This is a genomic window from Rhodococcus sp. TAF43 (assembly GCF_052113525.1).
Classification (GTDB): domain Bacteria; phylum Actinomycetota; class Actinomycetes; order Mycobacteriales; family Mycobacteriaceae; genus Prescottella.
Map to the genome: position 1 here is coordinate 1 of NZ_JBFRDL010000039.1, position 47,702 is coordinate 47,702.

The window sequence follows — 47,702 nt, forward strand, 5'->3', positions numbered from 1 at the left end:
TCGTGGGCAGTGGTCATTCGTGGGCAGTGGTCATCGTGTGGTCCTGTCTCGAGTCGACTTGGTAGGTCTCTCGAAGAATCACGCGGTGACCGTCTTTCGTTCGGCTACGACACGCCGGCCATCTCAATCGGCTCCGGTTCGTACACCATCTTCATGGACGCAACCCCGCACTAACCCGAAACGACAGTGGGCCAGCGAGACGGGAGTGCTGGCCCACTGTCGTGTGTTCGGTTTGTTTTCAGGGATCGGTCGCCGAGACCGCCGTCAGAACGGGCACGGGACGAGCGCCACGGCGCGCCGCCCATCGGCACGCTTCGCAGGACCGGTCACGGGCCGGCGCGCACCTGGCAGTCACCCGCCGCCGGAAAGTTCGCCGCTGTTGCTGTCGGTAGACGTGGATCTGTGTAGGCGGTAGGTAGCGCCGTTTTTGAGTTCGTCGGAGGTGAACCGCTGTGTCACGAAGTTGCCCACGTAGATGTCATATTTTCTCTGGTTCGCGGGGACGGCCTCGAAGTGTGCGGTGTACGTACACACGCCCGTGCCGTCGGGGTTCTGGTCGATGGAGTCGACCTTCAGTGCCGACGAAGCGTATGCAGAGCCACTGTCCCCGAGGATGACTATCTGGTCGTTCGGGGCAACGTGAGCTGCTCCGATAGTGCACTCGCCGGCGTCGACCGATGCCCGGTCTGCCTCTCCGGTGACGGTCACCATGGCAGCGAAGGTCTCCGGCACGTCGACGTTGGTCACACAGCTCGTCAGAAGTACTGCTCCCACAGATGCGGCTGCCGCGAAAGCGATCTGCCTCAGTTTCCACCCCATAGACAGCCACGATAGGCAGTCGTATTCGGCGCTATCCGGGGGACGAGCCGATGGAGACGCAGACCGGGCACCGGGTGGTGGACGGCACGGGCCGGCGCATACCCGACCAGCGCGATGCGGCTGTGCGTGCAGTGGCGTACCGAAGGACGCCGCTGTGTTTAGCTGCATGGATGGGGYGAGTGAACTGGCAGCGCGTGTCGGCAAAGCTGGACGCGTGGGCGCCCTTCGTATTTCTCGTGTTGGTCGGCCTCATTCTCGGGCCGACCATCGTCAACGACGCCTTCACCGCTCCGTCAGGGTGGAACTGGTTCCTGTTCGGGCTGTGGGTATTCGTCGTCGTGGGTCAGATCTGGCAATGCGCGAAAGGGCTGCGACGTCGTGGAGAGGGCGGGGGCACACTCGGACGAAATGGGGAGGTAGGTACGAAGTGAGAACGTGGCTCCACGAAACATGGCACGCGGCACCCCGGCAGAGCGTTGTCGCCGCCTTCGTACTGACAATGGTGTTGACCGTCACCACAGCGGCGCAGCAGTCGTGGCCCATGGCCGCTTACGTGTTCGTCTCGTCGGCGGTGTGCGGTAGCGCGGTTCTGGTACTTGTGGCGCGATCGAGAATCCAGCACCAGGGCAACAGCTAAAGCGAGGCTGAAACTGCGAGGTAGAACGGTTCCGGGTTCAGTCCGCCATGCCCCAAGGGTTCAACTGGGAAACAGTGCCCCCCGCGGACCGGTGAAGCGGTCCGCCCAGCGGGCCGGCGCGCACCCAACCGCGGTGCGGAAAGACGATCGCGAGTTCGTCGGTAATGTCCGTTGTGTCGAAATTTTCTGATAAGGGGGCGGCACTGGTGGACACATCAGAGTTACTGGGGCTGACGATCTCGATGACGTCGTCGACGCTCATCGCCGCGGGCTTTGCTGGACTTATGCCGCACCTCATCGGAGACGAACCGAATCCCGTTATGGGCATCCGGACGAAAGCGACGATGGCAAGCCACGAAGCGTGGCAGTTGGCCCACCAGGTTGCGCAGCCGATTCTGCGCCGGACCGTATGGACAGCCGTTGCGGGACTGTGCATACAGGTCGTTATCGGTTTCGTGACAGGTTTCGGGTCCTTGCCGTCAGCTGTCGCTGCAACGGTTGTGTGCGCGGCGGCCTTCATCGTCCTGATCGCTGCGGCGTTGAAGGGCAACGCCGCAGCGAAGACCCTGAGTCGTTAAGCCGCCGGTCGGAGGGCGCTGGGTGCGGGCACGGGACGGCCACCACGGCGGGCAGCACGCTTCGCCGGTCCGGTCACGGGCCGACACGCACCCACCCACCCACCGCGCAGACAGCGAAACGCCCCGGAATGAGACCATCGGGTATGAACATGCAGTTTTGGGAGGTATCCGCACTCTTACGGAACCTGCGGTACTACCTCGTGAATGCCCGTCGATTCTTCACAGGGTGGAGTGTCACCGAGATCCCGCCCACCGAACTCCCGCGCCCCGAGGACCGCTGATCCGACGAGGTGCCCGGGCAGTTCGGTGGCACACTCGGACGAAATGGGGAGGTAGGCACGAGTGAGAGTGTGGCTCCGCGAAACATGGCGGGCGGTACCTCGACAGAGGGTTGCCGCTGTCGTCTCACTGACAACAGTGTTGACCGCCACCACCGCGGCACAGCAGTCGTGGGTCCTGGCTGCTTCCGTGTTCGTCTCGTCAGCGGTGTGCGGTGGCGCGACTCTGGTACTCCTCGCGCGATCGAGAATCCAGCACCGGCGCAGCAACTAGGGCTATACCGACGAGTGTCGAGGTACAACCAAGATTGACGAAGCGCGGCGCTAGATTGATCAAYGACGCACCGGTTACTTGAGGGCACGAACTGTTCCGCGGGGATGAGCCCCGCGGAGGCGTGTCCGGGAGATGTTTGGGGGACGTACCTATGTTGCGGTCGTATCGGTACTCGTCGAAAGGGATCATCTTCTGCAGTCTGCTGCTGGCAGTGGCTATAGGACTACGAGCACAGGGGCAGACGATCTGGGGAGATGTTCTGCTGGCCGCTTCGATAGTCGGGCTGCTGGCGGTCGCTTTCGAGGGGGTCAGATCCCGGAATCGTGAAGCTGACAACGGTCGTCTGTGATGACGTGGAGCCTGGTTGATTCGATCCAGACGTCGCGACCCTCCCCGGGGTTCGTCGAAGTGGCGCGGTGTGTTCCGCTGATTTCCGTTGCACCTCGACAGCTGGTCAGCGTCAGCGCGGTACCCAGCCGAGGTCTTGGAGTGCGGTAGCGGCGAGGAAGAATCCGGCGACGCCGATGATCCACAGCGTCGTGCTCCGGGCGTTCCGTGTCAGCCAGGTGTCCAGCCGTTTCAGTGGTACCTCGACGGCGGAGCGTGCCACGAGGCGTCCAGCGGTGAGCGCCAGCGCAGGTGCGATCATCACCAGGCAGTACCCCGCCAGCACCAGCACAGCAGCCGGCCATCCGGGGGTCTGTTCAGCGATGATCCCGGTCGCGACGAGGTACGGCAGCATCGAGGCGACCTCCAGGAGAACTGCGGCGACCGCGAGCCCGACCAGGGCGGAGGTCGCACTGTCGCTCATGGCGCGCTCGCGCCAGCGGCTCAGCCGCCCTGATTGTTGCGCGCGCTCGGCGGCGCGAGCACGAGCGGCTTTCGTGTCGAGGGCGAAGCTGGCCGCTAACAGCGCGGCACCGACGATCAGCCGCGCGGTGGTCGCAGCGGTGGTGTCCAGCAGTCCCGCTGCACCGTCGATCACGAACCGGCCGCCGGCCATGAGCGCGATCCCGATGCCGTAGTAGACCGCCGCGACGGTGCCCAGGTAGAGCAGGATGCGGTGCGGCCGCACCCGCCCCGGCGTCATCAGCAGCCAGACCGGCACCAGGAGCGTGCCGAAACTCAGTGAGTCGGTGAGCGCCAGTACCGCGAGGGCACCCGCGGCTTCGGCGGAGATCACCGCGCCGCCCCGTCCGCCGTCGTGTCGTGCTCCTGCATGACGCCCCCTTAGTACAGTCGTACCAACTCAGCAGTTGGCACGATCGTACTAGGAGGAGTGGTGACGGCTGTCGCCCCGCGCGAGGAACGCAAGGCAAGGCTGGCCGAGGCCGTCTGGCGGATCATCGCCGAGCGCGGCATCACCGCGGTGTCGGTGCGGACGGTCGCCACCGAGGCCGGGATGGCGGTTGGGTCGCTGCGCAACCTCTTCTCGACGCAAGCGGAGCTGCTGGAGTTCTCCGCCGAGCTCATGGTCGCCCGCGCCGCTGCCCGTGTCACCGCAATCCCGCCGAGCGCCGACACGGTCGCGTATGCGCTGGCCGCGATCCGCGAACTCATGCCCCTGACCCCGCAGACGCGCCGGGAGTTCGAGATCAACGTGGCCCTCATCGCCGAGACTCCCGCACACCCGGGCCTCGCCCGGATTCGCGACCACGCTCACAGGCAGCTCCTGGACCTGTTCACACGCATCGCGGCCATGCTCCGCGACGAAGCCGCGTCGTCCTCGGCAAGCCGGACGGACGGCCGGCGTCTGCTTGCGCTCGCCGACGGTCTCGGAATGCACCTGCTCCACCAGCGCGCCGGCGACGACACCGACTGGGCACTCGACATCATCCGGGGCGAACTACACCGCATCGACAACGAACCCGGCTGACGACAATGAGCTGGGCGAAAGAACAGAACCCGCACCTGCCGGCGAAGGCAGAGTGTGGGTTCTGTGTTCGGGTGCCCATGTGCCGCCACGGATCTAGGAGTTGCTATGAGCGTCGCGCGGTCCTCGTACCGACGCAGTATGTCCGGATCGGAGGCTCCGTGAGGCTCGGTGGCCGTGACGAGCTTGTTCCGTAAAACAGTCGTTCCCGGGATGAAATAGTCATCCCAGGAACGAAACTGTGCAGTTGTACGCGCCATCGAGTTAGCTCAGTAGCTCCCGACGGAACGCTGCCAACTCTTCTTCCACAGTGCTGGTGCCGTTCGCCACGCGTCGCGAGGCAGCCTTGGTTGCTTCGGTGACGGCGCCACCGGCGAGACGAACGCCCGCGGTGGCGAACTGGATCGCCTCTTCAACGCTGCGGACAGGCACCTGCTTCGTCACCTTGCGTGCGACAGTCATTCGATCAGGTCGTGGGTGGTGCCGCGCTCGAGCCTATCGATCGAGGCCAGCAGCCGACGGGCGTTCTCCGGGCTCCTGATCAGGTACGCCGTCTCCTTCAACGACTCGTAGTCGTCGAGAGCCACCATCACCACCGGCGCATGGCCAGCCCGGGTGATCACCACTTCCTCACGGTCGGCGGTGACGGCGTTCAAGGTCTCGGCATATCTCGCCCGCGACTGCGAATACGTCATCGTCTTCACGGGCCGACCCTACCTGGAAAAACACAGGACCCGCGTCTGCCGGAGGCCGCAGAGTCACAGCCCCCATCTACGTCGACTCCCAGGTGGCGGCAACGATCACGTCGGCCGCCTGCTCGATCTCGGCGTCGGTGCCCGCGCAGCCGGTCAGCCACGCCACGATCGACACCGGCCGGCCGGCCACGACCAGGGACGGCTGCGGCTGCGTGAGCAGCGCCTGCACCGTCAGCGGGTGCAGATCGTCGTTCAGCAGCGGCAGGACCTTCTCCAGATGAGGGACCGCGCCGACGGCGATGAACTGGGCAGGCGGCAGCAGTCGGCCCTGGCCCGACGTAAACGCCCACAGGGTGCCGTCGGTCAGGCGCTGGCGGATGCAAGTGGTGGTGACACCGAGGCGCTGCGCCGCGTCGTCGACCGACAGGGAGCTGTGCACCAGGTCCTGCATGCGGATGTCCCGGTCCACGCGAGCCGCCGTGGCGGCCGCGGGGTCGGTGACGAAACCGGCCTCGGCCAGCAGCGTGGCGTCGTGTTCGGACAGCGCAGGCCCGGCAGACGGGTCTGTCACGCAAGCCTGCGGTTCAGTTCGGCGGACACCGTGGCGACCCTCTTCGCTACCTCCGCGACCTGCCGCTTCCTTGAGCTCGCAGCGGCGATGACGGCATCGTGCACGAACGTTTTCAGCGACACGTTTTCGCGTTCGGCAGCCTCCCGCAGTTCCCTGTGCTCTTCGTCGGTGAACGTGATGTTGAGTGATGGCACGGCGGTGGTCCTTTCTCATCAGTCCCTCGCCAGGATGCCTAGTCGTTCAGCGGCCCGGCAAGGGTGAAGCCGCATCGGCGGCGGGCTCCGGGGCTCGGATCGTTCAGTCGCCGAACTCGAAACCTTGGTCGCGCTGGCTGTTAGTGTTGCTGCGCGAGCATCGAGTCAGCTCAGAAGCTTCCGACGGAGTGCCGCCAGCTCTTCCTCTGCCGTGCTGGTGCCGTTCAACACGCGTCGCGCGGCAGCCTTGTTTGCTTCGGTGACGGTGCCACCCGCGAGACGAACACCCGCGGTGGCGAACTGGATCGCCTCTTCAACGCTGCAGGCAGGTGTCTGCTTCAGCACCTCGTGCGCGAGAGTCATGCTGGCGCCCTTCTCTGTGCGGTTCGGTCGATCGCATTCTCGATTTTACGTGGTTGTTGATCAAAGCGTCGGCAGTGAGACGATCAGCGTCGACCTCGGCGGACGGCGACGGTGAATACGACGTCGTAGCGGATCTGCCAGCTGTGACCTGCAGTCTCCAAGTTCAGCGCGGGAGCGCGGTGAGACCGTGTTTGCGCATCAGAGCCTTCGCCGCGTCGTGCTCGTCGTTGATGTACGCCCGGGCGAGCAGATCGTTGACGGTGTCAGCGAGCCGCGGATCGTTCTCGTCGACGGGAACGACCAGCATCTGGCCGTGGCCGATGAGCGGGCTGTTCGCGACGAACAACGCGGTGCGCTTGTTCCCATCCTCGAACGGCTGAGCCTTGGCGAGCTCCACGAACAGATCCAGTGCGTTCTCTATGACGTCATCGCAGGCCAGTGAGTCGATCAGCTGCTGGAGACCATCGTCGGTCAGCGCAGGAGGCATGTGCCGGCCGTAGCGGGTTCCGACGCCGATCTGCTGGTCGTCGGTGCGCAGCTGTCCCGGGTGCAGTGCGCCGCTGCGGGTGATCTGCGCGTTGATCGCGCGGACGTAGGGAGCATCGACCGGCTGATCGTGGTGGTCGATGACGAACTGAGCGACGTCCCGGAGGTCCTCGAGCAGCGCGAGGTCGGCGCGGGAGCAGATACCGGCCAGGCTTCCTGAGCGCAGGAAGTTCTCAGTGTCGAGGCGGCCGACAGCGAGACCGTCGAACACCTTGCCTGAGGTRTAGACGACGCCGGTCAGGTCGGCAACGATGATCATGGGCAACAGCGTGCTCCGTGCATGTGGTCGGAGGCCGGCCAGCGGCCATCCCCGAGAAATCACTGTAGGTTCTCATCCATCTTGTCGGCCACAGACGTCGGTAACCTGCGCATTCTCGCGCAAATGTCGCATCAGGATTCTTGCGTTCTTGTCGTGATCCTCGAATCGCCCGTAGCGAGCGGATCCGTGAGATCTGCAATCAACGGGCCGGGATACCCAAGGCGGGAAGCGCCTGTGTCAACCTAAACGGCCCGGGGTGACGGCTCGAGGTGTGACCGGACGGTGGCGCGAGTTCCAATCGGACGCAGTCAGGTGTGCAGGAAGACCTGCGCTCTTTCTGATGTGAGGCGCCCTGATCGTCGGTGGTGACCGCGGATCACCCAGCGTTGCTCGAACGCGACCTCCGCGAGGCGGTCTGCGAGGCGCCCTGATGCCCCACAGGTGCTCGAGCCTGCCGTTGATCGCCTTCCTCGGAGCGTTGGAAACCCCGACGTCGCAGTCATTGCGTGGTCCTGTCTCGAGTCGACCTGGCAGCTCTGATCGATCGGACTTCCATGAGTTCGCTATGGATAACCGCCAGCTGGTGGCTCAGCGCCTCCTGAGGCCCGGAGTCGGAGGGTTTCTGGTGCCCTTGATGTTTCTTCGGTATCGCTGCAGCCTCGTCCGCGGATGCGGCGCTGCGGTGACCGATCGGGTCGACACCACAGAATGTGGCGCCGACCCGACAGGCTGTGCGCTAAATCAACCCATGGAGCCGAACAGTAAGTACCCAGAGCCGAACAGCAGTCGTGCTACAGCGAGGTCCATCTCGGTGATCGGTCGCAGAGGGCAGGGGCGGGAGCCAGTTGAGGCGCCGCCTTCAGCGTCCTTCAGACACTGAGCGATCTCTTGCTCGGTGAAGGTCCGGTTAAACCGAATGGCGTCCGAGATGGTCTCGGCGGAACCCGTCTGGAAGAGGCTACTGCCGCTTGCGGGAAGGCTCCCGCCGCCGGTGGAGTCTTGAGCATGGGCAACGGCCGGGGCTGCGGCCAGGAATAGCCCCGCGGTCAGGATTACGGATCGAGTCAAAGTGAGTCGCATGGTGGTCAGCTTCCTATGTAGCCGATATTCGGGGCATATCCAGCGTTTCGGAAGGGCAAGTTTGCGCCCACCCCGCCGGTGAATGCACGGGCAATCTCACCGAGGTTGGATTGGGATTGCGTCGCCATAATATTCTGAATCCACGGAATATACGGGGTGAGGTTGGTCATCATTGACCAATTTGTGCAATTGTAAATCGTGTTCTGGGACACAACAACTCCCTGGCCGGTATGGACACCGAACATCGATCCGCCGGAGAAATAGGCGCCACCGGAATCGCCCTTGCAAGTGGGGTAATCGGTGGCAGTGAACGACGAGAGGTCATTGAACACTGAGCCGTCGACGAACGTAATAGAGGGGATGTGGTACTCGTAGTCGAGTGTCGACGAAGAGGAGAAGTTCTGCGGGGTGTTGGTGTTGTTGATCCCGGAGTACCCGACGAGTTTGAGGGTGTCGGAGATGGTCGGTGTGCGGGTTGACAAGCTGAATGGTGTCGCACTGATGCCGGACCCGACCTTGATCAGTGCCAAGTCCACGTTCGGCTGGTTAATGCGGTAGATGTTCTCGATCCCGGCGAACTGCCCGTCGGACTGCTGAATGAATCCTGGCGCCCAAGGGGCGGTTCTGACACAGTGATCGGCGGTGAGCCAGAACTTTCCACCGATGTAGTTCGCGGTGCACGAGCGGTAGGAGTAGGCGACCGCGGTGAAATAGAGTGCTCCGACGCCGTCGTGACGCGTCTCGACAGGGTTGGTGCTGCGAGCGGAAACCTGGCCGGCCCCGCCACTGTCCGGCGACGCAACCGTCGGCGCCGTCTGAACCGTCTGCTGGTATTGCTGTTCTTGCTGAAGGTAGGCCTGGAAATCGGGATCGAGTTCCAGCTCGCTCTGGCTCAGAACCGGGGCGGGATCGTCTAGTGCCTCAGGGATTTGCACAACCATGGCGTTGGGAGTGTCGGTTTCGGCGTTCGCCGGCAGCGTCGGGACCAACACAAGGCTGACCGCCCCTGCCGCAGCCGCGGCGATCTTTAACATTCGTCTCACTGCATCATCTCCAGACTCATGAAGTTCTTTCGTGCACTGGCAGATATTGGCTGGACTTACTACAAGTAACGATTCGATCGATCAACGAAGCTGGAAGGCGATTCCCGATCGGGAAGGGCCCAGGTGAGCACGCCGCAGGTCAGCGCTCCGAGGTACAGTACCGACTCAACGGTCTGCTGTGGCTGAAAGGGATAAATAGGAAGCCGCTCGAGCGCACGCGGCAGTGCAACACCAAAGACTCGCCCGATTCGTCACGCTGGGTTGGGGCTTCTACGTGACTTGTCTCATCGACCTCCGACTCGGGGCGACCGCGGAACCATGTGGCAAGGAACCGGAGCGTTCTTCTCCGGTTTCGCAGCAGCCTTGTTACTTGGCCCGGCCGCGTCGTCGACGGCACGACCCGCGCTCTTTCGTCCCGCGTGGCTGCTGCGTGGTTGGGGCCATACCCACACAACAGGTGGACAACCAGGGAAAACTCTGGACGAGCCCCGTAGAATGGGCGAATCGACGCTGCGCCGGCGGCCTGAGCATGAGAGGAGTGCGAGATGACCGTCGTGAACATGAAGGTCACCCGCCAGAAGCTCATGCAGAGCGCGGTGTTGACCAAGATCGACCGGGAGCATCTGTCTGTCGACACGGACAAGGTGCGCCGGAATCTCGACACGATCCGCCAGCATGTCTCTCGCGGCCCGCTGATGACCAGTTACATGGACCGGTGGGAGCAGATCGTCCGCGACAACGACATCAAGTCCTTCCGGAACATCGTGGACTCGGACGACGAGACGGCCAAGGAGATGCGGAACCTCTCGCCGTTGTCGGTGCTGCTGGACGAGGACGAGCGCCTGCAGGTGCTCGACGATCTGCGTGACCTGCTGAAGCGGTGAACCGGGAAGAACTCGGGCGGGCGATCAAGGGGCCGCGTGCGCGAACTTGGACGAGTCGCCGGTCGTCGTCTTGGGCTCMCAGTCGATCCTCGGCAGTTACGACACCGCTGAGCTGCCCGAGGCCGCGTTCCAGTCCCGCGAGGTCGACATCCTGCCGCTGAGCGGCATCACCAATCCGCCGGCGGTCGAGGAGAAGCTCCTCATGCTGGATGCGCGCCTGGGGGAGAACTCCCCGTTCCACGAGCACCACGGGTTCTATGTCGAGGGGATCCACAAGGACGTCGTCGTGCTGCCGAAGCATTGGGACAGCAGGTTGGTGCACTTCACCGTCGCGGACGGCTCGTCCGAGCTGTACGGGCGGACTGGGCTGTGTCTGGATCCGGTCGACCTGTGCGTGTCGAAGTGCATCGCCGGCCGTCCGACGGATCATGAGTTCGTCGCGGCGCTCGTCCAGGACGACATCGTCACGGTCCCGGAGACCCTCGAGCCGATCGACAAGCACGGCATCGAGTGGCCTCCGACGTACGACTCCGGAAATGACGCCGGGACCCCGTTTCCAGATCCGCCCCCTCTTCACTCCTGATTTCTGCGCGGTTACCGATGAGAATTTCAGTTCCCGCAGCATCTCCGACAAAAGGCCACCTCAGCGCGTATGTCGTCGAATGCCGGGTAGATTGACCGGCCAACTGGCCACCTGACGAGCTTGAGTAGAGGACCAGGGCGCCGAACTCGTCTTATTCGCCGGAGTCGCTAAGCAGGGAAGCCTGTCCCGGTCGCTGCTCTTTCGGGATCAGCCCTTCACTGAGATTGCGTCGATGCTACCGCCGACAGCACCCCGATCGGCGCAGGTCTCCGCGTTGTCAAGCATCGACCGGGCCGCTCCCGACACGGTCGGCCAGCAGGCCGCCGCGTTCACGGCGACGGCGCTGCCGCCGTGTCGTCGAGTTCAGGAACCGACGGTGATGCCAGGTGCGACGGAGTGGTCGATCTCCGCTGGAGCCTGGCTTGTGACTGATGCTCCGTCTGAGATCACCGCAGCCAGGCTGTCGATGTGCTCGTGGTCGGCGTCGGCCGGGAACATCCACTGGACGTCGCGACGGTCCGTGGTTATGCCGATGGTTGGGCGCACGCCCGCACCGTGATTCGAGCGTGGGCGTACGTACCTAACTTCGTCCAGCGGGTAGATCGAGCCGAGTTCGCCGTGCCGCAGAAGGGTTCTCGGGGTGGCGGTGACGATCCGGCGGTCGGTTACGGCCACGAAGGTGCTCGAAGTGAGCTTCTCGACCACTGCGCCGGCCTTGCCTGGACCGAGTGCGTCCCAGGTGGCGTCAACTCGTTTGGCGAGGATTGCTGGTACGACCCCGGTGAGGTTGTGAGGCCCGGCCTCGTAGGGGAACGCGACGCTGCGAAGCGTCTCGCCGTCCTCGAGGAACCACCGAAGGACATGAAGGTACGGCTCGAGATCAAGGTCGGAGGGCGCGCACAGAGTCTCTGGCACAGCAGGCATCTCGGCTGCCGGATGGAGCGCGTTGGCCAGGGGCTCGATGGCTTCGAGGAGCTGCTTGCACCTCAGTCGGGACGCCTTCGCGTCCTTACGCTTCTTCGTGAGCGGAGCCGTAGCTCGGCCGGGGAGCTCGGCGATGATCCGCAACTCGCGCACGAGTGATGCTGTGAGCAGCCTGATCTCGTGGAGGGACTCTTCGATCTCGGCGGGTAGGTTCCGCGCGATCTGGTCGAAGAGCTGCGCTTCGCTCTCGTCGCTGACGCTTCGGGTTCGGGCGAGCGAAGCGCGAATCGCCTGGTACTCGGCGCGTGTCTTCAGCGAACTGAGCAGCGCATGAGTGTCGAAGACAATCGCTTCGGCGTTGGATTCGAGGTATTGGCGGCGCGCGCGTCCGTCCAGTTTTTGTATCTCCTGAACGTGTCCGACCACGTTCTTTCGGTAGAGCTTCAACTCTTTGTGGATCATGGGGCCGCTGGAAGCGATGGGCTCCCAGACAGAGTCCGTGATGGTGTCGAGTTCGCGCGCCTCCTTGATCGCCTCATCGACGGCCTCCGTGAGCCCTTCGAGTTCGGCCCACTGCTCGTTCCGGATGGTCTTGAGTACCTGTGTGGTGAGTGCGATGTTGGTGCGGACGAGACCCGAAATCTCACCGAGCTGCATCTGAAGCGCGATCATGGCCACGGCCGGACCGATCGCTGCGGCGGCCGCGGCGGCCGTCATCGAAACCGGAATGAAGCGTGCCTGCGCGACCACCTGGCCATCCTTGAAGATCGCTCCGAGCAGTGCGCCGTCCTTTCCGGCCATCTGCCCGCCGCTCTTGAGCAGGGACAGCGTCGCATCGTTGACCCGGTAGAGGCCCTGCGCGCTTGATATAGCCTCCGCAACGTTTCCCACTATCGTGCCCACGTTGCCGAGCGAACCCAGAGCAGTCGAGAGCTGTGTCCGGTCGAATGACGGCAACAGATCGAGGCTGATGAGTTCAAGGCCTTCGGGGACTTCACCGAACACCACTGCGACACCGGGTGTCACTTCTACGAGGGTCATCGATGGTGCGACCTCCAGAGCATCAGAGCTGTTCTGCCCCTCTTCATCAGGCCGCATGTCGACGCTTTCGTCTTCGCTGGCAACCTCTTCAGACGCGCCGTCCATGCGTGCTCTCCTTCTCGTCGGCGAACGCGGTTTCGACTTCTTTCGACACCCCTAGCGCGAGTTCGCGATTCAAGATGTTGACCATCGCAGCACTCTAGCCCTGTCGCCCCACCTAACTGGCGGTGCGTGGACCGGTGTCCAGCGCGATTCTCCACGCACCCTGCAGCAGCAGCGCTCAGCCGCCCCCCTCGATGATCTCCGCGCCGAGCGTGTCGCTGAGCAGATCTAGCGCTTCGAGGTGCGGGTCCGACGGTGGACCGGCGGCTATCGTCGCGGCCCAAATCAGCTCGGAATCCTGTGCGTCGAGTACGGGCGCAGCCGCGATCGCGGCTGCCAGAGTGGCGCCTCGCCGGTCCGCGGTGTCCTGATCAGCCGGCGGCGGCCCGAAACGGCACTCGAGCCAGGCATGCCAGACCAGGCGCTCGGCGCGGTGCCGGACGATCCGCTCGGCCGCGACGATGGCAAGGCCGGCATCGGCGGCGACGGCGTCCAGAGTCCGGTCGCCGACAGCGAGAGAGCCCTTGTCCAGGGTGATCAACCCGGCTACCCGCAGATCCGTCAGGATCGCGTACCCGGCCGACTGCCCCAGATTGGCGGCCGCGAACGCGTCGGCCGTGGTGGTCACCCGACCGCTGCGGATCAGGTCGTAGAGCGTCCGCCCGCGCAGTCCGATGACGCTCCAGGCGTGATGGACGGGCTCGACGCGGGCTCGCTCGAGCGCGACACGGTCGGGCTCACCAGCGGCCGCGCCAGCAGGCCTGGTCAGGGCGTACCGGTCGGGGAGCTGGCCCGCGCCGCGGGCGATACGCAGCACCGGGGAGCCAGGGGTGTCCCGAAGCAGGCGCAGCGCGGCCCACACCGTGGACTCCGACATCAGCCCGGCAGAGTGCGACAGGCTGCGGCCGCCGATGGCCACCACCGGCACGCCCTCCACAAGCTCCCCGGCCAGTGCGGAGGTGTAGGCGAGTGCCTGCCCCACGGCAAGCAGGATCGGTCGCCGGCGGGATCCGGGGAACTCCTGGTCGATCCAGGTTTGTGYGGCAGCGAGCCAGCGGCGCCGTATCGGATCGCTGCAGAAGTCGGTAGTTCTCGGAACCCTGGTCCCCCCCTCCCCCCCTGTGTGCTTGTTCTCGTGCGTGAGATCACGGAATTGGGGGGCCACTCTCGCGGCCCAGGTCAACGCCTTGGCGACGTCGGCACGCAGGGATGAGGCAATGACACGCTGGGCCCCGTACCGGGCGTAGGCCTCGCGCAGGCCGGCATAGTCAGCGGTCCCGAGCGCAGCCTCGATGTCGGCGACGCTGGCGCCGCGCAGCACGGCGCTGCAGATCACCGACTGCCTGGCCTCGGAGGTCGACGGCCAGCGGTCGTGGTCGATCTTGCCGGTCCGCGCGAAGGTGGCCACCGGTGTCGGTATGGCACTGACCAGGCGGTAGCGGGGATGCAGGCGGCGGTCGTCGCCGACGCCGACGAGATGCTCGTCGCAGGCCAGCGCAGCCTCCACGACCGCGACCGCAGTGCGGGGGCGAGCCTGGTGCGCGTCCTTGCCATCGAGCAGAGCGACGCCGCCGAGCAGAGCGACCAGGCGGGCGATCACGCCGCGGTCGGATCGCAGGGTGAACGCCTGGACCGCAGTCGCGAGGGGGCCGTCGAGGCGCCGGTGACCGCCTTCGCGGCACAGCGACCCGGGGACGGTGATGCAACCGTGTGAGCTGCCGAGCATGGGCTGCTTGTCGAAGGTGGGCAGGCGCTTCTCGAGCAGCCCGAGCAGTATGCGGAGGTCGTCGACCCGTAGCGGTGTGTCGGTGGCGAGCGGGACGAGCACGTGTCGGCCGCCGCTGGTGGATCGGTCGGTGACCGCGCGGCCGCCGCACTCGTGCAGCCAGGCCAGGACCTGCTCGACGTCGGCGTCGACGTCGGCGTCGGCGTCGACCTGGGCGGCTTTGTGGCGCTTGGCGTCAAAGTCCAATGCCAGCAGCACGGTGCGGCCGTGCTGGTTGTAGAGCGGAACCGCAGCCGGCGCATCGGGTAATCGACTGGTCAGGGGACGTGGGGTGCCGAACCTGCCGCGGTCACCGGGCGCGGATAGGCGCATGGAGCGACGCGCGGCCATCAGCGGTGCGAGGAATCGCCATACGATCTCGGGTGTCGAATCATCGACACGACCATCAAATCTTGAAGCCGGGTCAGGGCAGCATGTACCCTGAGACCTGTCTGGCAAGACAGTCCCTTCGGGGATTCGGAACGCCGCCCATGCAGGGGCGGCGTTCTTGCATTAGTAGGGCTGAGTCAGCCGAGGGCTGATTCTGCGTTAGGCAGAGGCCTCACTGGAATGCGGTACGCGCACCGCGGCTGTGCCTGCTCCGCTCCCGGAATCAGACCCTTCTTGAGGTACGTGTAGACCGTCCGTGTACTCAGCCCTCGGCGCCGCGCATACTCGGCGACACCGACATAGTCCGTCGTTGCCATCCCGCACCCCTTTGCTTCGAATCTGCCGGCCTGGCTGCCGACCGCATTCACAGTAGGAGCATCAGACACCAATTTCAACACGTTTCCGCAGGTCAGAGCACATATATAAACCCTCGGAGAATCTTGCACGTATCGCCGGCACCGCCGTTTATGCAGCTAGCCCGCTCACAGAGAACCCATCGAGTAACTTCGCGGAATATCATTTCGATGCCCGAAATCGAGCCGTCCGCCTCACTCGTCTCCCGAGCCGCTGGAGCACCGGACCAGCCAACGGGTGAACTCACTACGGACGATCTCGCCACCGTCCCGCGTCCAACACCCCGGCTACTACCCGAGCAGTGCGGCCAGTGCGTCCACTTCCGACGCGTCGGTGTGGGCGTAGGTCCGCAGCACGAGCGTCCCCCCGTCTGCGTGACCGAGCCACGCCGCAACCGCGGACGGTGTCGCTCCCGCGGCGATCAACCGTGACGCCGCGGTATGGCGAGCGGCGTGGAGCCTGCGGTGGGGGACCCCGGCGTACCGCAGTGCCTCCTTCCACCAGTCGTCCAGAGTCCGCGGTGCCACTGGCCGCCCGTCCCAGTGCGTGAGCACGTGGAGATCTCGCTCCCCTACCCACGCGTCACCAGCGCGCTTTCTGGCGATCTGCTGTCGTTCCTGCGTGCCCCGCAGAACGGTCAGCACCGAGGCTGGCAGCTTCAGTGATCGCCGCGCACGGGCGGTCTTGCCGTTCTTCTGATCGATCGTGCGGCCTGTCACGCGCACTCGCGTCCGCACGGCCACCGTAATGCGGCCGGCATCCAAATCAATTGCGCTCCAACGCAGCCCTGCCAGCTCACCGCGCCGCAGCCCGATGAGTGCAAGGTGCACCATCGGCGCATGAACCACGGCCATGTACTGAGGCGACCGTGGCCCGCCGACCAGGGGCAGATCCACCCTCGAGTGCATCTTCACCAACCGCGCAACCTCGTCCTCACCGAGTCGGTCGGACAAGTCCAGGACGCCCTCGTAGGCGTCGGCGTCGTCTTTCTTGCGTAGCGGCTTGATGTACTGGATTGAATTGTGGCTAAGCACCTTTCGTCGCTCCAGGTCTTTCCAGACGGCCTTGGTGCGCGCGAGCATCGGGTTGATCGAGGTTCGTTTCCACTTCCGCCCGCCTGGCCCGGTACCAGCGGCCAGGTCCTGCACGAGCTGCTCCACCTCGCTGTCGCCGATCGTCCGCACATCGCGACTATCGAACCGGTCGACCAGTGGCGCCAGCGCCGCCGCGTAGGCCGCGAGCGTGGTCGGGTTGATCCGCTGCGCCGCGAGCCAGCGCTCGACCGCCTGAGCGACCGTGACGACCCCGGCCTCGTCGACCGCAGCCTGAGTGGCTTCTTTCTTGAGGTTGTCTTGCAACTCGTCGAGGAACTCCCCCGCCGCCTTCGAGGTCTCGAATCTTCTGCGAAGCTGACGTCTCGCGCCGTCTGGGCCGGCCACCCGCACCCGGACCTGGTACCGGATGTCCCCGCTCGGCAGCTCGACTTTCTCAACGCCATTTCGCAACGCCATGCTCGCGATACTAACGATCGCGTGTCATGGCTGTGTCACATCGGAACGTTGTTGGATCTTCCGACGTCAGGGGCGGTTTCTCAAAACCGCCCCTGACCTTGGCGGAAGCGGGGGGATTCGAACCCCCGGTGGGTTTTACGCCACGCTCGCTTTCAAGGCGAGTGCATTCGGCCGCTCTGCCACGCTTCCGTGGCAGATCCTAACCGCATGCGCGGCGGGGGGTGAAACCGATCAGCTGGCGGCGCGGTCGCCGATGGCCTCGTCGACCCGTTCGAAGACGTCGGCGAGCGTCCGCATCTCCGACTTGCTGAGCAGATTGATCAGGTAGTGGCGGACCCCGGAGAGGTGGGTGGGAGCGGCCTCGCCGAGCCGTCGCCGGCCCTCGTCGGTGATGACCGCGAGCACGCCGCGACCGTCCTCGACGCACTGGCTGCGCTCCACCATGCCCTCGGCCTCCATACGGCGGATCTGATGCGTGAGGCGACTGCGCGACGACAGCACGCCGTCCGCGAGGTCGCTCATCCGCAGCGATCCGTCCGGGGACTCCGACAGCATCACCAAGATCCGGTACTCGGCTAAAGACATGTCGTGCCCTGTCTCCAACTCTCGGTTGAGTACGTCCATCAGTCGTTGACTGCCGTCTATGAAACCGCGCCACGCGCGCATCTCGTCGGCACCGAGCCACGCCACCCCGGCACCCGTGGTTACTCGAGCATCTGCTGTCACGAATGCATAGTAGTGCTACCTATCGTCCGACAGCGCGAAGCACGCTCGAATCGACCTCGGCGACGCTGGACAAACCGGCCAACCCCATTGTGACGTCCAAATCCGCCAACAGTATTCGCAGCGCGTGCCGGACACCGTCGGCGCCCGCCAGGCCGAGACCGTAGGCCCACGGCCGCCCGTAGAGCACCGCGTCGGCACCGAGCGCCAGCGCGATCAACACATCTGCGCCGCAACGGATTCCGGAGTCGAGCAGGACGGTGGCCCGATCCCCCACCGCCGCGGCGACGGGGCCGAGCGCGTCCAGCGCGGCGATGGCACCGTCCACCTGCCGGCCGCCGTGGTTGCTCACGACCACCCCGTCGGCGCCCGCGTCCACCACGGCACGCGCATCGTCCTCGTGGACAATGCCTTTCACCAAAACGGGGAGACCGGTCCACTCGTTTATCTTCGCGATGTCCGACGGGCGCAGCGCGTGGTTGCCGAACAGCGACACCCACGTGAGCACCGCGATCTGCATCGCCTCCGGGCTCTCCTCCGGCGGGGTCGCCAGCCGCGAGCGGAAGACCGGATCCGACAGGTAGTTCGCGATGCCCTGCGCCCGCAGGAACGGTAGGTGACCGAGTTCCAGATCCCTTGGCCGCCAGCCCATTCCCGGGGTGTCGACGGTGACGACGATCGCCTTGGCGCCAGCCTTGGCGGCCCGCTGCACCAACGACTGCGCCAGCTCGTCGTCGGCGGGCCAGTACAGCTGGTACCACCAGTTGTCGCCCGAGACGGCGCCCACGTCCTCGATGGTGGACGACGCCGCCGTCGACAGCACCGAGCCGATCCCGAGTTCGGCGGTCACCTCGCCGACGATCGCCTCACCCCGCTCACGAACCAGACCGAGCACCCCGATCGGGGCGGTGAGCACCGGTGCCGCGAGCCGGGTGCCGAGGATGTCGACGCTCAGGTCCCGCGCGTCGGGTGACCCGGTCCCGCGCAGCATCCGCGGCACCAGCGCGCGGCGGGTGAAGGCGTCCAGGTTCGCCGCGGCGGTGCGCTCGGTGGAGGCGCTGCCCGCGATGTACGCGTAGGCCTCGGTGCTCAGTTCCTCGCGGGCCCGCGCCTCGAGTCCGGCGGCGGTCATCGGCAACTCGGGGCGGGCGCCGCCGATGCCGGTCAGGTAGATCTCGTTCTGCATGTTGCCGAAGAAGGTCATCCGGTGACGCTAGCGCGGTCCGACTAGCGTCACGGGTATGTACGCGATCACGATTTCCGAGCCCGGCGGACCCGAAGTGATGACCTGGTCCGAGGTTCCCGATCCGACACCCGGCCCCGGCGAGGTCCTGATCGACGTCGCCGCCACCGCCGTCAACCGCGCCGACCTGCTGCAGCGGCGCGGCATGTATCCGCCGCCGCCCGGCGCGAGCGACATCCTGGGCCTGGAATGCTCCGGCGTGATCGCCGAGGTCGGCCCCGACGTCCACGGCTGGAAGGTGGGCGACCGGGTGGCGGCGCTGCTCGCCGGCGGCGGCTACGCCGAGAAGGTCGCCGTCCCCGCCACCCAGCTGCTGCCGGTGCCCGAGGGCCTGGACCTGCGGGCGGCGGCGTCGCTGCCGGAGGTCGCCTGCACGGTGTGGTCCAACCTGGTGATGGAGTGCGGCCTGCACGCCGGCCAGGTGCTGCTGGTGCACGGCGGCGGCGGGGGCATCGGCACCCACGCGATCCAGGTCGGCAAGGCGCTCGGCGCGCGGGTCGCCGTCACCGCCGGCTCCGCCGACAAGCTCGAGCGCTGCGCCGAACTGGGCGCCGACATCCTGGTCAACTACCGCGAGGCCGACTTCGTGCAGGTGCTCCGCGAGGACACCGGCGGCCGCGGGGCAGACCTGATCCTCGACAACATGGGTGCGTCGTACCTGGGTCGCAACCTCGACGCGCTGGCCCCCGACGGTCAGCTGGTGATCATCGGCATGCAGGGCGGACGCAAGGGCGAACTGGACATCGGCAAGCTGCTCGCCAAGCGGGCCCGGGTGCTGGCCACCGGACTGCGCGGACGCCCCGAGACGGGTCCGTCGAGCAAGGCCGCCGTGATCGCGGCGGTCCGGGACAAGCTGTGGCCGCTGGTCGGCGAGGGCATCGTCGCGCCGGTGGTGCACGCGGAACTGCCGATCACCGAGGCGCCCACCGCGCACGAGATGCTCGACTCCCCCGACACCGTCGGCAAGGTGGTGCTCAGCGTGCGCGAGGACTGACGGGCCCGGTCAGCCCAGCGTTCCGAGATGCTTGACGAGCTGGTTGATCTCGTAGCGGGTGGTGTAGGGCGCGAGACCCACGGTGATCGCGCCGCCCTCGTCGTTGACACCCAGCGCGTCGAGCAGGCGGTTGCCGCACTGCAGGCCGCTGACGGTCGCGATCCGGTTGTCGGCGAGGTGCGCGGCCACCTTGTCGGCCGGCACCCCGGCGACGGTGAAGCTGAGTGTGGGCACCCGGATCGGGGACCGGCCGATGACCGTCACCTGAGGCAGCGAATCGAGCGACCGCATCAGGTATTCGAACAGCTGGTCGTGGTAGGCCTGCAGCGAGCTGATGGACGTCTCGAGGCGCTCCCGGCGGGTGCCGGTCGCGGTCTCCTCGAGCCCGGCCATGAAGTCGATCGACGTGGTCAGCCCGGCCAGCAGCGCGAACTGGTGGCCGCCGACCTCCATGCGTTCGGCACCGCGCGCGTACGGGTTGAGCGAGACCGCGGGGATGCGGTCGAGCAGCGTCGGGTCCCGGAACACCAGCGCACCCACCTGCGGGCCGCCCCACGACGGCGCGCTGACCGCGATGACGTCGGCCCCGAGGTCGTTGATGTCGATGTGCGCGTACGGCGCGGCCCCGACGGCGTCGACGACGAGCAGTCCGCCCACCTCGTGGATGCAGTCCGCGGCCGCCCGGACGGCGGGCGCGGATCCGACGATCGGGGACGCCGCGGTGAGCGCCATCAGGCGCGTCGTCGGCTGCACCAGTTCCGTGAACTGCCAGCTCGGCAGCTCACACGTCTCGATCTCCACCTCGGCCCACCGGACCTGCGCGCCGTACCGGCTCGCGACGCGCAGCCAGGGCGCGACGTTCGCCTCCTCGTCGAGGCGCGACAGCACCAGCCCGGTACCGAGACCCAGCCGGGAACTGAGCGATTCCGCCAGCCAGGCCAGCAGCACCGCACGGTCGGCACCGAGCACGACACCCGCCGGGTCGCCGCCGACCAGGTCGGCGACGGCCTCTCGCGCTGCCGCGACGATGGCGGCACTGCGGCGCGACGACACGTGCCGTCCGCCTGACGACGACGCCGATGCGCGGAACGCGGTCGAGACGGTGCGGGAGACCGCGTCCGGGATCTGCATACCGGCCTGCGGGTCGAGGTGGACCCATCCATCGCCCAGTGACGGGATCAGTCCCCGTACCCGGGCAACGTCGTAAGCCATGACGGACACTCTAAGTCCCACTGTCAACACCGCGTGATTCAGATCCGACTTTTCGGAACGTGCTCTAGCACACGACACTTCCGACACTGCCGACCCACCCTCGGCAAACCGGCACCGAAACGTACAAGATGGAGCCATGACGCAACCGGAGAACGAACGCGTGCTGGTGATCGGACCCGACGGCCATCCGGTTCCGGTGTCCGCGGCCGCGACCCGCACCGACGGGGCCGCAGACGACTCGTCGGGCCAGAGCGACCAGGACGCGCTCGCCGACATGGTGGAGCAGCCGGCGAAGGTCATGCGCATCGGCACGATGATCAAACAGTTGCTCGAGGAGGTGCGCGCCGCACCGCTCGACGACGCCAGCCGCACCCGGCTCAAGGAGATCCACAAGTCGTCGGTGCGCGAGCTCGAGCAGGGTCTCGCCCCCGAGCTGCGCGAGGAGCTGGAGCGGCTCACGCTGCCGTTCAACGACGATTCCGTGCCCACCGACGCCGAGCTGCGGATCGCGCAGGCCCAGCTGGTCGGCTGGCTCGAGGGACTGTTCCACGGCATCCAGACCGCGCTGTTCGCACAGCAGATGGCCGCCCGCGCGCAGCTCGAGCAGATGCGTCAGGGCGCGCTTCCGCCGGGGATGAGCATGGGACCGCAGCACCGCATGCAGGGTCCGGACGACAACCCGCAGGCCGGCACCGGGCAGTACCTGTAGCGCACGCCGGAACAGATCGAGTGCGCCGAAACCGGCAACTCCACCGCGAACGGTAGGCTCGGAACCCGTGTCAGCAGCAGCCTTGGATCACGAGCCGGCGTCCGACGCCGACACCCCTGCCGTTATGTCCGATTCGCAGACGTTCCGTCGCGCGTTCCAGGACCTGCGGGAGGGGTTTGCGCAGCGTGAGCTGTGGCTCAATCTGGGTTGGCAGGACATCAAGCAGCGGTACCGCCGGTCGGTGATCGGTCCGTTCTGGATCACGATCGCCACCGGCGTGCAGGCCACCGCGATGGGCATCCTGTACTCGGCGCTGCTGGGGATGCCGCTGCAGACATTCCTGCCGTACGTCACGGTGGGCCTGATCGTGTGGAACCTGATCAGTGCGTCGATCCTCGAGGGCTCCGAGGTGTTCATCGCCAACGAGGGGCTGATCAAGCAGCTGCCGTCGCCGCTGAGCGTGCACATCTACCGGTTGGTGTGGCGGCAACTGTTGTTCTTCGGCCACAACCTGCTGATCTACGTGATCATGGTGTTCGCGTTCGGGGTGTGGCGGCACATGAGCTGGACGTCCCTGGCGGCGATCCCCGCGCTGGGGCTCATCGTCCTCAACGCGCTGTGGGTGTCGATCGTGTTCGGCATCTTCGCGACCCGCTACCGGGACATCGCCCAGATCCTGGGCAGCCTGACGCTGCTGCTGTTCGTCCTCACCCCGATCTTCTGGTCCACCGACGCGCTCGAGGCGCAGGGTGGCGACGTCGCCGAGCGAGCGAAGATCGCCGAGATCAACCCACTGTTCCACTTCCTGGACATCATCCGCGCGCCCATGATCGGCGCGGACCAGCAGGCCTACCACTGGTACATCGTGCTGGCGTTCACCGTCGTCGGCTGGGCGGTCGCACTGTTCGCGCTACGCAAGTACCGGGCCCGCGTGGCCTACTGGGTCTAGGGGGACACCACATGACGAGCAACGTGAGCATCGAGACGCACGGAGCGTGCGTCGACTTCCCGATCTTCGACGCCAAGTCACGGTCGTTGAAGAAAGCGTTCCTCGGCAAGGCCGGCGGGACGATCGGCCGCAACGACTCCGACGTCGTCGTGGTCGAGGCGCTGCGCGACATCACGATGTCGTTGAAGGAGGGCGACCGCGTCGGGCTGGTCGGGCACAACGGCGCCGGCAAGTCGACGCTGCTGCGCCTGCTGTCGGGCATCTACGAGCCGACCCGCGGCAGCGCCCGCGTCCGCGGCCGAGTCGCGCCCGTCTTCGACCTGGGTGTCGGCATGGACCCGGAGATCTCCGGCTACGAGAACATCATCATCCGCGGCCTGTTCCTGGGGCAGACGCGTAAGCAGATGCTCGCGAAGATGGACGAGATCGCCGACTTCACCGAGCTGGGCGAGTACCTGAACATGCCGCTGCGCACCTACTCGACCGGCATGCGGGTGCGTGTCGCGATGGGCGTGGTCACCAGCATCGACCCCGAGATCCTGCTGCTCGACGAGGGCATCGGCGCGGTCGACGCCGAGTTCATGAAGAAGGCGCGGATCCGGCTGCAGAAGCTGGTCGAGCGCTCCGGCATCCTCGTGTTCGCGAGCCACTCCAACGAGTTCCTGGCGCAACTGTGCGACAGCGCGATGTGGATCGACCACGGCGAGATCCGCATGCACGGCGAGATCGAGGACGTGGTCCGCGCGTACGAGGGCGACGACGCCGCCGACCACGTGCGTCAGACCATCGCCGACATGGAGCGCGAGCGGGGCCAGGAGCGCGCTTCGTGACCGAACGCATCAGTGACACGGCGACCGAGAAGATCGTGGGCGTCGTCGTCACCCACAAGCGTCGGGAACTGCTCGCCCAGTCGCTGAAGGTGCTCGCCGGGCAGAGCCGTCCGCTCGACCACCTCGTGGTGGTCGACAACGCCGACGAGCCCGACGTCCGCGAGCTGGTCGAGGGCGCCGACGTCCCCACCACCTATCTGGGTTCCAAGCACAACCTCGGCGGTGCCGGCGGCTTCGCGCTCGGCATCCTCTACGCGCTGTCGCTCGGCGCCGACTGGGTGTGGCTCGCCGACGACGACGGCCGCCCCGAGGGCCCCGACGTGCTCGCGACCCTGCTCGGCTGCGCGAAGAGGCACGGCCTGGCCGAGGTCTCCCCCGTCGTGTGCGACATCGACGACCCGGACCGGCTCGCGTTCCCGCTCCGACGGGGCACCGAATGGAAGCGGCTGCGCTCCGAACTCGGCGAGGACGACCTGCTGCCCGGCATCGCGTCGCTGTTCAACGGCGCCCTGTTCTCGGCGTCCGCGATCGACGCCGTCGGCGTCCCGGATCTGCGCCTGTTCGTGCGCGGCGACGAGGTGGAGGTGCATCGCCGCCTGGTCCGTTCCGGGCTGCCGTTCGGCACCTGCCTGCAGACCGCGTACGTGCACCCCAACGGCGCCGACGAATTCAAGCCGATCCTCGGCGGCCGGATGCACACGCAGTACCCGGACAACGAGACCAAGCGCTTCTTCACGTACCGCAACCGCGGCTATCTGATGTCTCAGCCGGGCATGCGCAAGCTGCTGCCACAGGAGTACGCGCGCTTCGGCTGGTACTTCCTCGTCTCCCGCCGGGACCCCAAGGGGTTCGCCGAATGGATGCGGTTGCGCGGGCTCGGACGTCGGGAGCGGTTCCAGCGGCCCTGACCCTCACCCCCGCGCTTCACCCCGGCGGGGCCGGGCGCCACCCTGCGCGGCGGGGGCAACCCTGGCAGCATGGGGACGAACTCGACGTTCACGTGGGAGGGGTCCGCGCATGCTCGATCGGTTCAAGAAGTCGTCCCGGCTCAAACTGCAACGGGCCGTCGCGGAGGTGCTCCGCGATTCGGACCGTCAGGCCCGGATCGAGAGCGAGAACCGGCACGATCAGCTGCTGGCGGAGCTCGCCGCGAACAACGGCGAGATGAAACGGGTGTTGCACGAACTCGCGGAGGCGCGCGGGCAGGTGGCGTCGGTGACCGAGCGCCTCGAGGAGCTCGAACAGCGCGCCCGCCGGGACATCTCGCACGCGCTCGACATCCAGGCCACCGCCGAGAGCGCCCAGTTCGTGCTCGACCACATGCCGAAGGCACCCGTGTTCTGGCACCCCCACGACACGCTGCGGTACGGGCTCGAGGTGGTCAAGGTCGACGGGCTGGCGCTCGAGTTCGGCGTCGCGAGCGGCACGACCCTGAAGATCATCAGCGAGGCGCTGCGCCCCACCGGGCACGAGGTGTGGGGCTTCGACGTGTGGACGGGACTGCCCGAGGCGTGGCGCACGGGATTCCCGGCCGGCGAGTTCGCACAGCAGGACGTGCCGTCGGTGCCCGGCGCGCAGCTCGTGTCCGGGCTGTTCGAGGACACGCTGCCCGGCTTCCTCGCCGAGCATCCCGGCCCGGTCGCCTTCGCGCACCTCGACGCCGACCTGTACTCGTCCACTCGCACGGTGCTCGAACTGCTCGCCGACCGGCTGGTGCCGGGCACGGTGCTGATGTTCGACGAGTACTTCAACTACCCCGGCTGGCAGGACCACGAGCACCGCGCGTGGACCGAGTTCGCCACCCGCACGGGACTCGAGTTCGACTACCTCGCGTACACCGCCAACCACGAACAGGTCGTGGTGCGGCTCCGCGAATGATCCGGCCGCGGATCACTTTCCGTACAGGCGCGCCCAGTTCTCCCGGCTCGTCAGCTGCGGGAACTCGCGCCGGTACGCCTCCGCGACAGTGGGCGCGTCGGCGCGGAAGCGCTTCATCACCCCGAACAGGCGTCCGGTCATCTCGGCCGCCAGTTCGCGATCGAACCGGCGTTCCCGGACCCCGGACTGCGACGCGTCGGTCACGAACACGTGCGCAAATCGACTCACGTGCCACCACTGCGCGTCCTCGAACGAGACCGTCACCGGCCCCGGCTCGAGCCGGCCACGCGCCTGCCACAGCGCCCGCTTGGCGAGGACCAGGTCCTCGCGGTGCGACTGCGGCGGCGGATCCGCCCGCCGCACCGGCACGATCGGCAGCTCCGACGCGGGACGGGTCACAGTCTCCGAGAAGCGCTTTCGCTCGGCGTTGACGGACGCGAGCGCCGCCTGTCCGCCGTCGACCAACGCACCGGGTCCCTCGAGGAATCCCTCGAGCGCACGCAGCTGGGTGTGCGCGAGACCGTACTGCATGCTGACGATCGACCGGGAGATGTCGCGCGCCAGGTTTTTCGCCAGCGCGGACGGCGCGAAACCGGGATCGAGTGCCGCGGTGATCAGGCCGTTGCGGGTGCTGAAGTAGTGCGCGAAGCCGTCGACGTCCTTCCAGTAGAAGTCCGCGTGCCACACCGCGGCGCCGGGCAGCGTGATCGTCGGGATCCCGGCCCGGCCCGCGCGCAGGCTGAACTCGACGTCGTCCCACTGGAAGAACACGGGCAGCGGCAGCCCGATCCGGCGCAGCGCCTCGGCCGGGATCAGGCACGACCACCAGCCGTTGTACTGGGCGTCGACGCGCCGCTCCGGCAGCTCCTCGAGCACGTTGTAGTTGTGCTCGCTGTACTGGTCCGTCGGCAACCCGCGCCGCAGCGTCGCCAGGTCCACCCGCTCGGCCGTGGCCAGCAGGTAGTTGGGGTTGTACAGGAACAGCATCTCGGCGCCGATCAGCGCCGGGCTGATCGTGCAGTTCGCGAACGCGCTCAGCCGCAGCACCGTCTCCGGCTCGCACAGGATGTCGTCGTCCATCAGGATCACGTCGGTGTCGTCGCTGGACGCCGACGCCTCGAACAGCCCGCGGGTGAAGCCGCCCGCGCCACCGAGATTCGGCTGGCGGATGTACTGCAGGCGATCCCCGAACGCCGGCGCGACCTGCTGGAACAGCTCGCGGTCCTGCACCGGGTCGGTGCCCTGGTCCACGACGTACACGGTCTCGAGGCGCTCGACGACGGTCGTGTCCGACGCCAGCGCCGCCACCGTCTTCGCGCAGTCGTCGGCGCGGTTGAACGTGCAGATCGCGACCGCGACGGGGCGCGGCGGGAGGGCCGCCTCGACGCTCCACTCGATCTGGTCGAACGTCACCTCCGCGTCCAACGCCTCGAATTCGAGCCACAGCGAGCCGCCGTCGACGAACTGGTCGAGGGCGCTGCTGAGGGCGACGGTGCCCTGACCGTCCGCGGTGGTGGCCCCGACGATGCGGCGATGGCCGCCGATGTCCGACGCGACGAGGAGCACCCGGCACGACGTGGTGGACAGGACCCGCACGCTGGCGGTGACCTCACGGACAGCGGTCCACCGCTGCCAGTAGCTGGCCGGGAACCGTCCGAAGAAGGTGTTGGTGTTGGCGCGGGCGCCGGCGTGCAGGCTCAGCGAGAAGCGATCACGGGTGGATTCGCCCTTCTCGACCACGGCATACAGTTCCTCGTTCGCGACCGGCGAGGTGCCGGCGAACAGGGTGCGCTGCGCCAGGAGGCGAGGGGTCAGCCCGCTGTCGGAGGCGGTACGGGTCTCGGACGAGTCAGCTGAATCCACACCCGGCAGGGTATCGCGACACGGCCCGCCGACGCGCGCCGCACCCGACCTGACCGGCCGGTACGGTCAGGCGGCCGCGAAGGCCGCCGAGCGCAGCGACTCCTTGCGCCGACGCAGCGTCAGCAGGCCCTTGGCCATCTGCACGACGTCGCCCACCGAGATGCGGCTGGCGTGCGCACGGTGCTCGTCGCTGAGCCGGATCGGCACCTCCACCGGCCTGATCCCGGCGGATTCGACGGCGTAGTCGAGTTCGGTGGTGAACAGGAAGCCCGTCTCGGTCAGGTGCGGGGCCAGCGCCCGCAGCAGGTCGCCGTCCACCACGAACGTGCCCTGGGGGTCGCCGGTACGGGTCCCGAGGATGGTGCGGCGCAGCAGCGCGAACCCGCGGGTCATCACGGCACGGGCCAGGCCGCGGTCGACCACCGACTCGGGGTGCGCCTTGGAGCCGATCACCACCGCCGGTGCCCGGCCGCTCTCGCGGGCGAGCCGGTCGGCGCCGTCGACGTCGTCGAAACCGAACGGCAGGTCGTCCGCCGTCAGCAGCACGCGCGCACCGCGCGACGCGAGCGCGCCGGTGCGCAGCGCGTTGCCCATGCCCTTGTCGCTCTGCATCGGCACGAACGCGACACCGTCGGCRTCCCATCCGGCGGCCAGGTCGGCGCAGATCGCGGCCGTGGCGTCGGTGGAACCGTTCTCGACGACGATGATCTCGACGGCCTGGCCGTCGAAGCGCTCGGCGAACCGTCGCACCGTGGTCGCCAGGACGTCGGCCGAGTTGTGCGCCGGAATCACGACGGACAGGTCGTAGCCACCGTCGACGCCGCCTCCGGAGCTCGTCTGCACCCGATGTCCTCCGACCTACTCGTTTTTCCCCGACTTCATTGTGAACCGGGCGGAATATTACGCTCCGACGACAGGGATGCTGCCGCCGCGCAATCCGTCCGACGACGAAAGCCCGCCGTGAATTCTGATCTGCCGCTGCTCAAACGTGTGACGCCACCCGCCCTGCTCGCCGCGCTCGTGGCCCTCGTCGCGGCCGTCCCGCTGCTGTCGAACCGGTGGTTCTACTACTGGGACGACAGCGCCGCGGCGTTCGCGCCCGGCTGGCACACCATCGGCGAACGGCTCCTGAACGGCTCGTGGCCCACCCTGTTCCCCGAGATGTGGGCGGGCGGCAACATCACCGCCGAGGCGCTGTACGGCACCTACAACCCGGTCCTGCTCGCCGAGGCCGCACTGGTCGCGCTCGTGCCCAACCTCGCGGTCGGCATGACGCTCGTGAAGATGCAGTTCCTGGCGCTGCTCGCCGTCGGTGTCTACGTTCTCGCCCGGCAGTACGGCGCCTCCCGGTCGATGGCGTTCGTCGCCGGCTTCGCGATGCCGTTCGCCGGATACACCCTGTACTTCGACGCGTCCACGTGGGCGTCGGGCCTGATCGCCTTCGCCTGGATCCCGCACGTGTGGTGGTCGACGCGCGCCAGCGCGGCCGGCCGGGTCAATCCGCTGGTGCCGATCCTGTTCGGTTTCCTGGCGATGACGACCGGCAATCCGTACGGCGCCGTCGCGGTGGCCGTCGTCTATCTGGCGGTGCTCGCCGAGACCGTCGCGCGGAACCGTGCCGGGGACACCGAACGCCCGTTCCCGGGGATCCGGTCGCTGATCGTGAGCGGCGTCGCGATCGTGATGATGTCGCTCATCGTCTACCTGCCGCTCGCGTTCACCACCGGCGTCTCGGTCCGCACCCAGACCGGCATCCGCAACGACGACGCCCTGCGCCCCGGCCTCGGCGACCTGATCAACCTGTCGGCGCTGTCGAACCGGCCGTACGGGCCGATCTTCGAATCGACCGCCGCCACCGTCCCGCTGGTCTACCTCGCCTGGTTCCTGGTTCCGCTCGCGCCGTGGATCCGGTGGGGGTCGTTGCGGCGCCTCGGCCGCAGCAGCATCTCGCTGGCCGTGTTCGGCGGCATCTACCTGATCCTGCTGCTCGGCCCGTCGAATCTGTGGCTGTTCCGCTGGCCCGCCCGCCTCATCGAGTACGGGCAGTTGCCGGTGATCGTCATCGCCGCCGTCGCGCTGTCTGCAGGGCTCGCGCGGGACCGGTGGAAGCTGCGCCTCGGCATCGCCGCCGGGCTGATCGTCGCGCAGTTCTACCTGTCGTGGGCCGAGATCCCCGAGGACATCGGCACCCACCTCGCGGCACTCGCGATCACCGTCGCGCTCACCGCGCTCGCGCTCGTGGTGTCGTTCCGCAAGCCCCGCCTGCTCGCGGGGGCGCTCGTGGCCGGCACCGTCGTGGCGCTGGCCGCGCAGACCAACCTGTGGTTCACGGGCAACTACAACGTCACGCCCTGGAAGTTCCCGCGCCAGGAGGCGTTCCTCGACGAGCACTTCGAGAAGCGCTATCCCGGCACGACGTTCGTGATCGCGGACCGCGAGAACATCAACCCCGACGACCCCACCGGCCAGTGGGGTGACGTGCTGTTCGGCAGCCTGTACCAGCCCGCCGGGGTGGAGGCCGTGAACAACTACGCGGGTATCAGCTTCAACTCGTTCGTCGACGACCTGTGCATCAACTACTACGGCGGTGTTCCCTGCGGTGACGGCGTCGGCCGCCTGCTCGCCGAGTCGCCGGGCACCGGGGTCTCGTGGCTCGACGCTATGCGCATCGACACCGTCGTCGTGCAGAACAGCGGCCCCTACGGCGGCCCGCACGCGCTCGACGCGCTGCCCGCCGACGAATGGGACGTCCGCGTCGAGCACGGCGTCACCGTCGGCACCCGCACCGCGCCGCACCAGTGGCCCGACGGGCGACTGTCCGCGACCACGCCGGGACTCGAGGTCACCGGCGACTCCGCCTCCACCGACACACACGAGACCCTGACGTACACCGGTTCGGGCACTGCGACGTTCGCGCTCCTCGCATGGCCCGGGTGGACGGCCACCGTCGACGGCGAGCCGGTCGACATCACCGAAAGCCCCGGCGGGCTGCTGCAGGTGGAGTTGCCCGACAGCGGCGGCGCGGAATCGACGCTGACCCTCCGATTCACCCCTCCCGGAAGCAACCTCGGCTGGGGCCTCGCCGGCGCCGGACTGCTCGTCGCCCTCGGCCAGGGCGCATGGTTCGCGGTGCGGCGGAGGAAGGTGGGAACCCCGTCGCACTGAGCGGTCGGCGTGGGATCGTGTCGAAGTGAGCTCTGGGGGCACGGCCGCTGCCTGGGCCGAGCAGCAGATCGAGTCGGTCCGCGACGATCCGGCGGGCCGGATCGCCCTGATGCAGCGCTGCTACTACGGCCCGTACGGCAAGGCTCCCCGGCATATGCCGTTCCGCCGGGCGGCAATGTCGTTCATGCAATGGCAGCTCCGGCGAGGTCTACTGCAACCAGCGTCCCGCGACCGTCCCGGTAGTCCGTGGTGGCGCGCGGTGAACGAGCGCATCCTGCGCGACGGGTGCGAGGCCGTGGCCCTGAGCGGAGACCTTTCCGGGCCGACATCGTCTCGGACGGTTGACTTCTGGATGCCCTTCGCCGACTACCCGACCGCTCGGGCGTGGTACCGGGCGCACAACGGGAGCGCAGTCGCCGCCTATCTCGAACACCGCGACCTGGCCGCCGCGGAGAACGAGGCCGAGCGCTTCTTCATGAACGTCGTGCTCTGCCGGGTGCTGTACGCGCATGCCCTCGTCGCGGCCCCCCGGATCGCACTTGGATGGCTCCGACCGCTCGCCCCGCTCCTCGGTGACCCGAGACTGGGCATGGCCGGGATTTTCGTGCAGCTGTCTCGCGTGCTCCCGGACGAATACCCCCTCCGTGAGAGTGCGCGGCACTACCTCGGCGACGAACACGGATTCGGCCGTCTCCTGGACTACGGCGTGATCGTCCCGAGGTTGCAGCCGTGGCGTTCTACGACCGGTGATCGTCAGGCCCGGATACCAGGGCGGATCGCGCCGCTAGTCAGTCGGCGGCTACGGTCTCCCCGCCCTCTGGTTCCTCGGTGCCTGGACGTGGTTGATCGGTCTGCTTCGGGGCCGCCGGCACCCACTCCCGAAGGTGTTGCACCACCCCGCCATAGAACGCATCCGTGGACGAGGTGACGCTCGAGACAAAGCTCGCCGCAGTTCCGGACCGCTTGCTTCCCATCGGAAAGGTCTGCTCGAGACTGAACGACACGACATCTCCTGCCCGGTTGTCGGTCAGGATCTTCGGATTCGCGCGCACCGTCTCGAGAAGCTCGCACGTCTCGTTCCCACGCTCGGAGAACACCGCTTCGACCTGGACATTGCCCGGTACATCTTTGAGTTGCTTGAGCAACCACGACACGCGACGAGCCGACGTGCCCTCGTTCGGTGCCGCCACCTTGGTCCGACAGCGGATCTTGTTTGTGCGCACATCCGCGACCACGGCCACATCGCCCGCAGTCTCCGGGATCCGGAGTACGGATTCGAAGATCCCTTCGGCTGCCAGTCGTTCTGCGACAGACGCGTTCCGCGCTGCCGGGTCGTTGCTGTAGCGGCGCGGCACGATGTGTTTGACGGTGACGCCGAGTTCGGCAGTCAGCCGCAGCGCCAGGTGCCGTGAGAGGGACACCCATGTGTCCGCGACAGTGAGGGCTTTCTGGTCGCCGCCGCGGAGGGTGCCGGCGGTGACTGCATCGCGGACGGTGACCCAATGCCGGCCCATGTCGACGAACTCGGTTGCCCCGGACCGGGGGTGGTCGAGGTATCGCACGAACTCGGCGAGGATCCACGCCTGCACGTCGTTGTCGATTCCACCGTGGGAGAGCAGCATCCGGGCCTCGTGCGCGACTTCTGCCCAGGACAGGTGGCGCAACGCGACCTTGGCGAGTTTGCGGCGGTCGACCTCGATCGGCAATTCTCCGGCGCTGGCGGGGACGTCGTTGGACAGGCTGACGACCACGTCGTACTTCTTCTTTCGAGCCACGTCGAGGTAGTTCTCGAGTTGCCCCTTCTCGAGTTTGCCGTTGCCCGTCTTCACCTCGAGCAACCCGGTCCACAGCCGACTGCCGCGGGATACCTTCAGAACGGCGTCGGGGATCACCTTTGTGTCGCCGTAGTCGTACTGCACCTCCACATAGCCTTCGAAAGCGCCTGCGGGGGCGCCCATCCGGGAACACAGAGCGCGTGCAAAGGGACTTACGGCCTGCATCGTCGCGACCAGAGCCGAGGTCGCACGGCGTTCTTGCTCCTCCCCCCCCCCGACGCCGACGACCGAGAACAATCGCGCCGGCCGCCAGCTGTCGTGTTCAGCTAGCGTGAACTCGCGGGGTTTGGCCTTCTTCACAGCCTTCTTGGCGGTACGTACTCCGCGAGCCTTTGCCTTCGCCGGTGTGGTCGGCTCGGCGGACTGTGCAGGCATCACGGGGTCCGGCTGGATCTCGATGGTCTCGAGCGGTGTGGTGACAAGTTCCGACTCAGCGTCCGACGCGGCATCGACGTCGTCCGCGGTTTCGGATTCAGGTTCGTCGTCGATGTCGACACCGAAATCGCCCGCGAGGCCGGCGAGCCCGGAATCCCACCCTTGGCCAACGACGCGCAGCTTCCACTCGGCGCCGCGCCGGTACACCTCGCCGAAGACGAACGCGGCCTCGGTGGTCGCGTCCGCGGTGACGTACTCCGCCAGCGTGTGGCCAGCGCCGTCGACGACACGGAGAGTGAGTTTGCCCAGGTCCCCGAAGCCGCCCTGGCCGAGACTGCCCGCCAGTGCCACGGTGTGCACGTCCTCGGGAACTGTCGACAGGTCGATGGCAATCCGCGCCTGCGCCCCTTCCTCGGTCGCACCCGCACCCAGGAACCGGATCGAACCGTCCGACGACTCAGGCTGGTTGTAGAACACGAAGTCCGCGTCCGAACGAACCTTCCCATCCGCACCCAAGAGCAAAGCGGATGCGTCGACCTCGATGTCCGACTCAGCCCACCCGATCACCACATCGATCTGAATCACATCATCCGGCAGGGACATGTTCTGCCCCTTGGACAACATCGGAAACGTCATCAATCCCACCCTCGATCAACCCGGCAAACCCCAACACGAATATGGGCGAGCAGAGCCAGTCCCGACTACAGGCACACGTCGCATCCGCAATGCACACTAATCGGTCTTGTTTCGCTGGAACGCCGAGGCCGGAACACGAACCTCGCACGTCGCTGGCGACGCCCCGACCTCATTCCCCGGATGGCATGCACGAGATGCGGGGGCGGACCGACACACCCACCTACGACACCCACAGGCTGCCCGGCGTCGGCGCATCCCCGCCCGGGCGTCGGGTGAGCCAGAATGAGTCCGTGTTTCGCTTCGGTCAGTCCAGACGGTCCGGTGGTGTGCCTTACGACGCGCGGGAGCTGTTGCGCGCCTATGAGCGTCACGCGACCYGGGAGATACGACCGGACTCCGGTGAGCTGCTGGTCGTGATCCCGTTGCACGACGGGAGCGCCCTGGAGATCACGATCCCGGACCCCTCGGCCGACTGGATCGAGTCGCGGATCCGCGGGCTCTGTGCCTCGCTGGGCGCCATCGACCGTCGCGCCCGACGCCTGCTGCGCGACGAGTTCTCCATCGGCTGGATCGAACTCGACTCGCCGCACCACGGCACCATCGACTACTGGGCCAACGCCGTCAACAGTGAATACCCCATCGACATCTCGTGGACCGGGGACGGCTGGGAGCAATCACCGGCCGAACCACTGACCTGACGAATTCATCTGTGGCGGGGAGCCGCCCGGGTCTGCGAGCATGTCCGCATGGAGCATCCATCGGCTGAGCAAGTATTCGCCACCCTCCTCGGCGAGAGCGCTGTCCCGCTCCTGAAGGAGCACGGATTCCGGAAGCGGAGGCTGACCTTCACCCGGGAGCGGGACGGGTTGGTCGACGTCGTCAACCTGCAACGCTCGGCGGGCAACAGCTACGAGTCGATCCGCTTCTACACCAACTGCGGCGTCTACTCCCCGGAGTTCGACCGGGTCATCGGACGGCCGGTGCAGGACCGTCCCGCCGAGGTGGACTGCCAGTACCGGAGCCGGATCGAGAACATCGCGACCGGGATCGGACCGCACGTGACCGTGCAGGCCGACACCGATGTTCCCGCCGTCGCCGACCAGCTCCGCGCGGCACTCACCGAGGCGCTGGCGGCGATGGGTCAGCTTCGCGGCCCCGACGACATCGTCCGATCCGTGGGGTCGGACATCGACTTCGACGTCCTGCGTTACCGACTCGCCACGGGTGACGAGTCCGGTGCGCGCGAGCAGTATCTGCGTGCGCGCTCGCGGTTCGGTGCCGAGCCCCGGTGGCCGCGACTCGAGGAACAGTTCCGGAAAGCGGCGGACTCCTACGCCGTCGCCGTCACCGACGTCGAACGCCGGTGAGAGACGGTAGGCCGGCCGGGGATACCCCGCTGCGGATTCGGGTCGAAGGTCTCTAGAGTGTCGGCATGTCGCCGGCAGCCAACAAGATCACCACGCGCAACGCGCGTTTCCAGCAATGGCAGGCGCTGCTGACGAACCGCAACAAGCGGCAGCGCCTGCGCGCGTTCGTCGTACAGGGCGTGCGGCCCATCACGATCGCACTCGACCGAGGATGGGCCGTCGAGGCCGTCCTCTTCGACGCCGACCGCCGGCTGTCCGAGTGGGCGCGGGACGTCCTGGACAGGGCCGAGGGCGAGCGATTCGCCCTCACGCGCGAGCTGATCGTCGAACTCGGCGAGAAGGGGGCCGACGCCCCCGAGCTCATCGTCGTAATGTCCCTTCCCAGTGACGATCTGGGACGCATCCCGGTCGCGCACGACTTCCTCGGCGTTGCCTTCGACCGGCCCACCAGCCCCGGCAACCTCGGCTCCGTCATCCGTTCCGCCGACTCGTTCGGGGCGGCGGGCGTCGTCGTGACAGGACACGCGGCCGACCCGTACGACAGTGCCGCCGTGCGGGCGAGCACCGGATCGCTGTTCGCCGTGCCGACCGTACGAGTGTCGTCCCCACACGACGTCTTCTCGTGGGTCGGGTCGCATCGCGCCGCGGGCGTCCCCATCCAGATCGTCGGAACGGACGAGAACGGCGACGCCGATGTCTTCGATGTCGACCTGACGTTGCCGACGCTGCTCGTCGTCGGCAACGAGACGACCGGCCTGAGTGCGGCGTGGCGCGACGGCGTCGACCGGGTCGTGCGTATCCCCATGACGGGCTCGGCCAGCTCGCTCAACGCCGCCAACGCGGCATCCGTCGTGCTCTACGAGACCACGAGACAGCGCCTCCGGCGGCCGCTGGGCGTGGCTTCGGGGTAGGTCCAGTAATACTGGGCGCGCTTCGCCGCCCGGCGATGCACTGGTCGCAGGCGGGCGGGAGTCGTCATGGCCGACTTCCCGACCGCCGCGTTGGTGCAAGCGGTGATCGGCCGCAACTTCAGCTGATCGCCGAGACCGCAGACACTGTCGCCTCGTGGACCGCGCGGTGCGCGGGCAGGATCGAGGCCCGTTCGGCGGCAACGTCGCCGGTGCCGTTCAGCAGTCCGACGAAGTGTCCGAGCTGCGCGGAGAGCGGCTCCTCGCTGTACCGGATCGTGGGGATCTCGATGATCGTCTGCTGGTGGTAACTGCTGCCGTCGGCGGTGATGTCGTCGTCGACGTGCCGGTAGACGGTGATGTCGCGGCGCAGCAGATCGATCTCGATGAGACGGTCCGCCTCGAGCAGCGACAGCTGACGGATCTTGCGCTGACTGAGCCGGCTCGCGGAAATGGTTGCCACCGCGCCGGATTCGAAGCGCATGACGGCGTCTGCGCTGTCCTCGGCGCGGTTCTCGATCGAGGTCGGATGGAAGTAGCCGAACTCGGCGCGGGCCTGGACAGGCTCCGAGCCGACGAACCCGATCGCGAGGTCCAGGTCGTGGATGAGCAGGTCGGTCGCGACACCGGTCGGGATGCGGGACACGAACGGCGAGTGCCGCGTGCCGGTCACCTGCCACACCTCGCCCGCGAACTCGCGGGCGGTGCGCACGGCCGGGTTGAAGCGCTCGAGCAGACCGCACATCAGCGGGACGTCGGCGCGCGCCGAACGCTCCACCAGGTCGACGCTCTGCTCGTAGGTGGCGGCGAGCGGCTTCTCCACCAGCAGCGGCTTGCCGAGGTCGAGGACGCGTCCGGCGAGTTCGTAGTGCGCGGGGGTGGCCGCCGCGACGACGACGGCGTCGACGCCGGACAGGTCGGTGAAGTCGGGCGCCCACTGCGCACCGCAGCGCTCGGCCACCGCCTGGCCCTGCTCGGCGTTGGGCTCGATCACGAGCGCGAGGTCGGTCAGCGGCGACTGCGACACGACGCGGGCGTGCAGCGAGCCCATCTTGCCGGCACCTATCAGGGCGATCTTCGGGTTGCTCATGCTCATGCCTCCATCGCGCCGCGGACCGCGGCGATGATCTGGTCCACGTCCGACTCCGACAGTCGAGCGTGGACGGGGATGCTCAGGCAGCGGGCCGCGACCGACGTCGCGACCGGGGTGTCCTCGATGACGACGCGCGGGTGCTCGCGGTAGCACTCGTAGTCGTAGACCGCCTTCGGGTAGTAGATGCCGCTGCCGACACCCCGCTCGGTCAGCCGGGCCGACAGGGTGTCGCGATCGATCGGCGCGTCCTCGGCCAGCAGCAGCGTGAACTGGTGCCACACGTGCTCGCGGCCGGGCAGCTCGCTCGGCAACTGCAGACCGGCGACATCCTTCAGGCCCGCCTGCAGGGCCTCCGCGTTGCGGCGCCGCGCCTCGACCTGCTGCGGGTACGACGCCATCTGCGGCAGCGCGAGGCTGGCCTGCAGGTCCGTCATCCGGTAGTTCTGGCCCGCCATCTCGTAGACGTACCGTTCCCGCATGCCCTGGTTGCGGAGCACGCGCAGGCGGTCGGCGAGGACGTCGTCGTCGGTGGTGATCATGCCGCCCTCGGCGGTGGTGAGGTTCTTCGTCGCATAGAACGAGAAACAGCCGAGCCCGAAGCTGCCGGCGCCGCGGCCGTCGAATGTCGCGCCGTGCGCCTGCGCGGCGTCCTCCACGACGGACAGCCCGTGCTCGCCGGCGAGCGGCATCAGCGCCGCCATGTCCGCCGACTGGCCGTACAGGTGCACCGGCAGCAGGACCTTCGTCCGGTCGGTGATCCGGGTGGCCGCGACGGCCGGATCGAGGTTGAAGTCGGCCTCGGAGATGTCGGCGAAACGCGCCGTCGCACCGGCCTCCAGGATCGCGTTGAGCGTCGCCACGAAGGTGAACGGGCTGGTCAGCACCTCGTCGCCGGGCTGCAGGTCCTGCACCTGCAGGGCCGCGACGAGCGCCGTGGTGCCGTTGTTCACGGCCACCGCGTGYCGGACACCGACCAGCGCCGCGAACTCCTCCTCGAGCCGCTTGACCTTGGGGCCCTGCGCCACGATCCCCGACCGCAGCGTGTCCAGGACCTCCCGTTCGACGTCCTCCCCGAACGAGATGCTCGAGATTGCAATCACTGAATGGCCCTCCGATAGATTCCTTCGAGACACCCCGCGAATCATCGGGGGCAACCGCCTGAGGGTAGCGAAGTGCTGCCTCCCGCCCCCGGAAGGATTCCCGCCGGACCATGTCGATCGGACAGAACTGTCACATCCACCCCACCGCTGTGATCGGCGACGCCGTCGTCATCGGCGACGACGTGACCGTCGGACCGCACGCGGTCCTCACCGGTCCGCTCACCATCGGTGACCGGTGCTGGATCGGCGCGGGCGCGGTGCTCGGCGCGCCCCCCGAGATCCTCGGTGCCGCGCACCCCGCCTCGTGGTCGGAGCCGGCGCCGCACCGCGGCATCGTGATCGGCGCCGACACCACGATCCGCGAACTRTCGACGGTGCACCAGGGCAGCGAGCGGGTGACGACCGTGGGCGCCGGGTGCTTCGTCATGAACCGGGTCGCGATCGAGCACGACGTCCAGGTCGGCGACCGCTGCGTCGTCTCGGCGGGATCGACGTTCGCCGGGCACGTCAGCGTCGGCGACGGCGCGAACATCGGCATGCACACCGTGGTGCATCAGCGCCGCGTCGTCGGCGCCGGCGTGGTGACCGGCATGGGCACCGTCGTCGTCAAGGACGTGCCCCCGTTCGCGAAGGCGTTCGGGAATCCGGTGGAGCTGCGGGGTGCCAACACGATCGGCATGAGCCGGTCGGGAATCGCGGAATCCGATGTCGCCGCGGTCGCGCAGTTGTATACGCCTGGAATGTCCGCGGGCACCGTTCCGGACGCCCTCGCGACCGCGTTCGACTGGTGGCGTGAGCGTGCAGCGAAGCCGCTCGCTTTCCCTGCCACCGCATGACCGGTTGCTATGGTCGAGAAGCCCTGACGGACCACGCGAGGAGTGGACTCGGATGACATCCGACACCGATTCCGTCGCCGAACCGCCGGAGTCGCCGCCGAACACCAAGCGAACGCTGCTGGTGAACGCCCTCCGGATCGTCGTGACCGTCGCGATCGTCGTGGCGATCGGATTCGCGGTGAAGTCGCAGTGGACCGAGGTCCGCGGGACGATCCACGACCTGTCGTGGTGGTCGCTGGTCGCGTCGACTGTCTTCATCTTCCTCGGCATGGGCGCCGCCGTCCGTGCGTGGCAGCACACGCTCGGCGCGCTCGAGCAACCGATTCCCGCGTTCGACGCGGCCCGCTGCTACCTCGTCGGCCAGCTCGGCAAGTACCTGCCGGGCAGCGTGTGGGCGTTCGTGCTGCAGACCGAACTGGCGCGCCGGGCCGGCGTCTCCGGGGCGGCGGCGTTCATCACCGTGCTGGTCACGGTGGGGTTGAGCACCACGTCGGCCCTGCTGGTGGGCCTGCTCGGGCTGCCGGCGTTGTTCCAGATCGGCACCCCGGCCGCGGTCGCGGTGATCGCGCTGGTGCCCATCGCGCTGATCTGCGCGTATCCGCCGGTGCTGACCCGGCTCGTGAACATCGCGCTCAAGGTGCTGCGCCGCGCGCCGCTGCAGCGGCCGCTCACGATGCACAAGATCGGCCTGGCGCTGATCTGGTGCTCGGTGAGCTGGGTCGCGTACGGCGTGCACCTGTGGATCCTGGCGTCCACGTTCGGCGGGTTCGGCACCGACCGGCTGATCGCGTCGATCGGTGCGATCGCGCTGGCGATGTGCGCCGGCGTACTGGTCTTCGTGGTGCCGTCCGGGATCGGCGTCCGCGAGGCGGTGATCGTCGCGGCGCTCGCCCCGGTGGCCGACTCCGGCACCGCACTCGCGCTGGCGCTGACGTCGCGGCTGCTGTTCACGCTCTGCGAGGTGCTCGCGGGAACGGTGGCCGCGCTCGCCGGCAACCGGGCCCTGCGCAACGCGCTGGTGCACGAGCAGTCACGGGTGCCGCTCCCCAGCAAGGCGTGAGCACGCCCGGCATGCTCAGCTGAGCGTGCCGATACCGAGCGAGCCGGCGGCCAGCGAACCGATCCCGGTCTTGAGCGAGCCGTAGGTGAAGGACCCGGTGTTCGCGGACCCGAGGTTCCCGGAACCGGTGTTGGCCGAACCGACGTTGCCGGAACCGGTGTTCGCGGACCCGACGTTGCCCGAACCGGTGTTGGCCGACCCGACATTGTTCGATCCGGTGTTGGCCCATCCCAGGTTGAAGGAACCGGTGTTGTCGGGGCCGATGTTGTTCCAGTCGATGCTGCTCGCGCCGAGCAGTCCGAGACTGCCGAGTCCGGCGACGACGGCCGAACCGATCACCCCGGCCTGCACCTCGGCGGGGCCGACGACGCCGACTCCGACCGCGTCCTGGCACGGCAGCGGCAGCTCGAGGCCCGGCGCCACCGCATTGGTGACGTTGGCCAGCAGACCCTCCACCCGGACCGGCGAGCACGGTGGGGAACCCGCGACGGGGTCGGCCGCGGCCTGAGCCGTTGTCGTGCCCAGGCTCACCGCCGCGACGGCGGCTGCAACCATGCCGGCCCTCACGGACGCGCGGCGGCTGCGACGTGACTTGTTCTGCGGTCCGGCCCCCATACGAGTGCCCCCTCCGGTTCGACGACCGAGTGAACTGTCCCGACACGAATGCTGGTCACGCTACCGCGACCTGGCACCCGACGTGGCCGGATCGGGGCGTTCGGGCAGGCTGGGGCTACTGCCCGGTGCGCGCGTATCCGGCCTCGGTCGTTTCCTTGGCCGGACGCCACCACTCGGGATGGTCCCGGTACCACTGCACGGTGGCCTCGAGGCCGCTGCGGAAGTCCCGGTAGCGCGGCTCCCAGCCGAGTTCGGTGCGTAGTCGTGTCGAGTCGATCGCGTACCGCAGGTCGTGACCGGGGCGGTCGGGGACGAAATCGAAGTCGTCAGCAGGTCGCCCGAAAAGCTCCAGCAGCATCGCGATCACGGTGCGGTTGTCGACCTCGCCGTCCGCGCCGATCAGGTACGTCTCCCCCAGTCGGCCGCGCTCGAGGACGTCCCACACCGCACGGTTGTGATCGTCGACGTGGATCCAGTCGCGGACGTTGCGACCCTGCCCGTACAGCTTGGGGCGGACGCCGTCGAGCAGGTTGGTGATCTGCCGCGGGATGAACTTCTCCACGTGCTGGAACGGGCCGTAGTTGTTGGAGCAGTTCGACAGCGTCGCCCGGATCCCGAACGAGCGCGCCCACGCCCGCACCAGCATGTCGCTCGACGCCTTGGTCGACGAGTACGGGCTCGACGGGTTGTAGGCGGTGGACTCGGTGAACCGGGCCGGATCGCCCAGTTCGAGGTCGCCGTACACCTCGTCGGTGGAGATGTGGTGGTAGCGGACGTCGTGGTCGCGGACGGCCTGCAGCAGCGTGTACGTCCCCACGACGTTGGTGCGCACGAACGGCCACGGGTCGGCGAGCGAGTTGTCGTTGTGGGACTCGGCCGCGAAGTGCACGACGGCGTCGGAATCGGCGACCAGACGGCTGACCACGTCGGCGTCGGCGATGTCGCCGTGCACGAAGTCGATCCGGTCGGCGACCGCGTCCAGCGAGGCCTTGTTTCCGGCATACGTCAGCGCGTCCAGGACCGTGACCCGGACGTCGGGGCGTTCGGTGACGGTCTGGTGGACGAAATTGGCGCCGATGAATCCGGCGCCACCGGTGACGAGCAGCCTCATACCGGGGAGACTACCGAGGGACAGTGCCCGCTCACGCCGACGCCGGTTCCGGCTTCGCCTCCTCCTCCGCCTCGCCCGGGATGGAGGTGCCGCGGAGAGAGACGCCGGCCGTCTCGCGGAGGAAGGCGACCGAGACGAGACCGATGACGCACGCGCCCATCATGTAGATCGCTGGGAAGAGGTTCCAGCCGGTCGCGTGGATGACCGCGTCGTTGACGAGCGGGGCCGTCCCACCGAAGAGCGCCGTCGAGACGTTGTAGCCGATCGCRAATCCGGCGTAGCGGACCTGGGTGGGGAACATCGCCGGGAACGTCGCGGAGATGGTCGCCAATTGCGGCAGGTACAGCAGGCCGAGGACCGCGAAGGCGATGAGCGCCCAGACGAAGCCCCTCGCCATCAGCCAGTACATCGGCACGGCGGCCACGAACAATCCGATCAGCGACGCCCACCACATCGGTTTGCGCCCGAGGGTGTCCGACCAGCGTCCGAAGAACGGGATACAGGCCATCATGACCAGTTCCCCGACCAGGACGATGATCGTGGTCGACTSCGTGCTCAGACCCAGCGTCGACTCCAGGTAGGTCGGCTGGTAGGTCAGCAGGGTGTAGTTGACCACGTTCAGCGCGACGACCATGCCGGTCAGGATCAGGATCGGCCGCCAGTAGTTCTTCAGCAGGTCGGCGAGCCCGCCCAGGATCGAGTCCTGGCTGTCGCCCTGCGCGTCCACCTCGTTGAACACGGGCGATTCGTCGAGTTTGCTGCGCAGATACCACCCGACCAGGCCGAGCGGCAGGGCGATGAGGAACGGGATCCGCCAGCCCCACGCCGCCATGTCGTCGTCCGAGATCATCAGCTCGCACAGCATCACGACGGCGGTACCGGCGGCGAATCCACCGAGGGTTCCGAACTCGAGGAAGCTGCCGTACCGGCCGCGCTTGTCGTCGGGCGCGCACTCGGCCATGAAGGTGGCGGCGCCGCCGTACTCGCCGCCGGTGGAGAAGCCCTGCACCACACGCAGGAGGATCAGCAGAAGCGGAGCAGCGATGCCGATCGACGCGTACGACGGGATCGCTGCGATCAGCGCCGTTGCACCCGACATGAGCAGAATTGTGGTCGCCAGCACCGCTTTTCGTCCCAACCGGTCGCCGAGCGGGCCCCAGATCATGCCGCCCAGCGGGCGGAGGACGAACGAGATCGCGAATCCGAGCATCGTCCCGATCGAGCCGAGATGCCCGGGAAAGAAATTCTGGGTCAGATACGTGGCGGTAGTGGCGTACACGCCGTAGTCGAACCACTCCGTCGCGTTGCCCATCGCCGAGCCAGTGATGGCTTTGCGCAGCGTCCGACGGTCCACGTCGCCGCCCGGTTCGGTGGACTCGTCGTCCACCGTCAGGCGCTCGGGACCGTACGTCGATTCCTGCATTCGTAGGGGGTCCCTTCAGACGGGGAGCTGCAGTAGGCAGGTCTTTTGTTCATCGGTCGTTTCGACGCTAACGGGACATCAACGACTCTGCTTGGGACGAGAAGCCCGGCCACCGATCGACACGGGCGCCTCCAATTACGAACCAGTTGGCCGGTTTACCGATATCGTGGCCATCCGATCCACTCCAGTCCGACCGCGGAGGCTCCATGTCCAACCCTGGCCCTGAGGGCTACCCGTCGATGCCCGGCCAGAACCCGGCACAACCCCCGCATCAGGGCTCCTGGCCGGCGGACTATCCGATGGGCCCACCCCCTCACGGTCCCGCGCCCGTCACCGCCCCGAAGCACCGCCCCATGCTGATCGGCGCTCTCGTCGCGAGTGTCGGCGTCATCATCGGCAGCATCGGACCGTGGGTGACGTTCCTGGGGCTCAGCGTCGGTGGCACCGAGGGCGACGGCGTGATCACTCTGATCCTCGGCGTCCTCGCCGCAGCAACGCTCGGCGTACTGCTGACCCGGACCGCGCCAGCGCGATTCGGCCTCCAGTGGGCCGGTACCGCCGTCGGTGCGATCTGCCTGCTGGTTGCGATCTACGACATGGCCAACCTGTCCACCGAGGACGAGGAGTTCTTCGGGGAGATGATCGGCCCCGACATCGGGTGGGGACTGTGGCTGCTCCTGCTGTCGTCCATCGCACTGTGCGCAACCGCGACGATCACGGCGATTCAGATGCGTAAGAGCTAGGTCTTTCGCACTCCACCGCGCTCGCGCGGCTACCCGTGAAACACTGCTCTACATGCGCGGAATCATTCTGGCTGGTGGCACGGGCAGCCGGCTGYACCCGATCACGCWGKGCGTGASCAAGCARCTGSTGCCSGTCTAYGACAAGCCGATGATCTACTACCCGCTCTCGACGCTGATGCTGGCCGGGATCCGCGACATCCTGATCATCACCACCCCCGGCGATGCCGACCAGTTCCGCAACCTGCTGGGCGACGGCTCCCGGTTCGGCATCTCGCTGAGCTACCAGGTGCAACACGAACCGAACGGTCTCGCCCAGGCGTTCGTGCTGGGCGCGGACCACATCCGTTCGGATTCGGTTGCGCTCGTCCTCGGCGACAACATCTTCTACGGCCCTGGCCTGGGCACCACGCTCACCCGATTCCACGACGTCAAGGGCGGCGCGGTGTTCGGGTACTGGGTGTCGGATCCCGGCGCGTACGGCGTCATCGAGTTCGACGACTCGGGCACCGCGATCTCGCTGGAGGAGAAGCCGGCGGCGCCGCGGTCCAACTACGCGGTGCCGGGGTTGTACTTCTACGACAACGACGTCGTCGCCATCGCGCGGGACCTGACGCCGTCGGCGCGCGGCGAGTACGAGATCACCGACGTCAACCGCACCTATCTCGAGGCTGGACGCCTGCAGGTGGAGGTGCTGCCGCGGGGCACCGCGTGGCTCGACACCGGCACGTTCGATTCACTGCTCGACGCGTCGAACTACGTGCGCACCATCGAGCAGCGGCAGGGCCTCAAGATCGGCGTTCCGGAGGAGGTGGCGTGGCGGCGCGGCTTCATCTCGGACGACGAACTGCGCGAGCGCGCGCAGCCGCTGGTCAAGTCCGGGTACGGCACGTACCTGCTGGGACTGCTCGACCGCGGCAGAGAATGGTGACATGGATTATCGGGAGTTGAAGGTTCCGGGGGCGTGGGAGATCACGCCCCGACAGTTCGGCGATCACCGCGGGGTGTTCCTCGAATGGTTCAAGGAGCCGGGCTTCACCGGTTTTTCCGCGGCGATCGGCCGGACGCTGGACCTGCAGCAGGCGAACTGCTCGGTGTCCGCCGCGGGCGTGCTGCGCGGCATCCACTTCGCCGACGTCCCGCCCGGTCAGGCCAAGTACGTCACGTGTGTCAAGGGCGCGGTCCTCGACGTCGTGGTGGATCTGCGGGTCGGGTCGCCGACGTTCGGGCAGTGGGATTCGGTGCTGCTCGACGACGTCGACCGTCGCGCGCTCTTCGTCTCCGAGGGCCTCGGGCACGCGTTCCTGTCGCTCGAGGACGACTCGACGGTGATCTACCTGTGCTCGTCCGGCTACAACCCCGAGCGCGAGCACGAGGTGAGCCCGCTGGACCCCGGCATCGGCATCGAGTGGCCGGGCGTCGGACGCGACGGCACACCGCTGCAGTGGACGCTGTCCGACAAGGATCTCGCCGCGCCGACACTGCTGCAGGCCCGCGATTCCGGTCTGCTTCCGGTGTACCGGGAGGGAAGCGACTGAACCCATGAGAGCGACGAGGGTGCGCCGCGCCAGTGCTGCCGTTGCAGTGCTCGTGGCCGCAGGCCTCGCGCTCCTGGCCATACCTCTCGAACACGGCACAATCGACGCGTCACCGCCGGCGACGACGTCGGTCGTGGCACCGGCTCCCCCGCCGGCCGTTCCGCTTGCCCCACAGGAACTCTCGGCCCGCGTCGTTCCCACGATCGTCACCGTCACGACCCACTCGGCGCTCGGTACGACGGCGGGGACCGGAATCGTCCTGCACCCGGCCGATTCCGCGGCGATCGTGCTCACCAACCATCACGTGATCGACGGCGGCACCGACATCGCCGCGACCAGCATGCACGACATGCGCCGGTATCCCGCCGAGGTCGTCGGCTACGACAGCTCCCGCGATCTCGCGGTGCTCCGACTGCCCGGCGGCAACGCCCTGCCGGGCGCGGCGCTGGGGTCGGCGCACTCGGCGCGTGTCGGCGATCCGGTGACCGCGATCGGGAACGCGGAGGGCGGCGGGGTGCCGGTGCCGGCACCCGGCGCCGTCACCCGGCTCGGCGTCACGGTCACCACCCGCAACTCCACCGACGGCTCCCGCAATCAGCTGTCGGGGCTGATCGAGGTGGACGCCGACGTCCGGCCCGGCGACTCGGGCGGCCCGCTGGTGAACGCGTTCGGCGAGGTGATCGGGGTCAGCAGCGCCGGGAACGCCGTCGAACGTGACGTGCCGCAGGCGCCCGCGCCGAAGTCGTACGCGATCCCGATCGACTCGGCGATGGAGCTGGTGGACCAGGTGCTGACCGGCCGGCCGTCGGACACGGTCCACATCGGCCCCACCCCGATGCTCGGGGTCAGTGTCCGCGACCACCGCGACCCGATGTCGAACGTGCCCGCGGGTGCGGAGGTGACGCTCGTCAGCTTTCGCAGCCCGGCCGAGGTTGCCGGACTCGCACGCGGCGACGTGATCGTCGAATTCGACGGCGTACCCGTCCGCGCCGCCGCCGACCTCACGATCCGGATGAACGCCCTCCACCCGGGCGACCCCGTCCAGCTGCAATGGATCGACGCCACCGGGGCCCCGCGATCGGGGTCGCTGGTGTTGCAGGAGGGCCCGCCTCGCTGACCGGTGTCAGCCGATGGCGAGCTTGCCGGCCAGGCGCTGCAGGTACGCGCGGACCTCCTCCTCGGAGCTGTCGGGCATCCCGAACAGTGCCTCGCTGACGCCGAGATCCTGCCAGCGGGCCAGCTTCTCGGCATCCGGCTTGCCGGCGAGGACGATGATCTCGGGCTGCCCGGAACGGCCGGCGTCGGCCCAGATCTTGCGCAGCAGCGTGACGTTGTCCTCGATGTCCTGCTCGATCGGCGTGGTGATCCAGCCGTCGGCGGAGCGGGCGATCCACGTGAACGTCTTCTCCGACGCCCCGGCGCCGACGAGGACGGGCGGCCGCGGCTGCTGGATCGGCTTGGGCCATGCCCAGCTCGGCCCGAAGCGCACGAACTGCCCGTCGTACGACGCCTCCTCCTGCGTCCACAGCGCCTGCATCGCCTCGAGGTACTCGCGCAGCGCGGTCCGACGCTTCTTGGGGTCGACACCGTGGTCGGCGAGTTCCTCGGCGTTCCAGCCGTAGCCGACGCCGAACGTGACGCGCCCACCCGACAGGTGATCGAGGGACGCGATGGTCTTGGCGAGCGTGATGGGGTCGTGCTCGAGCGGCAGCGCCACCGACGTGCCGAGCCGGATCCGCGACGTCACCGATGCGGCGGTGCCGAGCGCGACCCACGGGTCGAGGGTGCGCATGTAGCGATCGTCGGGCAGGGCCTCGGTGCCGGTACCGGGGTGGTTCGACTCGCGATTCACCGGAATGTGCGTGTGTTCGGGCACGTAGAACGCGTCGAAGCCGCATTCCTCCACTGCCTGCGCGGCGGCCGCGGGGGTGATTCCTCGGTCACTGGTGAACAGGCTGATGCCGTAGCGCACGATCTGACTCCTCCGCGTGGTTCGGTTCAGGAAATGTAACCTGTTCCAACCGAAACCGGAAGTGTCTCCAGACAGGTGTCCAGTCGCGTCAGCGGATCTTGAAGATCACCGCGCGCTGGACCACGAAGTTGATGACCGTCGCGGTGCCCTGCGCGATCACGAATGCCAGCGGCACGCGCCACCAGGTGTCCGAGAGTTGACTGTTCAGCCAGGTGCTGATGCCGACCTGAACCGCGAAGGTGACCGCATAGAGCAGCACAACCGCAATGAAGCGGGCGCGACTCGGCTCCGCCTTGAACGTCCAGCGCCGGTTGATCAGGTACGCCGTGGTGGTGCCCACGATGAAGCTGATCGACTTCGCCACCGCGAACGGCATTCCGGTCTTCAACAGAAGCAGAAGCAGCCCGAGGTCCACGATCGCGGACAGCCCGCCGGTGACCACGAAGCGCACGATCTGCGTCTTCAGATCCAGCGACTCGTCGGCGATGGACTCGGTGACGGGGATCTCGACCGGCAGCGGGACGTGCGGTTCGTGGGCGTGGGGGGTTCCGGACACGGGAACGAGCGTAGGCGAACCGTACGCGCGGATCCGTGGTGACATCCGGCACAAGCTGTAGACCTCGAGCGCACTCGAGGTTGCATGATCAACTACATGACCGTTTACTCGCTGCCCGATCTCCCCTACGACTACGCCGCCCTCGAGCCGCACATCTCCGGCAAGATCATGGAGCTGCACCACGACAAGCACCACGCCGCCTACGTC

Annotated in this window: 46 protein-coding genes, 1 tRNA gene and 1 pseudogene; 22 read left to right on the plus strand and 26 right to left on the minus strand. The window is 67.5% G+C overall.

Going from position 1 to position 47,702, the window contains the following annotated elements; genetic code table 11:
* Positions 1-351: 351 nt before the first annotated feature.
* The gene (locus AB4Z09_RS20600; protein ID WP_258558122.1) at positions 352-747 is read right to left on the minus strand and encodes a hypothetical protein; all 396 of its coding nucleotides are present in this window, start codon (positions 745-747) and stop codon (positions 352-354) included.
* Between the two features lie 122 nt (positions 748-869).
* Here AB4Z09_RS20600 and AB4Z09_RS20605 point away from each other — a divergent pair, with 122 nt between their 5' ends.
* Together AB4Z09_RS20605 and AB4Z09_RS20610 are read left to right on the plus strand one after the other, a co-directional pair.
* Positions 870-1,250 (plus strand): hypothetical protein, encoded by a 381-nt coding sequence (locus tag AB4Z09_RS20605; protein WP_442240556.1) that lies wholly within the window; start codon positions 870-872, stop codon positions 1,248-1,250.
* A 412-nt stretch (positions 1,251-1,662) separates the two neighbouring features.
* Complete coding sequence (locus tag AB4Z09_RS20610; protein WP_442240557.1) at positions 1,663-2,034, plus strand: SdpI family protein; 372 nt, start codon at positions 1,663-1,665, stop codon at positions 2,032-2,034.
* Between the two features lie 1,012 nt (positions 2,035-3,046).
* On the opposite strand, the gene AB4Z09_RS20615 is transcribed toward AB4Z09_RS20610, so the two are convergent.
* Positions 3,047-3,769, minus strand: coding sequence for a GAP family protein (locus AB4Z09_RS20615; protein WP_429518972.1), 723 nt, complete (start codon positions 3,767-3,769; stop codon positions 3,047-3,049).
* A gap of 99 nt (positions 3,770-3,868) precedes the next feature.
* On the opposite strand from AB4Z09_RS20615, the gene AB4Z09_RS20620 reads away from it, so the two are divergent.
* The gene (locus tag AB4Z09_RS20620) at positions 3,869-4,462 is read left to right on the plus strand and encodes a TetR/AcrR family transcriptional regulator (RefSeq protein WP_429518974.1); all 594 of its coding nucleotides are present in this window, start codon (positions 3,869-3,871) and stop codon (positions 4,460-4,462) included.
* A 261-nt stretch (positions 4,463-4,723) separates the two neighbouring features.
* On the opposite strand, the gene AB4Z09_RS20625 is transcribed toward AB4Z09_RS20620, so the two are convergent.
* The 7 genes from AB4Z09_RS20625 to AB4Z09_RS20655 form a co-directional block, all read right to left on the minus strand.
* Positions 4,724-4,921 carry a hypothetical protein gene (locus AB4Z09_RS20625; RefSeq protein ID WP_114723765.1) on the minus strand — a complete coding sequence of 66 codons (198 nt, stop codon included), beginning with the start codon at positions 4,919-4,921 and terminating at the stop codon, positions 4,724-4,726.
* Positions 4,918-5,163 carry a type II toxin-antitoxin system Phd/YefM family antitoxin gene (locus AB4Z09_RS20630; RefSeq protein ID WP_107986258.1) on the minus strand — a complete coding sequence of 82 codons (246 nt, stop codon included), beginning with the start codon at positions 5,161-5,163 and terminating at the stop codon, positions 4,918-4,920. The genes AB4Z09_RS20625 and AB4Z09_RS20630 overlap by 4 nt, the downstream gene beginning before the upstream one ends.
* 67 nt (positions 5,164-5,230) lie before the next feature.
* A complete protein-coding gene (locus tag AB4Z09_RS20635) occupies positions 5,231-5,725 on the minus strand; it encodes a hypothetical protein (protein WP_114723764.1) in 495 nt (164 codons plus the stop codon).
* A complete protein-coding gene (locus AB4Z09_RS20640; protein WP_114723763.1) occupies positions 5,722-5,919 on the minus strand; it encodes a hypothetical protein in 198 nt (65 codons plus the stop codon). Before AB4Z09_RS20640 ends, AB4Z09_RS20635 begins: the two co-directional genes overlap by 4 nt.
* Before the next feature lie 165 nt (positions 5,920-6,084).
* Positions 6,085-6,282: an antitoxin VbhA family protein gene (locus AB4Z09_RS20645; protein ID WP_107986261.1), complete on the minus strand. Its 198-nt coding sequence runs from the start codon at positions 6,280-6,282 to the stop codon at positions 6,085-6,087.
* A gap of 163 nt (positions 6,283-6,445) precedes the next feature.
* On the minus strand, positions 6,446-7,087 hold the full coding sequence (locus AB4Z09_RS20650) for a Fic family protein (RefSeq protein WP_429518978.1): 642 nt from the start codon (positions 7,085-7,087) through the stop codon (positions 6,446-6,448).
* Between the two features lie 1,085 nt (positions 7,088-8,172).
* Positions 8,173-9,201, minus strand: a complete 1,029-nt coding sequence (locus AB4Z09_RS20655; RefSeq protein ID WP_114723760.1) for a trypsin-like serine protease — start codon at positions 9,199-9,201, stop codon at positions 8,173-8,175.
* 554 nt (positions 9,202-9,755) lie between these two features.
* On the opposite strand from AB4Z09_RS20655, the gene AB4Z09_RS20660 reads away from it, so the two are divergent.
* Positions 9,756-10,094 (plus strand): hypothetical protein, encoded by a 339-nt coding sequence (locus tag AB4Z09_RS20660; RefSeq protein WP_114723759.1) that lies wholly within the window; start codon positions 9,756-9,758, stop codon positions 10,092-10,094.
* Between the two features lie 46 nt (positions 10,095-10,140).
* Positions 10,141-10,677 carry a hypothetical protein gene (locus AB4Z09_RS20665; protein WP_442240558.1) on the plus strand — a complete coding sequence of 179 codons (537 nt, stop codon included), beginning with the start codon at positions 10,141-10,143 and terminating at the stop codon, positions 10,675-10,677.
* 363 nt (positions 10,678-11,040) lie between these two features.
* Here AB4Z09_RS20665 and AB4Z09_RS20670 read toward each other — a convergent pair whose 3' ends face one another.
* The 6 genes from AB4Z09_RS20670 to AB4Z09_RS20695 form a co-directional block, all read right to left on the minus strand.
* Positions 11,041-12,747: a hypothetical protein gene (locus tag AB4Z09_RS20670; RefSeq protein WP_442240559.1), complete on the minus strand. Its 1,707-nt coding sequence runs from the start codon at positions 12,745-12,747 to the stop codon at positions 11,041-11,043.
* A 175-nt stretch (positions 12,748-12,922) separates the two neighbouring features.
* The gene (locus AB4Z09_RS20675; protein ID WP_442240560.1) at positions 12,923-14,842 is read right to left on the minus strand and encodes a hypothetical protein; all 1,920 of its coding nucleotides are present in this window, start codon (positions 14,840-14,842) and stop codon (positions 12,923-12,925) included.
* A 701-nt stretch (positions 14,843-15,543) separates the two neighbouring features.
* Positions 15,544-16,698 carry a tyrosine-type recombinase/integrase gene (locus AB4Z09_RS20680; protein WP_442240561.1) on the minus strand — a complete coding sequence of 385 codons (1,155 nt, stop codon included), beginning with the start codon at positions 16,696-16,698 and terminating at the stop codon, positions 15,544-15,546.
* Between the two features lie 165 nt (positions 16,699-16,863).
* Positions 16,864-16,953 (minus strand) — tRNA-Ser (locus AB4Z09_RS20685).
* Positions 16,954-16,995: 42 nt separating this feature from the next.
* Positions 16,996-17,430 (minus strand): MarR family winged helix-turn-helix transcriptional regulator, encoded by a 435-nt coding sequence (locus AB4Z09_RS20690; RefSeq protein WP_442240576.1) that lies wholly within the window; start codon positions 17,428-17,430, stop codon positions 16,996-16,998.
* 79 nt (positions 17,431-17,509) lie between these two features.
* The gene (locus tag AB4Z09_RS20695) at positions 17,510-18,691 is read right to left on the minus strand and encodes an alpha-hydroxy-acid oxidizing protein (protein WP_174907547.1); all 1,182 of its coding nucleotides are present in this window, start codon (positions 18,689-18,691) and stop codon (positions 17,510-17,512) included.
* 37 nt (positions 18,692-18,728) lie between these two features.
* Here AB4Z09_RS20695 and AB4Z09_RS20700 point away from each other — a divergent pair, with 37 nt between their 5' ends.
* Positions 18,729-19,724: an NAD(P)H-quinone oxidoreductase gene (locus tag AB4Z09_RS20700; protein ID WP_174907545.1), complete on the plus strand. Its 996-nt coding sequence runs from the start codon at positions 18,729-18,731 to the stop codon at positions 19,722-19,724.
* A gap of 9 nt (positions 19,725-19,733) precedes the next feature.
* On the opposite strand, the gene AB4Z09_RS20705 is transcribed toward AB4Z09_RS20700, so the two are convergent.
* Positions 19,734-20,936, minus strand: coding sequence for a cysteine desulfurase-like protein (locus tag AB4Z09_RS20705; protein ID WP_114723784.1), 1,203 nt, complete (start codon positions 20,934-20,936; stop codon positions 19,734-19,736).
* A 136-nt stretch (positions 20,937-21,072) separates the two neighbouring features.
* On the opposite strand from AB4Z09_RS20705, the gene AB4Z09_RS20710 reads away from it, so the two are divergent.
* From AB4Z09_RS20710 to AB4Z09_RS20730, 5 genes are all read left to right on the plus strand, one after another.
* A complete protein-coding gene (locus tag AB4Z09_RS20710) occupies positions 21,073-21,645 on the plus strand; it encodes a bacterial proteasome activator family protein (protein ID WP_114723748.1) in 573 nt (190 codons plus the stop codon).
* Between the two features lie 67 nt (positions 21,646-21,712).
* Complete coding sequence (gene wzm, locus AB4Z09_RS20715) at positions 21,713-22,594, plus strand: galactan export ABC transporter permease subunit Wzm/RfbD (protein ID WP_174907543.1); 882 nt, start codon at positions 21,713-21,715, stop codon at positions 22,592-22,594.
* An 11-nt stretch (positions 22,595-22,605) separates the two neighbouring features.
* Positions 22,606-23,424 (plus strand): galactan export ABC transporter ATP-binding subunit Wzt/RfbE, encoded by an 819-nt coding sequence (wzt, locus tag AB4Z09_RS20720; RefSeq protein WP_114723746.1) that lies wholly within the window; start codon positions 22,606-22,608, stop codon positions 23,422-23,424.
* A complete protein-coding gene (gene glfT1 / locus AB4Z09_RS20725) occupies positions 23,421-24,332 on the plus strand; it encodes a galactofuranosyltransferase GlfT1 (RefSeq protein ID WP_254622734.1) in 912 nt (303 codons plus the stop codon). The genes wzt and glfT1 overlap by 4 nt, the downstream gene beginning before the upstream one ends.
* A gap of 109 nt (positions 24,333-24,441) precedes the next feature.
* The gene (locus tag AB4Z09_RS20730; RefSeq protein ID WP_114723744.1) at positions 24,442-25,302 is read left to right on the plus strand and encodes a class I SAM-dependent methyltransferase; all 861 of its coding nucleotides are present in this window, start codon (positions 24,442-24,444) and stop codon (positions 25,300-25,302) included.
* 12 nt (positions 25,303-25,314) lie between these two features.
* Here AB4Z09_RS20730 and AB4Z09_RS20735 read toward each other — a convergent pair whose 3' ends face one another.
* Together AB4Z09_RS20735 and AB4Z09_RS20740 are read right to left on the minus strand one after the other, a co-directional pair.
* Complete coding sequence (locus AB4Z09_RS20735) at positions 25,315-27,165, minus strand: glycosyltransferase (protein ID WP_258558119.1); 1,851 nt, start codon at positions 27,163-27,165, stop codon at positions 25,315-25,317.
* A gap of 66 nt (positions 27,166-27,231) precedes the next feature.
* Positions 27,232-28,008 carry a glycosyltransferase gene (locus tag AB4Z09_RS20740; protein ID WP_114723742.1) on the minus strand — a complete coding sequence of 259 codons (777 nt, stop codon included), beginning with the start codon at positions 28,006-28,008 and terminating at the stop codon, positions 27,232-27,234.
* Between the two features lie 117 nt (positions 28,009-28,125).
* Between AB4Z09_RS20740 and AB4Z09_RS20745 the strand changes: the two genes are divergently transcribed.
* Complete coding sequence (locus AB4Z09_RS20745; RefSeq protein WP_442240562.1) at positions 28,126-30,330, plus strand: hypothetical protein; 2,205 nt, start codon at positions 28,126-28,128, stop codon at positions 30,328-30,330.
* A gap of 788 nt (positions 30,331-31,118) precedes the next feature.
* Here AB4Z09_RS20745 and AB4Z09_RS20750 read toward each other — a convergent pair.
* Positions 31,119-33,176: a TerD family protein gene (locus AB4Z09_RS20750; protein WP_442240563.1), complete on the minus strand. Its 2,058-nt coding sequence runs from the start codon at positions 33,174-33,176 to the stop codon at positions 31,119-31,121.
* A gap of 326 nt (positions 33,177-33,502) precedes the next feature.
* Between AB4Z09_RS20750 and AB4Z09_RS20755 the strand changes: the two genes are divergently transcribed.
* From AB4Z09_RS20755 to AB4Z09_RS20765, 3 genes are all read left to right on the plus strand, one after another.
* Positions 33,503-33,874, plus strand: coding sequence for a hypothetical protein (locus AB4Z09_RS20755; RefSeq protein ID WP_442240564.1), 372 nt, complete (start codon positions 33,503-33,505; stop codon positions 33,872-33,874).
* Positions 33,875-33,922: 48 nt separating this feature from the next.
* Positions 33,923-34,543, plus strand: coding sequence for a DUF4304 domain-containing protein (locus tag AB4Z09_RS20760; RefSeq protein ID WP_442240565.1), 621 nt, complete (start codon positions 33,923-33,925; stop codon positions 34,541-34,543).
* A gap of 65 nt (positions 34,544-34,608) precedes the next feature.
* The gene (locus AB4Z09_RS20765; RefSeq protein WP_442240566.1) at positions 34,609-35,454 is read left to right on the plus strand and encodes a TrmH family RNA methyltransferase; all 846 of its coding nucleotides are present in this window, start codon (positions 34,609-34,611) and stop codon (positions 35,452-35,454) included.
* Between the two features lie 118 nt (positions 35,455-35,572).
* On the opposite strand, the gene AB4Z09_RS20770 is transcribed toward AB4Z09_RS20765, so the two are convergent.
* Positions 35,573-36,547 carry a Gfo/Idh/MocA family protein gene (locus AB4Z09_RS20770; protein WP_174907534.1) on the minus strand — a complete coding sequence of 325 codons (975 nt, stop codon included), beginning with the start codon at positions 36,545-36,547 and terminating at the stop codon, positions 35,573-35,575.
* Complete coding sequence (locus AB4Z09_RS20775) at positions 36,544-37,644, minus strand: DegT/DnrJ/EryC1/StrS family aminotransferase (protein ID WP_174907532.1); 1,101 nt, start codon at positions 37,642-37,644, stop codon at positions 36,544-36,546. Before AB4Z09_RS20775 ends, AB4Z09_RS20770 begins: the two co-directional genes overlap by 4 nt.
* 110 nt (positions 37,645-37,754) lie before the next feature.
* On the opposite strand from AB4Z09_RS20775, the gene AB4Z09_RS20780 reads away from it, so the two are divergent.
* Both AB4Z09_RS20780 and AB4Z09_RS20785 read left to right on the plus strand, forming a co-directional pair.
* On the plus strand, positions 37,755-38,480 hold the full coding sequence (locus AB4Z09_RS20780; protein ID WP_442240567.1) for a DapH/DapD/GlmU-related protein: 726 nt from the start codon (positions 37,755-37,757) through the stop codon (positions 38,478-38,480).
* 52 nt (positions 38,481-38,532) lie between these two features.
* Positions 38,533-39,540, plus strand: a complete 1,008-nt coding sequence (locus AB4Z09_RS20785) for a lysylphosphatidylglycerol synthase transmembrane domain-containing protein (protein WP_114723733.1) — start codon at positions 38,533-38,535, stop codon at positions 39,538-39,540.
* 15 nt (positions 39,541-39,555) lie between these two features.
* Here AB4Z09_RS20785 and AB4Z09_RS20790 read toward each other — a convergent pair whose 3' ends face one another.
* The 3 genes from AB4Z09_RS20790 to AB4Z09_RS20800 all read right to left on the minus strand — a co-directional run bounded on the left by AB4Z09_RS20790 (position 39,556) and on the right by AB4Z09_RS20800 (position 42,689).
* Entirely contained in the window at positions 39,556-40,155 is a 600-nt protein-coding gene (locus tag AB4Z09_RS20790; protein WP_442240568.1) for a pentapeptide repeat-containing protein, read from the minus strand.
* Between the two features lie 115 nt (positions 40,156-40,270).
* Entirely contained in the window at positions 40,271-41,266 is a 996-nt protein-coding gene (rfbB, locus tag AB4Z09_RS20795; protein WP_442240569.1) for a dTDP-glucose 4,6-dehydratase, read from the minus strand.
* A gap of 31 nt (positions 41,267-41,297) precedes the next feature.
* Positions 41,298-42,689 carry an MFS transporter gene (locus AB4Z09_RS20800; RefSeq protein ID WP_442240570.1) on the minus strand — a complete coding sequence of 464 codons (1,392 nt, stop codon included), beginning with the start codon at positions 42,687-42,689 and terminating at the stop codon, positions 41,298-41,300.
* Positions 42,690-42,895: 206 nt separating this feature from the next.
* Between AB4Z09_RS20800 and AB4Z09_RS20805 the strand changes: the two genes are divergently transcribed.
* From AB4Z09_RS20805 to AB4Z09_RS20820, 4 genes are read left to right on the plus strand one after another with little or no spacing between them, the layout of a single operon-like run.
* Positions 42,896-43,432 (plus strand): hypothetical protein, encoded by a 537-nt coding sequence (locus tag AB4Z09_RS20805; RefSeq protein WP_442240571.1) that lies wholly within the window; start codon positions 42,896-42,898, stop codon positions 43,430-43,432.
* Between the two features lie 52 nt (positions 43,433-43,484).
* Positions 43,485-44,360 (plus strand): glucose-1-phosphate thymidylyltransferase RfbA, encoded by an 876-nt coding sequence (gene rfbA, locus AB4Z09_RS20810; RefSeq protein ID WP_442240572.1) that lies wholly within the window; start codon positions 43,485-43,487, stop codon positions 44,358-44,360.
* Position 44,361: 1 nt separating this feature from the next.
* Complete coding sequence (locus AB4Z09_RS20815) at positions 44,362-44,967, plus strand: dTDP-4-dehydrorhamnose 3,5-epimerase family protein (protein WP_174907524.1); 606 nt, start codon at positions 44,362-44,364, stop codon at positions 44,965-44,967.
* 4 nt (positions 44,968-44,971) lie between these two features.
* Positions 44,972-46,084 carry a S1C family serine protease gene (locus AB4Z09_RS20820; RefSeq protein ID WP_442240573.1) on the plus strand — a complete coding sequence of 371 codons (1,113 nt, stop codon included), beginning with the start codon at positions 44,972-44,974 and terminating at the stop codon, positions 46,082-46,084.
* Positions 46,085-46,090: 6 nt separating this feature from the next.
* On the opposite strand, the gene AB4Z09_RS20825 is transcribed toward AB4Z09_RS20820, so the two are convergent.
* Entirely contained in the window at positions 46,091-46,939 is an 849-nt protein-coding gene (locus AB4Z09_RS20825; protein ID WP_442240574.1) for an LLM class F420-dependent oxidoreductase, read from the minus strand.
* Positions 46,940-47,027: 88 nt separating this feature from the next.
* Positions 47,028-47,540 (minus strand): GtrA family protein, encoded by a 513-nt coding sequence (locus AB4Z09_RS20830; RefSeq protein WP_442240575.1) that lies wholly within the window; start codon positions 47,538-47,540, stop codon positions 47,028-47,030.
* A 51-nt stretch (positions 47,541-47,591) separates the two neighbouring features.
* Between AB4Z09_RS20830 and AB4Z09_RS20835 the strand changes: the two are divergent.
* Positions 47,592-47,702: pseudogene (locus AB4Z09_RS20835) on the plus strand (superoxide dismutase); the annotation flags it as partial.

Excerpts from the sequence above, each read along its gene's own strand:
- AB4Z09_RS20625 (WP_114723765.1), bottom strand. The coding sequence starts at position 4,921 with ATGACTGTCGCACGCAAGGTGACGAAGCAGGTGCCTGTCCGCAGCGTT.
- AB4Z09_RS20645 (WP_107986261.1), bottom strand. The coding sequence starts at position 6,282 with ATGACTCTCGCGCACGAGGTGCTGAAGCAGACACCTGCCTGCAGCGTT.
- AB4Z09_RS20655 (WP_114723760.1), bottom strand. The coding sequence starts at position 9,201 with ATGTTAAAGATCGCCGCGGCTGCGGCAGGGGCGGTCAGCCTTGTGTTG.
- AB4Z09_RS20660 (WP_114723759.1), top strand. The coding sequence starts at position 9,756 with ATGACCGTCGTGAACATGAAGGTCACCCGCCAGAAGCTCATGCAGAGC.
- AB4Z09_RS20670 (WP_442240559.1), bottom strand. The coding sequence starts at position 12,747 with ATGGACGGCGCGTCTGAAGAGGTTGCCAGCGAAGACGAAAGCGTCGAC.
- AB4Z09_RS20690 (WP_442240576.1), bottom strand. The coding sequence starts at position 17,430 with ATGCGCGCGTGGCGCGGTTTCATAGACGGCAGTCAACGACTGATGGAC.
- AB4Z09_RS20695 (WP_174907547.1), bottom strand. The coding sequence starts at position 18,691 with ATGACCTTCTTCGGCAACATGCAGAACGAGATCTACCTGACCGGCATC.
- AB4Z09_RS20700 (WP_174907545.1), top strand. The coding sequence starts at position 18,729 with ATGTACGCGATCACGATTTCCGAGCCCGGCGGACCCGAAGTGATGACC.
- AB4Z09_RS20705 (WP_114723784.1), bottom strand. The coding sequence starts at position 20,936 with ATGGCTTACGACGTTGCCCGGGTACGGGGACTGATCCCGTCACTGGGC.
- AB4Z09_RS20710 (WP_114723748.1), top strand. The coding sequence starts at position 21,073 with ATGACGCAACCGGAGAACGAACGCGTGCTGGTGATCGGACCCGACGGC.
- wzt (WP_114723746.1), top strand. The coding sequence starts at position 22,606 with ATGACGAGCAACGTGAGCATCGAGACGCACGGAGCGTGCGTCGACTTC.
- AB4Z09_RS20730 (WP_114723744.1), top strand. The coding sequence starts at position 24,442 with ATGCTCGATCGGTTCAAGAAGTCGTCCCGGCTCAAACTGCAACGGGCC.
- AB4Z09_RS20750 (WP_442240563.1), bottom strand. The coding sequence starts at position 33,176 with ATGACGTTTCCGATGTTGTCCAAGGGGCAGAACATGTCCCTGCCGGAT.
- AB4Z09_RS20760 (WP_442240565.1), top strand. The coding sequence starts at position 33,923 with ATGGAGCATCCATCGGCTGAGCAAGTATTCGCCACCCTCCTCGGCGAG.
- AB4Z09_RS20765 (WP_442240566.1), top strand. The coding sequence starts at position 34,609 with ATGTCGCCGGCAGCCAACAAGATCACCACGCGCAACGCGCGTTTCCAG.
- AB4Z09_RS20770 (WP_174907534.1), bottom strand. The coding sequence starts at position 36,547 with ATGAGCATGAGCAACCCGAAGATCGCCCTGATAGGTGCCGGCAAGATG.
- AB4Z09_RS20785 (WP_114723733.1), top strand. The coding sequence starts at position 38,533 with ATGACATCCGACACCGATTCCGTCGCCGAACCGCCGGAGTCGCCGCCG.
- AB4Z09_RS20790 (WP_442240568.1), bottom strand. The coding sequence starts at position 40,155 with ATGGGGGCCGGACCGCAGAACAAGTCACGTCGCAGCCGCCGCGCGTCC.
- rfbB (WP_442240569.1), bottom strand. The coding sequence starts at position 41,266 with ATGAGGCTGCTCGTCACCGGTGGCGCCGGATTCATCGGCGCCAATTTC.
- AB4Z09_RS20805 (WP_442240571.1), top strand. The coding sequence starts at position 42,896 with ATGTCCAACCCTGGCCCTGAGGGCTACCCGTCGATGCCCGGCCAGAAC.
- AB4Z09_RS20815 (WP_174907524.1), top strand. The coding sequence starts at position 44,362 with ATGGATTATCGGGAGTTGAAGGTTCCGGGGGCGTGGGAGATCACGCCC.
- AB4Z09_RS20820 (WP_442240573.1), top strand. The coding sequence starts at position 44,972 with ATGAGAGCGACGAGGGTGCGCCGCGCCAGTGCTGCCGTTGCAGTGCTC.
- AB4Z09_RS20830 (WP_442240575.1), bottom strand. The coding sequence starts at position 47,540 with ATGTCACCACGGATCCGCGCGTACGGTTCGCCTACGCTCGTTCCCGTG.